Here is a 49,495-nt window from a genome sequence, read left to right on the forward strand (position 1 = left end):
CCCAGCGGGTCACGCTGCATTCGTGGAGCTTCGCCCAACTGGGCGGCTTCATCGCCTACAAGGCCCGACGGGCCGGGATCGCCGTTATCCATGTCGATCCGGCCTACACCAGCCGGCAATGCTCGGCCTGCGGGCATACCGATCGGGCCAACCGGCCGGAGCAGGCCGTCTTTTCCTGTACGTCGTGCGGTTTCGCTGAGCATGCCGACGTCAACGCAGCCCGTAACATCGCCGCGCGCGGTGTAGCGGGCTGGGCAGTGAGTCACGCTGCCTGACGCGGACCAGACCGTCGAAGCCATCGACGGCGAGGAGCTGCAAGCTCGGTCGTTTACGGCCGAGAAGTTGACCGCCAGGTAAATCACGATCACCCACATCCCGATCGTCAACAGCGTCTCACCGACCGGCTCCACCCGGCTGATTCTCAGGAGAGGGCCGCGACGGCCTGAACCTCGACCGCGGCGCCGTAGTGGAGCCGGCTGGCGCCGGTGACGGCGCGAGCGGGGCGGTGCTGACCGATCCAGTCGGCGTAGATGGCGTCGAACGTCGGCCATTGACCGACGTCGGTGACGTAGACGGTGACCGAGACGAGGCGGGAGCGGTCGGTGTCCGCCGTGATCAGGCACCGGTCGAGGTTGTGGAGGACCTGGCGTGCCTGAACGTCGAACGCCTGGTCGCTCAGGGCAGTGCCGTGCCGGTCCACCGGCAGCTGGCCGGACACGTAGACGAGGCCTCCGTGGATGGCGACATGGGAGTAGTGGCCCAGCGGCTGGATCAGGTCTGGGCTGTTGCGCAGGTGCATGGTGTCGCCGCGCTCGGTGGCGTTCGGGGTCGCGGAGTCGGGCATCGTGTTCCTTCGTCGTGGTGGCCGGCGCCAGGAGCCGGTGGTCAGGGCTGCTTGGCGTAGTTGTAGACGGTGCTCCGGGAGATCCCGAGCAGGTCTGCGATGGTCTCGGTGGAACTCCTGGAGGCGAAGTAGCCGTCCCGGTGCAGCTGCCTGACAAGGTCTTTCTTGGCGGCGCGGCTGAGTGCTCGTGGGATGGCGGCTCGTTCGGCGGCGAACGTCTCGATGACGTCACGCAACTCCCGCGCTGTGCGGTCTCGCAGGGCCTCCAACGCCTCGCCTCGGTGCTCGACCTCGGTCGCCACCAGGTTGGCCAGGCTGAGCGTCATGGGAGAGAGGGTTGACACGTCGAGGTTCAGGCAGAGTGCCGCGACGTAGCGGCCCTCAGCATTCTTGATCCCGATCGACGTGCTCTTGACCGGACGGCCGTCCGGGAACTGGTTGGGGTAGTTCTGGATCACGCTGGGGTAGTTCGGGTCCGCGATCCGGCGCAGCCCCAGTTCGGTGACGGAGTCCCCCACCTTGCGGCCGGACAGGTTGTTCTCGATGACGCGGATCGCGTGCTCCGGCTGGCGCAGGTCGTGGAGGACCACTTCACACAGACCTGGGAACATGCGGCCGATCGCGATCGCGATCTTCTCGGCTTCGAGCAGAAGGTGCTCGTCGGGGTCGTCGGAGTTCACGCGCGGCTCTCCTCGTCTGGATTGCTGTCGGTGTCGAAGACAGCGGCCATCTTCTCTGCGGACTTGAGTCCGGCGCCGGTAAGGATAACGACGGTGGTCTCGTCAGGACCGATGGTGCCGTCGGCCAGGAAGTGATCGAGGGCCGCTGCGGCGACGCTGCTGGTCGGCTCGGCGTACAGACCGCGCGAGGCCAACTTGCGCACGGCTGTACGGATCTGGTCCTCGGTGACTGTCACTGCCGCACCACCTGAGCGGCGGATCGCCTCGACGGTCTCCGGGAGCCGGACCGGGTTGGCGATGGAGGCTCCTTCCGCGATCGTCGGAACCCGCGGTCCTCGGCTCCGCGGGTCGATCCCGTTCACCGCGTCCGCGATGGTGGCCCAGTGCTCCGGTTGGCCGACCAGGAGTTTGGGGAGTCTGTCGATCTGCCGCGCTTCGAGCAGCTCGCTGAACGCGATGTCACAGCCGAGGATGTTGCTGCCCGCACCCGCTACGAGCACGATGTTGTCAGGCGCCCTGAATCCGAGGGACTCCCACATCTCGTAGGCGATCGTCTTGGTGCCCTGCAGAAAGAACGGGTGCCAATTGTGGCTGGCGTAGGGGATCTGCTCGGACTGACGGATCGCCTCGTCGGACACCTGCTCCCGAGTGCCTCCGACGAGTTCGATCTGGGCGCCGTACGCGCGTGCCTGGAGGATCTTGGCGGCCGACGTCGCGGCGGGGACGATGATCTTGGCGCGGATCCCGGCGGCGGCCGCGTAGGCCGCGACCGAGGAGCCGCCGTTGCCGGAGCTGTCCTCAAGAACGTGCGTCTCTCCCTGTCCGCGCAGGTGGGAGATCATCACCGTGATGCCGCGGTCCTTGAAGCTGGAGGTGGGGTTGAACCACTCGAGCTTGAAGTGAACGCGCAGCCCGTTCCAGTCCAGCGGCAGCATGGGGGTGAAGCCCTCTCCGAGACTCACCCGGTGTCGAGGGGAGACCGGGATCGCGGCCTGGTAGCGCCAGAGGGAGCGTTCGCCGGTGTCGATCCGGTCGGGCGTGAGCCCTGGCATCGGGCTGAGTGCCAGAGGCGTCCCGTCCTCACCGCGCCAGCGCCGGTCGGTGACCGCGTAACGCCGGCCGGACCTGTCGTAGAGGAACGGGGTGTTGACCACGGTGCTGGCGGTGTCGTTCATGGAGCTGTTGAAACCCTTCGGCAGGTGGCTCCCCTTCGAGGGGAACGTCAGATGAGTGGTCGAGGCACGTGGGATGGACAACTGGGTCAGCTGGGTCAGCTGGGTCAGCGCACCAGTTCGTTGGCCGTCGCGGGAACGTCGCCACCTTGTGCTGTTTCGCGGGTCGTGGTGTCGGTCGCGCTGCGGCACCAGCCGGTGCGAGTGGCAGGGACCGAACGACCGTCACGGAGCAGTGGGCCGCAGGTTTCGCCCCGCAGGGAACGCTCGGTGCGGCTGGCACGCATGTGGTCCGCCCACTCACAGTGTTAGACAAAAATTGCAAGAATGCAAGAAAATTCTAAGGACGACGCGGACTACGGGCTGTGGGATGCCGAGCACAATGACGGATACGTCGGCGGGATGTGGGTGAACTGCGGTTCCTCATGGGACAACGTCTACATCGAGGTGGACAACGCCTCTGATTCGAACCGCGTGTACGTCGGTCCCAACACCTCCCTCCACGTCTCCCGCAACCCCCTCTTCCGGGGCCCGTGGGGAACCGCAACCGGACCTGGAAGAGATGCTGACCTCGGGCGCCGCCACTCCCGAACACCACTGGTCCCCTTGACGACAGGCCGACCCCGGCATCGGGCGATACCGGGGTCTCCTCCGTACGGTCCGGGAGCGTGGAGCCGGTCCGGGCCGGCGCGGAGAGGCTACGCGCTCACCCGACGGCGTAGGCGCGAATGATCGTCTGCGTGAGACCGGCGCCGGACGCGTCGGTCGCCGTCACCCGCAGCGAGACGGATCCCGGCGTGCGCGGGTTGGCCACCACTGCGGTCCATCCCGAGGCGGTGGGGGCGACCGGAACGCGGCGCCAGCTCGTGCCGTCGTCGGAGGACATCTCCAGCCGGACGGACCGCACCGCCGCGTTGGCGGCCCCGGGGTTCCGCTCGACCCACAGGGGCATCCGGGTCAGCGAGCCCGGCTTGGCGCGGTTGAGGTCGTCGAGCCCGGCGGGGGCGTAGCGCACCGCCATCAGCGGCAGCGGCTGCTCCTTGGCCGTGCTCGCCGAGCGGAACGTCCAGACGGCGTCCACGGCTGTGGACAGCGTGGAGTACGGCACCTGCCTGCGCATCGACGTGCTCAGCGTGTAGGAGGCTGCCTCGGCCGGCAGATCGGCGTGGAGCTCGCACGTCTGAGGCTGCTCGATCGCGCAGCCGGCGAGGTCGGTCTTGGCGAGCACCTGCCCGTCCCTGGTGAGCGTGGCGGTGCCGGTGGCCGCGTCGTCCGCCCCGGTCCTTCCGGCGACGCCGTCGGCGAAGAGCGCACCGGCGGAGAGGGTCAGCTTGTCACCGGTGCGGCTGCCGCCGGGCCGGGCGAGGGACGGGCCGGTCACCGCGGCGTTCCACACCTCGTGGGTGTGGCCGCGCTTCATGGCCCTGCCGCTGTCGGCCAGCAGGGAGGTGCCGACCTGGAGCGCGCTGTCCCAGACCAGGCCCGGTGTCCGGTAGGAGGTGAGCGTGCCGGGCAGGTCCACATCCATCATGGATGTGAGCATGGACCCGGCGTCACCAAACCGTGGCCCGGCGAACAAGGTGCCCTTGGCCGCCACCCCGGAGGCCCGGTAGCTCGCGGTGACCTTGGCGAGGTCCTTCCGCTTGGCGGCGTAGGTGGGGTCGTCGGGGAGTCCGTCGCTGCGGTGGTCGACGAGGTCGTAGATGGAGGGGTTCGGTGCGAGGTTCTTGTTCTCCCAGAAGATTCTGAACATGTAGAGCAGTCCCGGCTGGTGTACGGGGACGATGAAGAGCTTGGACTGTTTCGTGAACATGTCCATGGTGGTCATCCAATTCCCGTTGCTCAGTGCGAAGCCGAAGCGGGGCAGAGGTGTGGCGTTGGGGTCGTCGATCGTGGTCTGCGCCTGCTTGCCTCGGCGGGCGTCCAGCGTCACCTGCTGGTCGGCGTTGTCGACCTTGAACGTGGTGTGGGCGATGGTGTATCCGACCTGCCGATCGTAGGTTTCGGAGTAGAGGTTCCATTCGCCCTTGGGGAGCCGGACCTTGGCGGTTCCGTTCTGGAAGACCAGGTCGCGGCCGGCGCCGGATTTGGAGTCGTAGAGCTGGGCGTTGGCGTTGACGGGCCGGCCTTGTCGGTCAAGGGCGTTGACGGTGACGTTGTAGGACTCCGGTTCGACGTACGCGCCGGCGAGGGTGCGGATGACGGTCTGGACGGATGTGGCGGTGACGGTTCCGGGGTGGTCGCCCGGTGCCCTGTCCTTGGCGTCGATGGTGAGGGTGACCGACGCGTTTCCTCCGGCGGGCACCTCAAGGTGCTGGGCCGACAGCTTCAGCACCTCACCGTCGGCGGTCAGGTCGAGGCTGACCGGGGCGTCACCGGAGTTGGCGTAGGTGATGGTCCTGGTCGTCACCCGCTCCTCCGGGTCGTCCCAGGGGAAGGCGGCCCAGACGTTGCCCGGTTCGGCTGTGACCTGCTGGGCGAGCGCGCGCACCAGGTCCACCCGCCCGGCGCCCTGCTGGTAGGACGTCGCGCCCGCCGTGGGCGCCGCGCTGCCGATGAGCGCGGCCTTGAGCTGCTGCCCGGTCCACTCCGGGTGGCGCTGGGCGAGGACCGCGGCGGCTCCGGCCACGTGCGGCGTGGCCATTGAGGTGCCGCTCATCGCGCGGTGGGCGCCGTCGGAGGTGCCTGCGGCCGCGGCGGCCATGATGCCGACGCCCGGCGCGGTGATGTCCGGCTTGATCGCGTGGTCGCCCTCACGCGGTCCGGTGCTGGAGAAGTCGGCGACCCGGTCGTTCCGGTCGACCGCGCCGACGGTGAGGGCCGCGTCGGCGCTGCCGGGGCTGCTCACCGGGCTCCCGCCGCTGTTTCCGGCGGCCACGACGAACAGGGTGCCCGTCCGCGCCGACAGCGCGTTCACCGCCTGCTCCAGGGGGTCGAGTTCCGGGGTGTCTTCACCGCCGATGCTTATGTTGACGACCTTGGCCTTGACCTCGACGGCGGCCCATTCCATGCCCGCCAGGATGGCGGAGTCGGTCGGGCCGACGGCGTCGCCGACCTTGCCGATGGCGAGCCGCGCGTCCGGCGCCACGCCCCGGTACTTCTCCCCGGCGCCGGCGACGATCGAGGCGACGTGGGTGCCGTGGCCGAGGGTGTCGCGGATGTCGGGGTCCTCGCTGAAGTTGCGCTCCTGGGCGACGACGCCCTTCAGGTCGGGATGGTCGGGGTCGTAGCCGGAGTCGAGGACGGCGACCGTGACGCCCTTGCCGGTCATGCCCTGTTTCCACGCCTCGGCGGCGCCGATCTGCTTGACGCTCTGGTCGAGGGAGAAGGACCGGCGGCCGTCCAGCCAGAGCTTTGTCGTCTCTCCGGTCAAGGAGCGGGCGCCACTGGTCAGGTCCTGCCACGCCTGGCCCGCGCTCGCCTTGGGCACCCGGAGCGCGCTCATGCCGAGCTCGGCGAGCCGCCGGGTCTGCTGCGCGCCCCGGAGCGAGGGAGCCGACCCCTCGGACGACTGGGTGATCACGGGGATGTCGGCCCGGTCGGCGTCGCCGTAGCGCCACTCCAGAAGCTGGGTGACGTCGAACAGCCGCCGGTCGAGCACTTCCTTGGCGACCAGGGGCCTGGCGTCGGACGGGATCACATACAGGTGGCCCCCGCGCACCTGCTTCGTGAACCCGACCTCCCTGCCGGGGCCGGGCTCCACGTGGTACCCCGTGCCGGTGACCACGACCCGGTCACCGGTGATCAGGGTCACGCCGCCCGCCCTCTGAGTCTCCGGCGGCTGGGCACCGGCCGGCCGGTCCGGCGCCGGTGCGGTGCCGAGCGTTCCCGCCAGGAGGGCGGCGGCGAGTAGGTTTCTTAAGAGCATGAACTGCCTTTTCGGTGATGGAGGGATTTGCTTCTCGGGCGGCCTGAGGAGCTGTGTCACCTGTCTCAAACGGTGACGCCGTCCTCGCAGGTGGTCGCCGGGCTGTTCAGCCGCCCTGGCAGCCGTACTTCTCGTTCATCGTCCGCACCGTCTCGGCGGGCAGCTCCTCGTCGCTGACCTGGAGCGTCGCCTTGCCGGTCATCGGCAGGAAGCCGCCGATGACGTGCATCGAGTCGGGCACCGAAGCGTTGGTCTCCGGCTCCTCGTCCCCGGCCGTGCCCCCCCACCACTCAGGACCGACGATCGAGAACTCCTGGATGTCCAGACCGCGGTCCTTCAGCAGGGCGCGCACCTCGCCGGCGGGCTTGTTGTAGAACGGCACGCAGTGCAGGGGTTCGCCTGGCGTGTCGATGCCGGTGATGATCTGGTACTCCTCGCCGGGACGGCCTTCGCGGCCGAGGGTGACCTCCGCCGAGCCGGTGAAGTCCTTGGGGATCTTCAGACCGATCGGGCAGCCGCTCCGCCTGTCGCACTGTCCAGGCTGGTCGATGGTCTCGATCTTGTTCGGGGAGATGGAGCTGTCCGGCACGGGCGAGTCAGGGGAGATGAGGCCGACAAGGCTTGGCGAGGCGGGCACGAGCCGCAGCGAGATGTCGAGGCCGACCCCCCGTAGCTGGCTCTCATACACCTCCGGGTTGGTGTACAGGTCCTTGACCTCGATGACGTAGTAGCCGCCTTCCTCCTTGATGTCGAGCGCGGAGGCGGGCGCGGCGCTCAGGATCGAAGGGACCGCCCAGCCTGCCGCGATGACCGCCGCGGCGATCGGGAGAGCGACGAGCGGGCGCCACTTCCTGCGCGGGGTGGGGAGGGCGGTAGGCGCGGGCTCCGCATCCATGATCTTGTTCATCATCTCCTGCGCGACCGGGGTCAGGCCGGGGCCGGGGTCGGGGGCGAGGTTCTTGACGACTTCGTCGACGTTGCTGTTCATACGTTCTCCCTGGCGAGGCTGACGGCGCGCGAGCCGTACCTGTTGAGATCGACATCGGTGGCGGCCAGTTCGGCGGCGAGACGCTTGCGGGCGCGATGCAGGCGCTGCCGTACGGCCATGCGCGAGCAGCCCAGCACCTTGGCGATCTCGGCGTTGTCGAGCCCCTCCCAGCCGACGAGCGACAGCAGTTCCCGGTCGTCGTCGGACAGGCGCATGAAGGCCGCGCGTGTCGCGTCGGGGGCCTGGTCCATCACTGAGCCGGCCCAGGCGGTGAGCTCTTCGCGCAGGCGCAGCGTCAGAGCCGCCCTGCGTGACTCGCCGCGGCGGTGGTTGGCCAGGGTGCGCCTGGCCACTCCGTACAGCCAGATTCTGGCCCCGTCGCCGGACGGCATGTCGGCGAGCCGCCGCCACGCCGTCGTGAACGTTTCGGCGATCACGTCGGCGGCGGCGTCGGGGTGGTCGGTCCGTCGCCGGACGTAGCCGGAGACGGCCGCGTAGTGCTCGGTATACATCTCCTCGAAGCGCCGCCGGGGCTCGGGTGGTCCCACGTCGTCGTCCTTGCGATACAGGAATGTCACATGAGACTAGATGTCCGGATATTTACCGGTGTGACAGGTCAATTCGGATGGGCGAGAACGGGCGCCGGCTCCAGCCGCTGACGGATCATTGCGCCAGGTGACGGACGCGGGTATCGGACGGTGCGGCCGCCCACCTCAGACGCACTGCCACAGGAAGCGGCCTTCCTGCCCGTCGCCGCTGATGAACCCGTAATACACGTGGTCGTCATCGAAGGTCAGGTGGCCGCACGACCCGTCGCCGCATGAGCCCAGTTGGAAGAGGAACGACCAGGGGCCACCCGGTGGATACTCCTCATCCCGCAGCCAGGCCGGTGATCCGTACATCCTGGACTCATAACCTTCCAGGTCGCCAGGACAGGCGGGTTCCAGGTCGACCGGCGTCCCACCGCCCGGTGACGGATCCCAAGAGGGAACGACCGTCGTGATGAACGGCGGAATCCGGCCGGGCTGGATGATCAACGCGTTCTTGCCCGCCTCGGGCGCCCATGTCTCTTCGCAGTCGCCGCATATGAACAGGTAGGCCATGTGAAGCTCGTCACCCGGCAGCCGGAACTGCCCGACGAACGCCATCGGGTTGTCCCACCTGGCGCAGAGCGGCCACTGCGCCTCCCCGACCCAGTCGGGGTCGCCGCCGATCCTGGTCACGAACTCGTCCACAGGACCGGCCGTGTCCTTGAGGAACATGACATATGCGGGATCGTCATCCGTGATCACGCGGGCACCCTAACGGCCGCCGGTGACATATCCGGAGTACGTGGGCTTCCCCTCATCGCCGCTTGACCACCTACGCCCCTCACCGAAGGGGGATGCGTCCGCGTCGGTGCTCGCGCGTACGGTGAGGAGGCTCCTCGGGGGCTGAGAAGCATCGGAACCGAATCGCGCGGCTGTACTCTGCGTGATCGCTCGCACGGCAAAGTGGCGCCCCTTGAGAGCCGCACAGCTCCATGAACTGGTACCGGCTCCCTGACCTAAAAAGCGAAGGCGATGATGGCCCGGGCGGTGCCCGGGCCATCATCGCCGAGGTATGGCAGCGCTAGAACATGGCCACGGTGGTGCCACTGCTGACCGGCAAGGGCGTAATGGGTGGTGGTCGCCTCACCCCATCCCCTTCTCGGCCGACTGACACGGGCTGAGAGGCAGATGGACAACGACTGCCCACCTGCTCTGACTCGGCCTTGCTCCATGAGCCATGTCATGTCCGTACGGGCGTTAAGGGCAGATTGGGTCGATGCAGAATCCAGGTGGCGGGGTCGTGTTCGGGCCCGGCGCGGCGCGCAGGACGATCACGCCGTCGTTGTAGGTTTCCGCCGTCGTCACCGACCAACCGGGATCAATGCGGGAAGCGGGCACGTCATTCTCGAAGCGAACGCCCTCCTCGTCGCTTCGCAGCGGCCAGTCGAGGCCGTAGGCCACCTTCAGGTCGTGCTCGCGCACGACGCGCACCGCCTCGGCCACCGAACGTCCCCGCAGCTTCACCCCGGCCAGTGCCTCACCCGGCAAGCTGGCGTCGGCGGGGGAGGCGTACTTCTCGCCGGGTTTCGCCGGGCGGCTCAGGCTGACCTCCGCGGGCCCGGTGATGTCCGCGGTGACGCGGAAGGCCGTTATGCAGTTTGCGATCCGCTCAGGACAGCTGTCCCCGGCGAACGTCGCTTTTGCGTCGGGGTCGGTCTTGTCGAATCCGAAGACGGAGCCTACGTAGTGTGGCGAGACGGGGATCAGCGTCACCGTGAGGTTGTCCAGGCCGACCTTGTGGAAGGCCTTCTGCAGCTCGGCGGGGTCGGGATCCCCCTCGGTGAAGTAGAAGGCGTACTCGTCGCCGACGCGGTCGATCGTCACGGCCTGGCTGGCGTACACCTGCTCGGACGCTTTGAGCAGGGACGGCCCGACGACGATGGCTCCGGCCAGGACGGCGGTCGCGGCCAGGCCGAGCAGGGCGCGGCGAGGAGAGGGCATCAGCCGTCGCCGGGCCGGGGTGTGCTCCAGCGCGACGATCTCCGCCAGCAGCGCGTCCGCCCCCGCGGTGGACGCCCGGCCGGCCAGGTCCTCATCCAGTACCCTGGCCCGGTTCTTGAAGATCTGGTCGTTGTTCACCGTGACTCCTTCTCAGTAAGTAGCCGTGATGCGAAACGGGCGGCCGATGGGCGGGTCTTCTCCAGGGCCTTGGCGAAGCGCTTGCGGGCCCGGTGCAGGCGGATGCGGGCGGCGTTGCGTGAGCAGTCCAGCACCGTGGCGATCTCGCCGGGGTCGAGCCCCTCCCAGAGCGTCAGGGCCAGCAGTTCACGATCGCTGTCGGCGAGCATGTCCATGGCCTCATCCACGCCGGGCTGCTCACTGCGGTGGGAGGGGGCGGCGTAGAGGTGTTCGATCTCGTCGGTGAGTTCGGTGTGCCGGGTGAGCCTGCGCCGCTCGCTGCGGCGGTGGTTGGCCAGGACCCGCCGGGCCACGCCGTACAGCCAGAGCTTGCCGCCTTCACCGGCGGGGAGCTCGGCTATCCGCCGCCAGGCGATCACATAGGTCTCGGCCACCACGTCGGCGGCGTCCTCGGGAGAGGAACACCGCCGCACGGCGTATCCGAGGATCTGCTCGTAGGTTCGCCGGTACACCGCCTCGAACCGGGACCGGTCGTCTTGTTCACTCACGCGTCATCCTCGTCAGGCCTTCCGAACGCTGCGGGCTTTCAATTCCTACGTGTCCGCGGGCGACGGCAGAATTTCAGGCCAGGCATGAACGACTGAGCCGATCGGAGCGGGCCCGCACCCCGTGGCGTGCGAAAGGACACCCGGCTCGACCTCATCGCCGCCTGACCGCCTACGCCTCTCACCAGGGTGGATGTATCCGGGCCGACCAGCCAGAGGTCCGCGCCCGGCCGGCCGGTCCGGTGGGCTTCACTCGGTCGAGGGCGGGGACGGCTCGGTGTCGGTCCAGCCGGACTCCAGCACCACGTTGACGTGGCTGTCCCCATCCGGGGTGACGATGCCCTCAACAGCCAGCACCTTGGAGGTGTCGGGGTCGATGATCAGCCTGATCCGGGGGGTTCGGTCCCCCTGGATCAGGAAGGTCACGGCGATGCCGGGCCGCCCCCGCGGGTCGGTGGTCGGGCCTTCGACCCGTACCGCGGGCAGCGTCGCCAGCGCCTGGTAGGCGGCGCTGCGCACCTGGGGGGAGGCGGGCAGTGCGTACAGAAGGTTGGCCAAGGTCCTCGGCAGGGCGTCCTCATCCGGGCCGACGCCGTTGTCTCTGCGGATCGCCTCAATGGCCCGCTTCTTCAACGCCTCAGGGTCGGCGGGCAGCGCCTCGATCTCCTTCAAGGTCATGGGCATGGCACTCCAGTAGAGTCTGTGCTTTTTCTTGTTCTGGAAGAACATGGCTTCGCCGGGTGCGGCGGAGAAAGGGGGGGAGGGGTCCTTCCCCTTCGCCCACTCGGTCGGCGAGCCGTCCCGGCGCCACGCCTCCATGTCCAGGGGACGTGCGGTCAGCTCCCTGAAGCCGGTCCAGGTTCGGCCGTCCTTTGCCACCCACCTCTCCGACAGCTCGGAGGTTTCCAGACGGTAGGTGATGCCGTTCTCGCTGTACGGCCAGAGCCGCTGATGCGTGTACAGCTCCTTGAGGTGCCAGTAGGCCCCGTCGGGGGCGGCTTCGGCCTTGGCGGCGGCGGCCAGCAGAATCGACGTGCCCGACAGGGCGGTGCCGCCGGATGTGGACGTGGGAGAGGGCACCGCAGTGGGGGCCACCTGGCCCAGGAAGACCGCCGCCCCGGCCGCGACCGCTGCGAGCCCGATGGCGCCGGCCCGCCACGGCGGACGCTGGGCCGCCCGGTGCGGGCGTGCCTGGGTCGCCATGATCGCCTCACGCAGGTCGCGCGCGCCGGGCCCCTGATCCGGCGCGTGCGGTGCGAGGTCGATGGCCTTCACCAGGTTGTCGATGTCACTCATGCTTCCCCCATCGCGATCGTCAAGGATGCCTGCCGCTCCAGCGCCGCCGCCAGCCGCTTGCGCGCCCGACGCAGCCGGGTCCGGGCGGCGATAGCCGTACAACCCACGACTTTGGCGATCCGCTCGCTGGTCAGGCCCTCCCAGCAGGCCAGCGCCAGGACCTCGCGGTCACGCTCGGGCAACTCGTCGAAGGCGGCGCGAACATGCTCCAGTTCGACCGGTCTGACCGGTCGGTCGGCGGCCAGTTCCGCACGCAGCCGCTCGGCGAGCCCAGCCCTGCGGGAAGCGCCGCGCTGCTGGTTGGCCAGCACGCGGCGGGCCACCCCGTACAGCCACAGCAGCGCCTCCTCGCCCTCGGGCACGTCGTCGATGCGCCGCCAGGCGGTAAGGAACGTCTCGGAGATGACGTCGGCGGTGTCGTCGGGGGAGCCGGTACGGCGGGCGGCGTACTGATGTATCGCCGGGTAGTACGCGTCGTAGACCGCCTCGAAGCGATCTCGGTGTGTCACAGAGTCTCCTTGCCGAAAGGTGCCGGACACCTGGTTAATGTCCGGCACCTTGCGGAATGTGGCAGATCACTGTGAGCAGTTCGCGCTACCGGCCCTGTCGTTCGGAAGCCGTACCGCCGCCGGGGCTGGTGACCTGGGCGCGTATCGGCCGAACTCCGACGCTGCTCTTGGTCTGCCTCCAGTACGGCTGCGCACGGTCGGCGGCGGCGGCGATGGCCGCGCCGTCGACCTCGGTGAACGTCAGCGGCACGTCGTAGAGAGGCCATTCGACCGCGAACTCGAACGGCTCGGGCGGCGGCAGGGGCCACAGCCACAGGCTCCAGCTACTGGAGACGGAACGGTCGTCTCCTGACGCGCTGCCCCCTCTGCTCCGCTTGAGGATCGGACCCTCCGGACGCGGCGGCGGCCACTCGCCGGAGTCCGCTCTGCCGTCCACGGTCGTCGCCTTGGCCCCGTCCGGGAAGCGGCAGGCTCGCCTGGTCGAATCCCCGTCACCCCAGGTCGTCGAACGCTCCACGCTTGATTGCGCCGGTGAAAGCGCGCCAGTCGTCAGGAGCGAAGACCAGCGCCGGGCCGTGAGGGTCCTTGCTGTCGCGGACAGCCACGACGCCGGGCAGATTGTCGGCCACCTCGACGCAGTTGTTGCCGCTGCCACTCAAGCTGCTCTTGCGCCAGTCGGCTTTCGAGAGATCAGTCATGGATGAGCCGTTCCTTGGTGTCGGCGATCAGCTTCATGGAGTCCTCCGGGGACAGAGCTGCATCACAGATGCTCGTAAATGCCATTTTATAGCGATCTACGTGATCTGAACTCTCGACATATACATCACCGGCGGTACCTTCCACGTAGGCGATGTCAGGATCGACCTCTTCCGAGAAAGACAGGACGGTGAACGCTCCCTCCAGCCCCGTGTGTTCTCCGGCACTGTAGGGAAGCACGCGGATCGTCACATTGGGGCGCCGAGCTGCAACAAGCAGCGCTTCCAACTGGTCGCGCATCAACTGGTGGCCGCCGATCGGGCGGCGAATGACACCTTCGTCCATCACGGCACAGAGCTGTGGCGCGTCAGGGCGGCTGAGCAGCGTGCGTCGTGCCATACGGGCCATGACCCGCCGCTGAATATCATCGGCGTCGCGCGGCTCCGGCCTTCCGACGCTGATCACCGTACGGGCGTAGTCCTCGGTCTGCAGGAGGCCGGGAACGAGTTGCACCTCCCACTGGCGGATCAGGACCGCTTCGTCTTCCAGGCCGATGTATGAGCCGGTGAACACGTCGGCGTAGGCGGTCCACCATCCCCGCTGCCGCACTTCTCTGGCCAGTTGGATCAGTCCGGCGCGAACTGATGAGTCGGCGCCGTACAGGTCGCAGGCATTGGCGACGTCGGTGGCACTGGCACGCGTGCGACCCGTTTCGATCCGGCTCACCTTGCTGCGACTCCATCCGAGTCGAGCGGCCGCGTCCTCGGGGCCCAGCCCGCTTGCTTCCCGCATCCTACGTAGCTCCCGAGCGAGACGCCGGAGCCGAACGGTAGGGCTGTAGGTCGGTGACATGCACCCAGTGTGATGGGCTGATCGACAGAGCGCTATGGATAAGCAGATTAATTGGAATCTGCACAGTGCATTGACATGGCGCATCGTGCGGACTCACTATGACGACGCACTTACTTTCTGTGGTCGACGGTCACTCTCGGTGGACGAGCTCTGAGGGTGGCGAGGCTGACGCTCTTTCCCGCGTACACGTATGAGTGCACCTACCAAGCATGTCGCGAAACGACTCCGCAGCAGGAGGCCAATGTCATGAGCACAAGCGATCCGGAAGAGCGGTTCACCCGTCTGGTGCGGTTGGGGCGGGACCTGCGCCGGCTGGGTGTGGGCACCTCCCTGGTGCTGCCCGCGACCGGTTACCCGGTCCTGGAGATCAGGTCGGCGGGCGAGACCCGTGCCCGCATCACCGCCGTCCACCGCTCCCGCGGGTGGGTCTTCACCGGGCGATCCGGGCGATCCAGCTGGTTCGGGCGGGTACGGCCTTGGCGACCCGGCGCGTGGGTGTGGGCCGAGGCCGACAACGTCGCCGACGTCATCGCCTCGGCGGTGGCCCTATGAGCGCGCCCCCGCACACCGCCTGCCGCTACGAACGGCACCGGGCGGCCTCCCTCCGCTGGAGCGCGCTGCGCCCGCTGGCCCACGCGGAGTTCTCCGCCGTCCCCGGCTCGGTGGCCACCGCCCGCCAGTGGGCCCGCGAACTGCTCACCGGCACGGCTTCCGACACCACCGTCGATGACCTGGTGCTGCTGCTCAGCGAGGTGGTGACCAACGCGGTCGTCCACTCCGACTCCGGACGCGCCCCCGGCGGATCGGTGATGGTGTGCCTGGGGTTCGGCGGCGGTCTCGTCCACGTCGAGGTCATCGACGACGGTTCGGCCACCAGCGTGCCCTTCGTCCGTGCCGCCGACGCCGACAGCGACGGCGGGCGCGGCCTGCTCCTGGTCGACCTCATCGCCACGGGCTGGGGAGCCTGCCGCGACGCGACGGGCAACGTCGTCTGGTTCCGCCTGCCCGCCGCCGCTCCCCAAAAGCCAGGCCTGTCCCTGTGAGCGTCCGCCGGGACACACATCCCATCCGGATGTGTCCGCGCCCCCGGCGCACGGCCAGGCCCGTTCTGTGCCTCCTCCCTACGGCTCCCTGCGGATCGGCTCGAACGCATCGTTTCGGCCTCCCGAGCACGCCGGGCAGCCGGAGAGGGCGGCCAGGTCTTCTCTTCCGGATCACTCTCGGGCGTGCGATAGGTTGCCCGCCATGACTGAACTCGGTTCCGTCGCCTGGCCACCTGCTCCGATAAGGACCGAACGGCTCGTGCTCCGTGAGCCCGAGGCCCGGGACCGTGCAGCGCTCATCGAGCTGTTCACCTCGTCCGAGGTGGGCACCTACATCGGTGGCCCTCGACCGCGTGATGAGTTCGAGCGTGCGTTGCCTGCTGTGCCCAGGCGGCGCCCTGGCCTTTTCGTGGTCGATCTCGATGGGGCGATGATCGGCATCATCGAGATCGACCGGCGCGACGCTGAGCGTCCGGGTCACGTCCGTCCGGACGGCGGTGAGGCCGAACTCGGCTACATGTTCCTGCCGGAGGCGTGGGGATGGGGGTACGCCGCCGAGGCGTGCGCGGCGGCACTCGACTGGGTCGCCGACGCGCTTCCCGGCGAGCCGGTAGTGCTCAGCACCCAGACCGCCAACGAGCGCTCGATGCGCCTCGCGGTGAAGCTGGGGTTCACCGAGGTGGAGCGGTTCGAGGAGTACGGCGCCGAGCAGTGGTTCGGTGTGTGGTCCTCGGTCACGCCGTCCGCTTGAGCTCGGCCGTTTCTCTCAGATCAGCTGATCGTTGGTCTGGGTGTGTCGTTGACTGATGCCAATGGGCTCGGATCGAGCCGCTGTTGCCGGACCGGACACCTCGACGACGCGGGCGATGGCGGGATCACCGGCAGGTGATCGACGCGACCACCTGGAAGTACCGATCCGAACCGCTCCGTGACCCGACCAAGGCTGATCAACCCGGTGAACGTTCGTGGTCACGGCACTGGATCCCCTTCAGGTGGTCGCCGTCATGACAGGCGAGGTTCAGCCCCTTATGGAGATCAGCTTCCTGCGGGGGGACGGCCGGGGCCGTCAATATCGTTCCAGGTCGGGTCGTCGGCGACGACGCACGGCTTGACCTGGCCGTTGACCACGTATCCGGCGAACTGCCACAGCACCTGCGGCTTCTCCGAGGTCTGATCCGCGTTCTCGGTGAACGCCATCACCAAGGTCTGCCCGTCCCCGACGTACCGGGGATCGATGTCCATCCCTCCGCGAGGCAGCAGGCGAACGGCCTTCTCGGACGCGGAGCCCTTCCACTCCTCCGGGGAGCCGCCCCCGACGATCTCGCCCCTGTCCCCCCTGCACGTCTTGCCTGGCTTGAGGTAGGTGATGTCGGCGGTCACCCCCATCCTTTTCAGATCCTGTTCCAGCTTGTCGGCGTCCCTGAACTCGTTGAGCTTGACGTTGATCGTGCCGTCGCCGTTCTTGGTCACCGCGTACGCGGACCGCTCCGACCCGGTCAGCAGCGGTACCGCGATCGCCGCCGCAGCAGCCAGCCCGGCCACCGCCGCCCCCGTGAACAGGCGGCGGCCGGTACGACGGCGCCGGTCGGCACGTGCGGTGATTTCGGCTTTCAGTTCCATCAGTATCCGCTCCTCGAAACTCATCCCGGTGTTCCTTCCATGACAAAGGGCAGTCCCCGCAGCGTGCGGCGAGCGCGGTGCAAGCGCACCTTGGCGGTCCCCGACCGGATGCCGAGGGCCATCGCCGCTTCGGTGACCGTGAGCTGGTCGATGACGACCAGTTCCAGTACGGCGCGCTCTCCCTCGGGCAGGTCGGCCATGGCCTGGAAGACCTTCCTGGCGGGCCCCTCCGCATCGATACGCTCTTCGAGCCTGGCGACGTCGTCGGTGTCCAACGGACGCCGGCCGCTCACCCGGCTCGTCAGCCGCGACTCCTTGAACGCCCGGCGCCGCTCGGCCGAGAGCGTGTTGCGTGCCACGCCGTACAGCCACGCGATCTCGGTTCCCAGCCCGGCCCGGTAGGTGTGGGCGGAGTCGAGCACCGCCATGAACACCTCGGCCACCAGGTCGGCGACCGTGTGCGGGTCGTCGACGCGCCGAGCGAGGAAGCGGGTGACCGCATCGACGTGCCGCCGGTAGAAGGCTTCGAACGCCACGTGATCCGTGGCGATCCCTGCCTGTTTGCGAAGCACCGGCAACGCCCCCTTCGTCGATTAACACCCCTGCTTGGTCAGGAGCGTCCAAAGGGTTACAAGAGGGCGGCGACTCTCCGCTCCTCGGAGCCGACCGAAGAGGGAACGGCACACGTTGTCCCAGTCAAGATTCCAGGTAGCGCAGGACGGCGAGCACCCGGCGGTGGTCGCTCTGTGAGGGGGGCAGGCCGAGTTTGGTGAAGATCTGCGTGACGTGTTTCTCCACCGATCCGTATGACAGGGACAGAGCGGTGGCGATCGCGCTGTTGGAGCGGCCCTCGGCCATCATGGCCAGCACGGCGCGTTCGCGGGCGGTGAGCGTTCGCAGAGCCTCGGTGCGCCTGCTCGCCCCCATGATCTGGGTGACGACCTCCGGATCGAGCACGGTCTCACCGGCCGCGATCCGGACGAGAGTGTTCAGGAAGTCACCGACCTCGGAGACCCGGTCCTTCAGCAAGTAGCCGACTCCGTGCGAGCCTTCGGCGAGCAGCTGGGCGGCGTAGCGTGTCTCGATGTGCTGGGAGAACACCAGCACTCCCAGACCCGGGTGGTCCCGGCGGAGCCGGATCGCGGCGCGCAGGCCCTCGTCGGTGTGGGTGGGCGGCATGCGGACGTCCACCACGGCGACGTCGGGTCCGTACTCGGCCACGGCGGCGCACAGTGCCGTGGCGTCGCCCACAGCGGCGGCGACCTGGTGGCCCCGCGTGGTCAGCAGCAGGGACAGTCCATCCCGGATCACTGCGGCGTCTTCGGCGATCACGATGCGCATGCGGCTCCGTTCACAGCGGCTCCGTTCAGGGGTGCAAGGGCAGCTCCTCAGGGGTGCAAGGGCAGCTCCACGGTGACCACCGTAGGTCCTCCCGGCGGGCTGCTGATCTTCAGTGTCCCGTCCACGACCCGCACCCGGTCGGCGAGGCCGCGCAGCCCGGTGCCCAGGCCCATCGCCGCTCCGCCGGCGCCGTCGTCGCGGACACGCAGCCGCAGCAGCCTGTTGCGTGTCCGAAGCTCGATCCCGGCCTGCCGGGCGCCGCCGTGCCGGGCCGCGTTGGCCAGCAGCTCCGCCGTGCAGAAATAGGCGATGGTCTCCACCGCGGCGGACGGCCGCCGGGGCAGATCGACCTGGAGGTCCACGGGCAGGGAGCTGGTGGCGGCGAGCGTGGCGAGGGCGGTCTCCAGCCCTTCGTCCAGAACGGCAGGGTGGATGCCGCGCACGAGGTCGCGCAGCTCGACGAGGGCCTCCCTGGCGTTGCGATGGGCGAGGTCGACCAGGACACGCGCCTGGTCGAGCCGGTCATCCCGGCCCGTTTCGGCGAGTTCGTCCTTCAGCATGCTCAGGCTCATCGCCAGGGCCACCAGGCGCGCCTGCGTTCCGTCGTGCAGGTCGCGTTCGATCCGCCGGAGTGCGGTGGCCGAGTCGTCCACTGCCTGAGCCCGGGTCGTCTCCAGCTCGTGAATCCTGGCGGACGCCCGTGTCGGCCCGAGCAGCGCCCGTACGAGCAGCCGATCGGGGAGCAGCGCGGCGCGCACCGTCCATGGGGCGAGGAGCAGCAGGACCGCTCCCGCCGTGCCCGCCAGCAGGGCACGCGGCCAGGTGTTCACGGGAAGGTGTGCCAGGGCCGGGATCCGCCACCAGATCGGGCAGCTGAGCAGGACCAGGCCGGACCCCCACAGGCTTGCGGCCGTCCCGGAGGCGAGCACCGCGACGGGCGGCTTGCCCAATCGGTAGGCGGCCGCGCGCCATCCGGCGCCGTCGCCGAGCGCCGATCCGAGCCAGCCGATCAGGCCCGGCCGAGGGCGGAAAGGCGGTGGGACGGGCACCTCGACGCCCAGCAGCGCGCGGGCCACGCCACGGTCGACGGCACCCAGCGCCCGTGCCCCCAGCACGCCCGCGGCGAGCATCGGCACTCCGACGAAAGTGGCCGCCGTGGCGGCGGTCAGCAGCATGACGAGGAGGTAGATCAGGCCGACGGCGGCGATCGGCAGCGACACCAGCGCGTATCCGAGTTCGTACCAGGCCCTCTTCCGCGCCGGGGCGGCCAGCAGCACACGGAAAGACATCACCACCCCTCCAGCCTGGTGGACATCCCACCCGGCCGATCACCGTTCCGGTGGGGGATATCCCGAATTCACACGGAGGCTCGCCCCATGGCGTCTGGCGTACGGCTCCGCGAACGTGGACGGTGAGATCAGGGAATCGTACGGTGCCGGCGGCGCCGTCGACACGGAGGGAGCGCGTATGCGGGGCAAGGCGAGATCGCTGGCCGTCGGCCTGGCGGCAGCGGGGCTGGTCGGGCATCTCCCGGCGGTGGCCGCTGCCGCCGGGAATGTCTCATCGATCGAGTGGAAGGCGTGTACGGGCGAGAGCGTCCCTGCGGGGATGCGGTGCGCCGCCATCGAGGTGCCGTTGAACTGGGCGGATCCAGGTGGAAAGAAGATCGCTCTTGATGTGGCGCGGTTGCCGGCCACCGATCCTGATCGCCGGATCGGAAGCGTGCTGCACGTTCCCGGTGGCCCCGGAGCCAAGGGGATCGATGATCTGAAGCGTTCCGGGGACGACCTGGCCGAGCTGCGTCAGCGTTTCGACCTCGTCGGTTACAACCCCCGGAACACGGATCTGCAGGCGAAACTGCCCGCCTCCTGCATGCGACCCGCCTTGACCCACCTGTCCGAGCCCCGTGACCGCGTCGAGTACGACGCCCAGACCGCGAAGCTCGCCAAGGCGATGAGCGGATGCCACGCCGAGGACCGCAGCGGGCTGTACGGCCGGCTGGACTCCCTGTCGGTGGCCCGGGACATGGAGGCGATCCGCGTCGCTCTGGGCGAGCGGCGGTTGAGTTTCATGGCCAACTCCTACGGAGGAGTGCCCGCCGCCGCCTACATGCGGCTGTTCCCCCAGCGCATCCGCGCCATGTACCTCGACGGGGTGATCAACCAACCCGCCGGGTGGCCCAGCCAGCATCTGCTGGCCGTCCGCCCGCAGGAACAGGCCTTCGCCCGCTTCACCACCTGGTGCGCGGCCACCATCGCCTGCGCGCTGCACGGCGAGGACGCGGGGAAGGCCTGGCGCGGGCTCACCGCACAGGCGGACCGCACGCCCATCCCGGTCACCTCCGCCGAGTTCGGCAAGGGGGAGCTGACCGGTTCGCACCTGCGATGGTTCGGCTTCATCGCCGATCCCGGGCCTGGACACACGCGATGGCTGGCTTTCGCCGACGCGGTGGACAAGGCCCGGCACGGCGACGGCTCCGGGTTCGCGGAATTCGCCCTGGGCAACTCCCGGGTCTGGACGATGCCGCTCGTGCTGGGCATGACCTGCGCCGACGATCGGGGATACACCGGGTACGCCCAGTACGAGGAGGTCCGCCGCCAGGTGCGGAAGATCTCGCCGAACTTCGGTGGCGCGGCGTTCGACGCCCTTACCTGCGCCGGCTGGCCGCTGCCGGTCACCAACCCGTCCCGTCCCCTGCCGACCCGCGGCCTTCCGCCGGTCCTGGGGGCGGGCACCTGGGGCGACCATCCCTGGACCGACAGCCTGGTACGGGGCATTCCCGGCTCGACCACGATCCGCTACGAGGGGCCCGGCCATGTCCTGTATCTGTCGGGCAACCGCTGCGCCATCAAGCACGCCACCCGGTATCTCACCGATCTGAAGCTGCCGCCGGCCGGCACCGTCTGCCTGCCCGATCAGGAGCCGGGCCGGTAGTTCCGCGCTGTGAACGGCTGTCGCGCGTCGCCGATCCCCACGGCTGCCCGAAGCCGGCTCCGAGCCGTACGGAGGTGTCAGTCCTCGGAGAAGGAGATCAGCGTCAGGACCCGGCAGGGGGCGGCGCCGGTGGTGTAGACGTGGTCGGACTCCGAGGCGAACCGCAGGGCGTCGCCCGCGGTGAGGGTCACCGACCACTCCTCGGTCTCGACGGTCACCTCGCCCTCGACGACGTAGGCGTGCTCCACCGATCCCCGCCCGTGCGAGCTCTTGGCGCTGCGGGTGCTCGCCGGGATGTCGCCCTCGGCCAGCTCGAAGCGGCGCCGGTCCGGAGCGGCGAACAGGGTCCGGATGGCGGTGTTGTCGCCGACCGCCAGGGGGACGCTCTCGCTCCTGCGGATCACCTCGGGCCCCACCAGGTGGATCCGGGTCAGCTCGCCGAAGGTCAGCTCCAGCGAGGCCGCCAGCCGCGACAGCACCTCCACCGTCGGGTTGGCCACGCCCCGCTCGACCTGGGAGATCAGCGCCTTGCTCACCCCGGTCAGCTCGGCCAGCTCGCGGACGCTGAGGCCGCGGCCCAGGCGGGCGCGGCGCAGGTTGGCGGCGATCGCGCCGCGCACTCCCGCCGCCTCGGAGGGGGACGGGACCATGCCGACGGTGATGCCGTTCTCGCTCCGCACGCGCGTCCCCTCTCCCCGGTCCCGACCGGTCCAATGATGCAGCAGTTCAGCCGATCAGGGCGAGGCGGTGGGCGGCCGCGGCGGCCTCGCCCCGGGTGGAGACGCCGAGTTTGCCCAGGATGTTGGAGACGTGGACGCTCACCGTCTTGGCCGAGATGAACAGCTCGGCGGCGATGTCGCGGTTCGACCGCCCCTGGGTGACCAGCCGGAGCACCTCCTGCTCGCGCCGGGTCAGCGGCGGGGGCAGCGAGGGGGACGGCGCGGCCGGCAGGGGCGACGCGCTCGGAATCGCCTCCTCCGTCAACGCCACCCCGACCCTGCGGGCCAGGGACTCGATCTCGGTGACCAGGGGCCGTGCCGACAGGGCGAGGGCGATCGGGTAGGCCGTGCGCAGCCGTACGGCTGCGCCTTCGCGGTCACCCGCGCCGGCCGCCGCCCGCCCCGCCTGGAGCAGTGACTTGGCGCGCGGGAAGGGGCGGCCCAGCCGTTCCCAGGCGGTGGCCGCGGCGTCGTGGTCGCGGTTGAGGCAGAGCCGGTAGGCCTCGGCCACGGGGCTGTCCACGCTCATCGCGGCCCCCGTCTCCTCGGCCTGGGCGCGCAGCGCCGCGGCCCGCTCGGGCGCGAACGTCTCGGTGACCTCGCAGACCCCGGCCAGCAGGGCGAGCATCCGCCAGCCCAGCATGGGCTTGCTCATGATCCGTGCGGTGCGGACGACCTCCTCGGCCACCTCCAGCGCGGCCGACGGCTCGCCGCTCAGCAGGTGCAGGCCTATCTTGAGCCGGGCGTTGGCCGCGAGTTCCTGGGTGAACTCCTCACGGCCGCCGCAGGCGTCCACCTCCATCAGGACGGACCTGACCACGTCCGTCTCGCCGCGCGCGGCCGCCACGTCCGCGCGGATCCGGCGCAGGTGGTGCCGGGTACGCAGGGTCGGGTCCATGGTGAGTGCCCGCTCGGCCACCTCGGCCGCCTCGGCGAACCGGCCCAGCGCCTCCAGCGCCTCCGCGCGGTTGTTGGCCATGAACGTCCCCGAGATGCGGTAGCGGCCGTACTTCCTGGCCAGCTGCTCGCCTTCGAGAGCGAGCTCGACCGCCTCGGCCGAGCGGCCCATGTTGTTGAGCGCGTCCACGTTGTTGCTCATGGCGCGGAGGATGATGCGGCCGGAGCCGATGCGCTCGCCGATCGCCTGGGCAGTGGAGTTGACGGCGATCGTCTCGTCGAGGCATCCGGTGATCGAGTGGCCCAGGGCGAGGTTGAGCAGCAGATCGGCCTCCAGGCACTCGTCGCCGTGCTGGCGGGCGATCTCCAGTGCCTCCTCGGTGAGCGCGGTCCCCTCGGCCACCTCGCCGCTGAACGCCAGGAAGGAGCCCAGCTTGGACAGCACGAGGGCGCGCTCCAGCACCGGTCCGGGGACGAGCCGTTCGGCGTAGCGGAGGTCGTCGAGCGCGCCGGGCTTCCGCTTGGACATCTTGAACTGCGCCCGCCGTACGACCAGCTCGGCCACCCGCGCGGGATCGGTCTCCTCGTCGAGCTCCTCCAGCGCGGCCTTGACGAACCGGGTGCCGCGCTCGATCTCGCCGCAGGCGTGAGCGGCCTCCGAGGCCTGCTCCAGGACCGTGGTGTGGTCGGCGCCGATCCGCTCGGCGGCGTCGGGGACCTTGCTCCACAGCGTGAGCACCCGCTCAAGCAGCTGCAGCTGCTCGTTGTAGGCGAAGGTCTTGGCGGCCTTGCCCGCGGCCTCCCAGGCGGAGACGAGGGCCCAGAGGTCGTCGCGGGCGGAGTACCAGTGGTGGGCGATCTCGATGGCGGCCCGGCCGTGCGGGACCAGCGTGCGGTCCCTGCCGATCTCCTCGGCGAAGCGGGCGTGCATCCGCACGTGCTCGCCGGGCAGGAGCTCGTCGTGTACGGCCTCGCGGATCAGCGCGTGCCGGAAGGCGTAGGCGCGGCCGTCGGCGACCTGCAGGACGTTGGACGCGATGGCGGGCCGGAGGGCGTCCTCCAGGTCCACGTCGGACAGCCCGCTGACCGCGGCGAGCAGGTCGTGGCCCACCCGGATCCCGCCGGCGGCGGCGATGCGCAGCATCCGCTGGGTCTCGTCGGGGAGCTGCTCGACGGAGCCGATGATCAGGTCGTGCAGGGATTCGGGGAAGGAGCCCTCGGCCCCGCACTCGACGAGCGCCTCGACGAACAGCGGGATGCCCTCGCTGCGCTGGAAGACCTTGCCGACCCGGGCGAACTCGGGGGTCGCGCCGAGGATGCCGGTCATCTGGGCGGCCACCTCGTCCTGGGTGAGCCGGGGCAGGTCCAGCCGGAGGACTCCCTCCAGCCGGCCGAGCTCGGCGAGCACCGGCCGGAGCGGGTGCTGGCGGTGCAGGTCGTCGGAGCGGTAGGTGAGGATCATCAGGACCGGCGCGGTGCGCAGGTTCCGGCTGAGGAAGGCGATCAGGTCGCGGCTGGAGCGGTCGGCCCAGTGGATGTCCTCGATGACCAGGATCACCGGGCGGCGCTCGGCCAGCCGTTCCAGAAGGTTGAGGATCTGCTCGAAGAGCCGCGCGCGGGCGGTGTCGGTCTCCGCGTCGCCGCTCGGCTCGCCGAATTCGGGGAGCAGCCGTGCCAGGTCGCGTGCCGCGCCGTCGGGCAGCAGAGCCGCGACCTCCTCGGCGCCGCACTCGCGGACGAGCTGGCGGATCGCCGCGGTGAACGGCGCGTAGGCGAGGCCCTCGGCGGACAGTTCGACGCAGCCGCCGATGAGCACGTGCGCTCCGTCGCCGGCGGCCCGTTCGGCGAAGCACCCGATCAGCCGGGTCTTGCCGACTCCCGCCTCGCCGCCCAGCAGGACGGCCGCGGCCGCGTTGTTGCGCGCCTGCTCGAAGGCCTCGGCCAGACCTGCGAGCTCCGCCTCCCGCCCTACGAAGACGGGGCTTACCGCCCGACCAACCATGTCGTCCAGCATGTCATGCCTTATGTGTAGCTATCGCCCTATTTATCGTTGAGCGGAAGGGGCTACGGCGGCTGAGAGGCCCGGCCGGACGGGAGGTGACGGCCGGGCTCTCGTGACAGGGTCATGCCGCGCTGAACTTGCCGAAGAACCCCCGGCGGCGCTCGCCCTGGGAGCGCACCTTCTTGGCGGCCTGGACCTGGCGGGCGCGGCGGTGGTCGGCCGCCTCCTCGCGGAGCTCGGCGGTGCGGCTGATGATCATCTGGAGGTGAAGCTCGGGACCCATTTCGGGTTCCTCCTTGGTGTGGTGCGGTGCGATTTCCTTACACACTCAAGATTCCTCCTAAGGCCCCCACCCCCACATCGGACGGATGCCTTATCTCCCGGCGGTCTACGGCTCAGGACTACCTAGATCGCGCCGCTCCACCGCCTTAGACGTGCCGTGACATGTCCCGCGAGGGGTCTGAGGCGGGTCCCGCGAGGGCGTCGGCGGCCTTTCCAGCCGGTGCCGGTGGCCTCGCCGTCCGGTGCCGGCGGCTTTCCCGATCGCCGCCGGCGGCTCTCCCCGCCGGGCCGGCCGCGCCCGGTGCGGGCGCCCGCCGGCGCGGTGGGGCGTCGTACGGCCAGGCCCGCCGCTGAACTCGGCGAATGTTGACGAAAACGAGTGAGGGTACTGGGCAGCGTCCAGTTTGGAACTAATCACACCAGTCGGCATTCTGGAGAGGTGTCAACTATGACTACTTCGCTCGCCGACGTGGCCGCATCCAACGTCACGCTGCGGGCTTTCCTGCACGGCCTGCCCGGTGTCGACCGTGTGGGCGCCGACCAGCGGGCTGCGATGCTCGGCACCCGATCCATCAAGACGACGGCCAAGGCGGAGGCCATCGACCTGGCGATCCGCATGGTGGACCTGACGACCCTCGAAGGCGCCGACACGCCGGGCAAGGTCCGCGCGATGTGCGCCAAGGCGGTCCGTCCCGACCCCGGTGACCCGACGGTGCCCAAGGTGGCCGCGGTCTGCGTCTATCCCGACCTGGTGGCTCAGGCCGTCGGCGCGCTCGGCGGCTCCGGCGTGAAGGTGGCCAGTGTCGCGACCGCGTTCCCCAGCGGGCGCTCCTCCCTGGACGTCAAGATCGCCGACACCGCGTTCGCGGTGGCGGCCGGGGCCGACGAGATCGACATGGTGATCGACCGGGGCGCGTTCCTCGCGGGCGACTACCTGAAGGTCTTCGAGGAGATCTCCGCGATCAAGGCCGCCTGCGGTCGTGCCGGAGACGAGCAAGATGCGCACCTGAAGGTGATCCTGGAGACCGGCGAGCTGTCGACCTACGACAACGTACGGCGTGCCTCCTGGCTGGCCATGCTGGCCGGTGCCGACTTCATCAAGACCTCCACGGGCAAGGTGCAGCCCGCCGCGACCCCGCCGGTGACGCTGGTCATGCTGGAGGCGGTCCGTGACTTCCTCGCGGCGACCGGCCGCAAGGTCGGCGTGAAGCCCGCGGGCGGCATCCGGACCACCAAGGACGCCGTCAAGATGCTCGTCCTGGTCAACGAGACCGTCGGCGAGGGCTGGCTGAGCCCCGACTGGTTCCGCCTCGGCGCGTCCACCCTGCTCAACGATCTGCTGATGCAGCGTCAGAAGATGGCCACCGGCCGGTACGCGGGCCCCGACTACTTCACCCTGGACTGATCGATGTTCGAATACGCACCGGCCCCCGAATCCCGCGACGTCGTCGACATCAAGCCGTCCTACGGCCTGTTCATCGGCGGCGAGTTCGCCGACGGGACGGGCACGTCCCTCAAGACCGTCAACCCCGCGTCCGAGGAGGTCCTGGCCGAGGTGGCCGTCGCCTCCGCCGACGACGTCGACCGGGCCGTCCGGGCCGCGCGCGAGGCGTTCGGCACCTGGTCGGCGATGCCCGGCTCCGAGCGGGCGAAATACCTGTTCCGGATCGCCCGCATCATCCAGGAGCGCTCGCGCGAGCTGGCCGTGCTGGAGACGCTGGACAACGGAAAGCCGATCCGCGAGTCCCGCGACGTGGACCTGCCGCTGGTCGCCGCGCACTTCTTCTACTACGCGGGCTGGGCCGACAAGCTCCAGCACGCCGGGTACGGCGCGGACCCCCGGCCGCTCGGCGTCGCGGGCCAGGTCATCCCGTGGAACTTCCCGCTGCTCATGCTTGCCTGGAAGATCGCCCCCGCGCTGGCAGCCGGCAACACGGTCGTCCTCAAGCCGGCCGAGACCACTCCGCTGACCGCGCTGCTGTTCGCGGAGATCTGCCGCCAGGCCGACCTCCCGCCGGGCGTGGTCAACATCGTGACCGGCGCGGGCGAGACCGGCGCGGCCCTGGTCAACCACCCGGACGTGAACAAGGTCGCGTTCACCGGTTCCACCGAGGTCGGCCGCCTGATCGGCCGCTCCGTCGCGGGGACCGACAAGAAGGTCACCCTGGAGCTCGGCGGCAAGGCCGCCAACATCGTGTTCGACGACGCCGCGCTCGACCAGGCCGTCGAGGGCATCGTCAACGGGATCTTCTTCAACCAGGGGCACGTCTGCTGCGCGGGCTCCCGGCTGCTGGTCCAGGAGTCGATCGCGGAGGAGCTGCTCGACGCGCTGAAGCGCCGGCTCGGCACGCTCCGCCTGGGCGACCCGCTGGACAAGAACACCGACATCGGCGCGATCAACTCCGCCGCCCAGCTCGCCAAGATCCGCGAGCTGTCGGACCTCGGAGAGGCGGAGGGCGCCGAACGCTGGTCGCCGGTGTGCCCGCTGCCGGACAAGGGTTTCTGGTTCCCGCCGACGATCTTCACCGGCGTCGCCCAGTCGCACCGGATCGCCCGCGAGGAGGTCTTCGGCCCGGTCCTGTCCGTGCTGACCTTCCGCACTCCGGCCGAGGCGGTCGAGAAGGCCAACAACACCCCGTTCGGCCTGTCGGCGGGTGTGTGGACGGAGAAGGGCTCGCGCATCCTGTGGATGGCGGACAGGCTCCGCGCCGGCGTCGTCTGGGCCAACACCTTCAACAAGTTCGACCCCACCTCCCCGTTCGGCGGCTACAAGGAGTCCGGCTACGGCAGAGAGGGCGGACGCCACGGGTTGGAGGCGTATCTCGATGTGTGACCACCGCAAGGCCAAACGCCGCGAGCGCCGGGCCCAGAGCACCCGGGGCCACGACTTCGCCCGCGCCGGCCGTCCGGCGCTGCGGGGCTGGTTCGCCCACCGGTGCGGGGTGAGCCGCTGCGGTCAGATCTTCGTACCGGCACGGCTGGCACAGCAGGAGAGCATGTGGAGAGGGCGGGGAGATGAGTAAGGCAGAGCGGCCGGGTGGCCGCGAGCCCGTACGGCTGGCCGTGCGCAAGACCTACAAGCTGTACATCGGCGGGGCGTTCCCGCGTTCGGAGAGTGGAAGGTCCTATGTCGTGACCTCCTCCAAGGGCGAGTTCCTGGCCAACGCGTCCAAGGCTTCCCGCAAGGACGCCCGTGACGCGGTCTCCGCCGCCCGCAAGGCCTTCGGCGGCTGGTCCGGCGCCACGCCGTACAACCGGGGGCAGATCCTCTACCGCGTCGCCGAGATGCTGGAGAGCCGCCGGGCGCAGTTCGTCGCCGAGCTGACCGACGCGGGGACGAGGAAGGCCGGGGAGGTCGTGGACGCGGCCGTCGACCGGCTGGTCTGGTACGCCGGCTGGGCTGACAAGATCGCCGCAGTGGCCGGGTCGACGAATCCGGTCGCCGGGCCGTACTTCAACGTCTCCTCGCCGGAGCCGACCGGCGTAGTCGCGGTGGTCGCCCCGGACGAGCCCCTGCTCGGGCTCGTCTCGGTGATCGCCCCGGTGATCGTCACGGGCAACACCTGCGTCGTGATCGCCGGCGAGCGGGCCCCGCTGCCCGCCATCACCCTGGCCGAGGTGCTGGCGACCTCCGACCTGCCCGGCGGCGTGGTCAACATCCTCACCGGCTCGGTCAAGGAGATCGCTCCCTGGCTGGCCGCGCACATGGACGTCAACGCCATCGATCTCACCGGCGTCACCGACCCGGATCTTGCGGTGGCGTGCGAGGAGGGGGCGGCGGAGAACCTCAAGAGGGTCCTGCGCCCCGCCGCGACCGACTGGTCGGCCGACCCCGGCACCAAGCGCCTGACGGTCTTCCTGGAGACCAAGACCGTCTGGCACCCCACCGGCGTCTGACCCGCCCTGGCCGGTGCCGGGGGTGGGATCCGCCACTTCCGGCGCCGGTACGGCGGCGCGCCGACCGGACCGGACCGTAAACCGCAGGTCGTAGGCCGCGGGCGGCCAGTCGAGCAGGTCATAGGTCGCAGGCGACCAGTCGAGCGGGTCATAGGCCGTGGGCGGTCAGTCGAGCGGGGCGTGGCGGAGCCAGGGGTGGGCGCTCTCCAGCTGGGCGGCCAGGGCCAGGAGCTGGGACTCGCCACCCGGCGCGGCGACGAGCTGGACGCCGATGGGCATGCCGGTGGAGTGCCAGCCGTACGGAACGGTCATGGCGGGCCAGCCGGCCATGTTCCAGGCCCCGGTGGCGGGGGCGTACGTCACGTTGGTGCGGATGTTCGCCAGCAGCCCGCGGCGGCCCCAGCGCTCGGCGGGTGGGGGGACGGCGGCGAGCGTCGGGGTGATGAGCACGTCGGCGTTGCCGAACCACTGGTCGGCGCCGTGGGCGCGCCACCGGTCACGGCCCGCCGAGCCGTCCAGCCTGAGCCTGGTGAGCAGCCGGCCCATCCTCGCCAGTGACCTGGTGCGGCGCTCCAGCCTGCGCGGGTCGAGCCCCTCGACGTCCTCTCCGGCGCACGCCAGCCAGGTGGCGATCGTGGCGGAGCCGAGCCAGCCGGGCATCCGCGCGGCGTGCTCCACCACGGTGTGCCCCGCGGCGCCGAGAGTGTCCGCCGCCTCGGCCGCCGCTCTCTGGAACTCGGCGTCCACCGTCAGCCCCGGCGGCAGCGGCGCCGGGGCCACCGCGATCCGCAGTCTCATCGGCTCCGACGGGGTGAGGCCGCCAGGATAGTCGTCGATGGCGCTGCCGACTTCGAGGGACTCGCTCTCACCGGGCGTCGCCAGTGACATGTCGCCCGCCATCACCGCCAGCGCCAGGGCGAGATCGGTCACCGTCGTGGCCAGCGGGCCGTTCTCCGACATCCCGCGCCAGCCGTGTTCGGGCGGCGGGACCACCTCCTGGCCCGGCTTGATCGAGACGAGCCCGCAGCAGGCGGCCGGGATGCGCAGCGAGCCGAGCCCGTCGTTGCCGTGGGCCAGCGGGACCATCCCCGAGGCCACGGCCGCCGCGCTCCCGCTCGACGACCCGCCCGGGGTGCGTTTCAGGTCCCAGGGGTTGCGGGTCACGCCGTACACGCTGTCGGAGAACCCCGCCAGGCACAGCTCCGGCACATTGGTGATCCCCACGACCACCGCGCCCGCCGCCCTGAGCCTGGCCACCACCGGGTGGTCCTCGGCCGCGGCGGTGCTCGGCGTCGCCGCGGACCCGTTGCGCGTCGCCTCACCCCGGATCGCGACGTTGTCCTTGATCGCGATCGGCACCCCGGCGAGCGGCAGCCCGGCCAGGTCCTCCCGTTCCTGCACGGCCCGCGCCTCGGCGAGCGCCCGCTCGGTGCGGACCTTGCGGAACGCCCCGATGCGCCCGTCGTACTCGGCGATCACCCGCAGGTGCTCCTCGACGACCACCGGCGCGGTCGCCTTCCCCCGTCGTACGGCCTCCGCGATCTCCACTGCGGACTTTCCCACCCACGACATGAACCGAGTGTGGTCCGGCGAGTGCGTCAGCGGAAGCTTCTCACGTCTCAATCAGATGACTTGTCCGGCTCATCGGTGTTATCCCGCTCTGTTGCGTCGTCCCGCGCGGCCCGCCTGAGGTCGCGGCCCGCTCCCTTGAGAGCCAGGCGCAGGGCGTACTCAAGCTGGGCGTTGACGCTCCGCAGGTCGTCGGCCGCCCACTTGGCGATCGCCTCGTAGACGGCCGGATCGAGCCTGAGCAGGATCTTTTTGCGCTCAGCCATACAGACTGCCGGCGTTGACCACCGGCTGCGTCGCCCGGTCGCCGCACAGGACGACCAGGAGGTTGGAGACCATCTGCGCCTTGCGCTCCTCGTCGAGCTCCACGACACCCTCCTCGGCCAGCCTCGTCAGCGCGAGCTGGACCATGCCCACCGCGCCCGCGACGATCTGGGTGCGCGCCGCGACGACCTGGGTGGCCTGCTGGCGGACCAGCATCGCCTGGGCGATCTCCGGCGCGTAGGCGAGGTGGGTGATCCGGGCCTCCAGCACCTCCACCCCGGCCAGGTGGGTGCGGTCGCTCAGCTCGGTGGTGAGCTCGGCTGCCACCTCGGCGCCGTCGCGCAGGCTCGTACGGCCCTCCTCGTGGGCGTCGTAGGGGTGGCTGGTGGCCAGATGCCGGACGGCCGCCTCGGACTGGATCGCCACATACTCCTCGTAATCGTCGACGGAGAACGCGGCCGTGGCGGTGTCGATCACCTTGTAGACGACGACAGCCGCGATCTCCACGGGGTTGCCGTCGGCGTCGTTCACCTTGAGCTTGGCCGTCTCGAAGTTGCGCACCCGGAGTGTGATCCGCCGCTTGGTGGTGAACGGTAGCACCCACAGGAAGCCCGCGTCGCTCACCGACCCGACGTAGCGGCCGAGGAACTGGACGACCTTCGCCTCGTTCGGGTTGATCACCACGAAGCCGGTGGCCGCGACGGCCGCGATGACCCCCCACACGATCGCGGCGATGGAGAGCAGCACCATGCCGCCCGCCTGCGCGGCCGCGGCCGCGACGATCCCGAGGACCAGAAGCCCCGCCAGAACGGCGAACCCGTTCGCCCGGAAAGCACGTCGTTCCATGAGTCCCGCCTCTGCTATCGAAGTGATATCACTACGATAGCCCACTATGGGTGATCGCGCGCAACCCCGAGGTGACGTCCGGTCCGGCGGGCGGGGAAGGCATCCGGTCCGGGGAGCGGGGACGGTGTGCCGGGAGGGCGTCCGGACCCGCCCGTTGGGAGGGCGCCCGGGTCGGCGTGCCGGAACGGCGCGCGCAAGTCATGGCCCGCCGGCTCGCAAGTGAGCCCCAAGCGCCGGGTCGCAGACTCGGGGACATGTGGTTCCTCGATCGCACGGCGCGCCAGTTACGCCGTCACCCCGCCCTGCTCACCCACCGCCCACCCGACCTCGACAGGCTGGAGGCCCTGCTCCGCCGGTACGATCCCGGCCTCACGAGGTCAGGCGACTGGTTCGACGCCAGGGGCACCCGGGTGCGCTGCACCGAGATCACCGACAGACAGGCAGCCCTCGCGGGCGTCCCCGCCGACCGGCGCGGGGCGATCATCGCCAGGAACGGGCTGAGGCCGGCGGCCCGCCTCCTGCTCAACGGCCTCGCGAGCCGTCTCGGCGGCGCGCTGTACCCGCCGCAGGAGCACGACGACCACGTGGACGTCGAGGTGCGCCTCGGCAGGGGCCTCCCGCTCGGCTGCGAGCGGGTGGCCGAGCTGCTCCGCCCGAACCTCGGCGAGCGCACCATCCGTCATGACCACGACCTCGGCCTCTGCCACATCGACGGCAAGCCGGGAGACCCCATCCAGGTCACCTACGACTACCCGCCCCCCGGATGGCCGGGGGACCTCCCCGACCACTCGGTCGACCTGGAGATCGACGGCGAAGACCCGCACCGCTCCGACGTGGAGGTCGTCTACAAGGCCGCCAGGTCCCTGGCGGCCGCCGTCGGCGGCACCGTGTACTCGATGGACCTCCCCGTCACGCGGGTCGAGGACGTCATCCCCACCGCAGACCGCCTGGACCCGCCGCCGCGGGCTCAGCGACGGGGGTTGGTACGGCGGGTGGCGACGGCGGACAGCGGGTCCTCGGGCCAGGGGTGCTTGGGATAGCGGCCCCGGAGCTCGGCGCGGACCGACCGGTAGCCCTCGCCACGCCAGAAGGAGGCCAGGTCGGCGGTGACCGCCGCCGGGCGTCCGGCCGGGGAGAGCAGGTGGATCACCAGCGGCACCCCGGCCACGCGCGGGGCCTCGTCCCAGCCGAACAGCTCCTGCAGCTTGGCGGCCAGAACCGGCTGGTCGCCGGAGTAGTCGACCCTGATCCGCGATCCGCTGGGGACCTCGATCCGTTCGGGGGCCGTGTCCTCCAGACGGGCGCTCCACGGGACCAGGCGGTGCAGCGCCGAGGTCACGTCGAGGCGTTCCAGGTCGGACCGGCGGCGGACCCGGGACAGCTCGGGCTCCAGCCACAGGTCGGCCGCGCCGATCAGGGCCTCGTCGTCCGTCGCCGGCCAGGGGTCTCCGAGCGCGCGGCGGCAGAAGGCCAGGCGCTCGCGCAGGGCGACGGCCTCGGAGGTCCAGCGCAGGACCGCCAGGCCCTCGGTGCGCAGCCCCTCCAGGACGGCGGGTCTGACATCGGCGTCCCGGAGCCGGGCCGAGGACAGCTCGATGGCGCCGAGGCGTTCCACCCGGCGCGCCGAGACGTCACCGCGCCGCTCACCCGGCGGGACCCGCCACACCACCTCCTCGCCGGAGCCGTACAGGGGCGCGGCGGCGAGCCTGGCGATCTCCTCGTCGATCACGACGGCCTGCCTGACGCGGGCCGACGCCGACCCCGCCGGCCGGTCCGCCACCGCGACGGCCAGCCATTCCGCGCTCGCCAGCCGTGACCCCTGGGGGAGCTCCGCGGCGGTTCCCGACGCCATCAGGTAGGAGCCGCCCCGCCACCGGGCCACCCGCTCCGGGTAGGCCAGCGCCACGACCAGCCCGGCCACGGCGTCGTCGCCCGGCTCCGGCCCCCGGCCCCCTCCGGCCGACGCGGAAGGCCGCCCCGCGCTCTGGCCCTGGCCGGCCGGCGCGGGAGGCCGCCCCGCGCTCTCGTCCCGGCCGCCCGGCGCGGGAGCCGGACGCGGCCGTTCGGCCTGCCCAGCCGGCGGGGGAGTCCGCCGCGGGCCGGGACCGGCCGGTGGGGGAGTCCGGCCCTCGCGGGGAACGGCCTGGGCCAGCCGCCTGGTCTCCTGGCGCCAGCGCGCGGAGAAACCGTCGCCGCCCCGCCGGGCGGAACGCCAGACGGCGACCAGGTCGTCACCGGCGTCCCTGGGGAGCTGCTCGGACAGCAGCGCCACCACCTCGGCGGCCCGGGGGCCGACGTCGATCAGGGCGCGGGCCAGGCGGGGGTGGACCCCGGCCCCGGCCATCCGCCGTCCCCGGGCGGTGACCCGTCCGTCGAGGGCGCCCAGGTCGTGCAGGGTCCGTCGCGCCGCGTCCATCGCGCCGGGCGGCGGCGGGTCGAGCAGGGCCAGGCCGGTGGCGGCGGGATCACCCCAGCAGGCGGCCTGGAGGGCGAAGCCGGTCAGGTCGGCGAGGGCGATCTCGGGCTGGGCGTGTTCGGGGAGCCGGTCGTGTTCGGCCTGCGACCAGCACCGGTAGACGACCCCCGGGGCCTCGCGCCCCGCCCGGCCGGCGCGCTGGACGGCGGAGGCCTTGGACGCGCGGACGGTGGTGAGCGAGCCGAGCCCCCGGGCGTGGTCGGTGCGGGGCTCCCGGGCGAGGCCGGAGTCGACCACGATCCGCACGCCGGGGACGGTCAGGCTCGACTCGGCGACCGAGGTGGCGAGCACGACCCGGCGGTTCTCGCCGGGCGAGAGCACGGCGTCCTGCACGCGGGCCGGGGCCTGGCCGTGGACCTGCAGGACGTCGACGCCGTGAAGCATCGCGGCCACCCTGCCGATCTCGCCCACCCCCGGCAGGAAGCACAGCACGTCCCCTCCGTGCTCGACCAGCGCACGCCGTACGACCTCGGCGACGTGGGACAGGAACGCCGGGTCCACCCGCAGGCCGCGCGGGGGCGTCACCGGCCTGGTGGGCGGCGCCCAGACGGGCGTGACCGGGTGCATGGCGCCGGAGGCGTGCACGATCGGCGCGTCCGGCAGAGGTACGGCGGTCGCCGGCTGGTCGCCGGGGGCGCCGGAGCCGAGCAGCCGGGCCCAGGGCGCGGCGTCGGCGGTGGCGGAGGTGGCGATGAGCCGCAGGTCGGGGCGGAGGGTGGCGCGGACGTCGAGGAGGAAGGCCAGGGCGGTGTCGGCGTCCAGGTGGCGTTCGTGGCACTCGTCCAGCAGCACCGCGTCCACGCCGTCGAGCTCGGCGTCGCGCTGGAGCCGCTGGAGGAGGACTCCGGTGGTGACGACCTCGACGACGGTCTCCGGGCCGACCCTGCGCTCGCCGCGGACCGTGAACCCGACCTCCGCGCCCACCTCCGACTCCAGCAGCCACGCCATCCGCCGTGCCGCCGCCCGCACCGCCATCCGGCGGGGCTCGGCCACGATCACCCGTTTCGGAGCCGAGCCGTCGAGGAGCCCGGCAAGCGCGAGCGGGACGAGCGTGGTCTTGCCCGTGCCGGGAGGCGCGGTGAGCACGGCGACGCCACGCTCGTCCAGGGCCGCGAGCAGCTCGGGAAGAACGTGGCGGACGGGGAGGCCTGACCAGTCGGAACGCACCCGGCCAGTCTCCCCGAGTCCGGTGACCGGCGCGGACCGGGGGCCGGATCTCGCGCGGCCCGGGAGGGCCGGAGCGGGGTGACGGGCCTAGGCGTTGGGCGACAGGACGCCGAAGCTCACCAGGGCGATGATGGCGACGCCGAGGAGGATCCGGTAGATCACGAAGCCGGTGAAGCGGTGGGTGCTGATGTACTTCAGGAACCACGACACCGCGGCGTAACCGACGATGAACGAGATCACGGTGGCCAGGATCGTCGGGCCCCAGTCGGGGGCCTTCCCCTCGCCGATCTTGAACAGCTCCAGGAAGCCCGCGCCCAGCACGGCCGGGATGGCCAGCAGGAAGGAGTACTTCGCGGCCTGCTCCCGGCGGTAGTCCAGCAGCAGGCCGGCGCTGATCGTTCCGCCGGAGCGCGAGACGCCCGGGATCAGCGCGAGCGACTGGGCGAAGCCGTAGATCAGGGCGTGTGTGAAGCTGAGGTGCCGGTCCAGCGTGAGCTTGTTGCGTGCGGTGCGGTCGGCGAACCAGAGGACCAGGCCGAAGACGATCAGCGTCGTGCCGATCAGGCGCAGGTCGCGGAAGGCGCCCTCGATGGGGTCCTTGAAGGCCAGGCCGAGGACGACGATCGGCAGGGTGCCGATGATCACGTACCAGCCCATCCGGGCGGCGTAGTGCTTGCGGAGGTCGGGCGTCCACAGGGCTCTGGTCCAGGTGGAGATGATCTCCCAGATCTCCTTGCGGAAGTAGATCACCACCGCGGCCTCGGTGCCGAGCTGGATCACCGCGGTGAACGCGGCCCCGGGGTCCTCCCAGCCGAAGAACGCCGACACGACCCTGATGTGGGCACTGGAGGAGATCGGCAGAAACTCCGTCAATCCCTGAATGAGCCCGAGGACCACCGCTTCGAACCAGCCGATCAACTTGGGCACCTTCCGTCCCAGCGCGTGCGTAACCTACGCGAGGCTAGCGGAGCGCGGGACTTCCCGTGACTCCGTCATCCGGCCGGGGGCGCCGGTGCTCGTCCCGGCCGGGGCCGTCGCGGCACTCGACGCGGCCGTCCGGGCCCCGGTCCCGGAGCCGCTGGAGCCGTGGACGCGATGCTCCGCCGGGATCCCGCCGGGGTGGTACGGCTCCGCCGGGAGACGGAGACCTCCGGAGTTTTCCGGTTCCCCGTCAACCGAACCCCCGGTCCCGGCGGTAGTCATCCTCGGAGCACCGAGGTGGAGGCAGGGATGACTGAGTTCGCGGAGTACGTCGCGCAGCGCCACGAACGGCTGCGAAGAACGGCGTACCTCCTCACCAGGGACTGGGCGATCGCCGAGGACCTGGTACAGACGGCGCTGGCCAAGGCGTGGGTCGCCTGGCGGCGGATCGACGGCGATCCCGATCCGTACGTCTACCGGATCATCGCCAACACGCACGCCTCCTGGTGGCGGCGGCGCTGGCGGGGGGAGGTGCCCACCGAGGTCCTGCCGGACCGGGCGGTCGCGGGCGACTTCACCAGCGACGTCGGCGACCGGGACGTCTTGTGGACGGCGATCAGCGAGCTGTCGGGCCGCCAGCGGGCGGTGGTCGTCCTGCACTACTTCGAGGAGATGACCCTCGCCCAGGTGGCCGACGTGCTGGGGTGCTCCGTCGGGGCGGTGAAGAGCCAGCTCGGCAGGGCGCTGGCCCGGCTACGGGTCGATCAGGGAGTTCGGACGATGACGGAGGCGAAGCGATGACCCACACCGAACACGATCTGAGGGAACTGCTCGCGGCGCGCAGCGAGGGCGGCAGCGGGGGCGCCGCCCGGCTGGAGGAGATCGTCGCGAGGGGCCGGAGGATCCGGCGGCGCAGGTGGGCGGCGGCCGGGACGCTGGCCGCGGCGCTGGCGGTCGTGGCGGGCCTGGCGCCGGTGCTGCTTCCCGGCGGGCAGGGGGCCGACATCGCGGCCTCGGTCCGGGAGGACGAGCAGCGGGGGGAGGGAGTACGGCTGGCGGGCGTCCGCCTCGCGAACGTGGGGAAGAAGGAGAAGGTCTCCTTCACCCCGAGGAGCGGGAAGACCTTCTACCGGGTGAACTGCGCCGGCCCGGTCCAGACCTTCGTACGCCTCGGCGACCAGGTCGACCACGGCAGGTGCGGAAGCGAGCAGGGGCGTGAGTGGTCCACGCTCGGCAAACTCGAAGAAGCCCGGGAGGGGGTCACCGCGGAGGTCGAGGTGTTCACCCTCCCGACCTCGCGGGTCCCGGCGGACATCACGGCGGAGACGGCCCTCTCACGAGAGGACTTCGACCGCGTGCTCGCGCTGGCCGAGCCGGGATCGGGCCTCTGGGAGATCGCGATCCACGACGGCGGCGTCTCCGACCGGTCGTGCTCGCCGGACATCTGCCTGCACAGCGGCACGCTGCCGGCGACGAAGGGGGAGCGGAACCTGGCCGGCCTGCCCAACAGCCACACGGTCGAGAGCCGCCGCTTCAAGGAGATCAACAAGAAGTTCAGGGTGAAGGCGGCTCTGAGCGGCCAGGGCTCGGTGTATGTCCGGTGCGAGGGTGCGGACCTGTATGCGTTCATCTGGCCGGGTGCCACCGGCGGCGTGCTGGCCGTGGCCCAGCCCTGCGGGGTGAAGCCGGTGAACTGGGACTTCCAGAGCACTGACGGTGTCACGGTGGCGGTGGTGCCGCGCGAGCAGGTGCCGGCCGACGTGGACTTCGTGTTGGATCCGGAGAAAGGCGCGGACCTGGCCGGGCAGGTCCTCGGCAGGCTCACGCCCGCGCCGGGGAACTGGGAGGTCGCCGTCCAGCAGTGGGACGACCCCCCGTCGAAGGTGAAGAAGTCCTGGTCCTCCGACGGGCAGGTCACCTTCTCCTATGAGGACTGACAGCGCTGATGTGAATGAGCGTCTCCCGTTGAAGCCCGGCTCCGGGACCGACGTCGGTTCATGAACGGGATGTGCCGGCTCCGGTGGGCACTGCGGGGCTCCTGCCGGGACCGGCCCCGCGGGCGCGGGGCCGTGATCGTGTAGGCCTCCGCCCCCCGATCGACCCGGGGAGGGAGCCGCGCGACGCTTCCGGCGCCGAGGCGACCCACCGGGGTGGGGTACGGCCGCGCGGCCGTACCCCCGCCCCGGTCCCGCTATCGGGTGATCTTGACGTCGTCGACGCCGGCCTCGACGAGCGAGGCGCCGGAGGCGTCGGCGGCCTCGATGAGGATCCGGACGCTCTGCCCGGCGTAGGAGGAGATGTCCACGTCGGCCACGGCCCAGGCGCCGTTGCGGTTGGTGGCCGCGCCGAGCTGCTGGAAGACCTGGGTGGTGGTGGAGCCGACGACCTTGACGCGCAGGTAGTCGGCGCTGGAGGCGTTGGAGCCGTGCGCGAGGTACCAGGAGAAGTTCAGCCTGAGCGTCCCGCCCGACGGCAGGGTGACGGCCGGTGACTGGATGGTGGTGGTGCCGCCGTCGATGTCGTGATCCCCGGCGGCGGCGCCGGCCAGCCGTCCGGTGACCAGGTCGTTGCTGCCGCTGACGGTGGTGCCGAGCTGCTTGGCGCCGCTGGAGGTGGTGGCCTCGGGGTCGCCGCGCTCCCACTGGCCGAGGGTGGCGGTGTCGGTGCCGCCCGGGTTGGCGGTCCAGCCGGTCGCCGTCTCGAAGGTGTCCTGCCAGACGGTCACGGGCGGGGTGGCCGTGGCGGTCGTCCACACCGCGTAGGCGATCGCGTCGGCGTTGCGGTTCAGCGCGGTGTCGTTGATGTTCGCCGTGGTGTCGCACGCCCGGTGGTAGCAGGAGTCGAACGCCTGCCCCGCCGTACCGCCCCAGAGGGTGGCCTGCGCGCTGGACTTGATGCCCTCCGCGCCGGTGAACGTGCCGCCGGCGGGGATGCCGACGCTGATGAACGGCCCGTAGTCGGAGCGGCCGTCGAAGTCGGTGCCCCGGGTGGCCACGCCGATCGAGGTGAAGTAGGCCTGGAGCGTCGCCTCCAGCTGGGCGGAGCCCGCCGGGCCGGGGCCCGAGCCGACGCCGTCGGAGTTGTCGCCGTCGTAGACGAAGTAACCGGCGTTGGGGGAGCCCACCATGTCGAAGTTCAGGTAGCCCTTGACCTTGGCCCGTTCGGCGGCCGGGAGGTTGGTGACGTAGTACTGCGAGCCGCGCAGGCCCAGTTCCTCGGCGCCCCACCAGGCGAAGCGGAGGTGCTTGGTGGGCGCCAGGGCCTGGCGGGAGACCTCCAGCGCGGTCTCCAGGATGGCGGCGCTGCCGGAGCCGTTGTCGTTGATGCCCGGCCCCGCGGTCACGCTGTCGAGGTGCGCGCCGACCATGAGGATGTCGTTCGGGTCGCCGCCTGGCCAGTCGGCGATGACGTTGTAGCCGGTCGCGCCGCTGTAGGTGAACGACTGCAGGGTGGTGGTGAACCCGGCGGCGTCGAGCAGGCCCTTGACGTAGTTCGCCGAGGCGAGATAGCCGGGGCGGCCGTGGGCGCGGTTGCCGCCGTTGGCGGTGGCGATGGACTGGAGCTGGGTGAGGTGTGCTTTCACGTTGGCGAGTGAGATGTCCGGTGGGACGGCCGCCGACGCGGCCGACGCGGCCGGCGCGGTGAGCGCCAGGGGGATGGCCAGGATCGCCGCCATCCCGATGGTCCACAGGTTGCGCATCATGCTCCTCGGGTTGTGAGGTGTGGGGGTCCCCCGAGCGGCGCGCACCTGGCGGGTGCGCGCCGTACAGCGTGGTGGTGCGCTTGCGTGGTGTCCCCCGGATCCGCTGCCCGCGATGGCCGTCAGGTGGGATCCGCGGGACACGGGTCAGCGGGCCGCGTCCTCCGGCGCCCGCTTGGCGGCCGCGGCCGACCTCGCGAGGGAGGCGGCGTCGCGGTCGGGGATCGTGGACAGGTCGTAGGCGTAGAAGGCGGTGGAGTAGCCGATCGCCCGGGAGTTGCGGTCCAGCGCGGCGGCGTTGATGTTGGTGATGGAGTCGCACGCCGCGTGGTAGCAGGGGTCGTAGGGGGCGTCCGCCGTACCGCCGAACACGGCGGCCTCCTCGGCGGTCTTGATGCCTTCGGCGCCGGTGAAGATGCCGCCGGCCGGGATGCCCGCCGCGATGAACGCGCCGTAGTCGGAGCGGCCGTCGAAGTCGGTCCCCTTGAAGCCCAGGCCGCGCTTGCCGTAGAACTTCTCGAACAGCTTCTCGATCTCGGCGGAGCCGGCCGGGCCCGCTCCGGCACCCTCGGCGTCGGAGTCGTCACCGTCGTAGAGGAAGGTGACGTCGTTCGGCGAGGCGACCATGTCGAAGTTCAGGTAGAGCCGGATCTTGTCCCGCTCGGCCTGGGACAGCCCCGCGACGTACTGGTCGGAGCCGAGCAGGCCCAGCTCCTCGGCGCCCCAGAAGGCGAACCGCACCTTGTTCTTCGTGGGCAGGTAGGCCAGCTTCAGCGCGGTCTCCAGGATGGCGGCGCTGCCGGAGCCGTTGTCGTTGATGCCGGGGCCCTCGGTGACGCTGTCGAGATGGGCGCCGGCCATCACGACCTCGCCCTTCTTGCCCCACAGGGAGTCGGCGATGAGGTTCTTGGTCTGGCCGACCGTGGTCTTGGCGTCGACCTTCAGGCGGACCGTCGTGCCCGGGGTGTCGGCCAGGTCGAGGCCGACGGAGGTGCTGGCGAAGACGATCGGGAAGCCGAAGCGCCACTCGCGGATGTCGAACGCGAACGGGTCGGTACGGCCCGGCTGGCCCTCGTTGAAGAAGATCACACCGGCCGCGCCGGCCGCCTTCGCGTTCGTGGCCTTGTCGACGAACGGGCAGGTGCCCCGCTGGATGAGGGCGATCCGGCCCGGCACGAACCCGGCGAAGTCGGCGGCCTCGCAGCCCGCGGTGGAGGTGTTGGGGGTCGCGGGCACCGGGATCACCGCGTCGACGACCTGTATCTGCGCGGTGACGTCCCCGCCGCTGGAGTCGATCACGGTCAGGAAGTCGGAGGGGTTGGCGTAGGTCTTGGCCTCCGGCGTCACCTGCTGCAGGACCGAGGGGGAGAACTCCTCCCAGCTCACCGGGAACTCCACGTCGGTGGTGGAGACCTTGTAGCCGGCCCGCCGCAGCTTGTCCCGCACGTAGGCGAGGGAGGCGTCGTATCCGGGCGTGCCCGCGGCGCGGGTGCCGCCGTTGGCGTCGGCGATCTGCTGGAATTTGTCGAGATGCTTCTTGACGTTCTTGCCCTTGACCTGCGAGGACAGGGCGTTGGCCAGGACATCGGGGATGTCGGCCGTGGCCGCGCTCGCCGGCGGGGTGAAGGCGAGCGGAAGGGTGACGGCCGTGACCAGGGTGGCGGTCCGGACCAGGTTGCGTCGTAGGCGCATAACGCTCCTCGGGGAGTGGAACTCGGGGGCCCCATGCCTTGCTAAGGCGGAACGTACCGTGATCAACGACCTTCGCCTAGGCCCATTGACAGTGAGTCGCCTGATCCGTTCGGCCTCAGGCCCGACCCTGACAGGGTTTTCTCAGGGATGTCCGGGGAACGTGGAGGTCTTCGTCCTTCGTTTGGACAGGTGAAGAACAACCAGCCGGGGAGAGAAAATGCGCCGTTCGAGAAACCACAAGATCATCGCCGGAGTCTGCGGAGGGATCGCCGACAGCCTCGGCTGGTCGCCCACGGTCGTCCGGGTGCTGTGGCTGCTGCTCTCGCTCATCCCGGGTCCGCTCTGGGTCGCCTACGTGATCATGTGGATCCTCGTCCCCAAGGCTCCCGCGGTCCGGTATTGAAAATAAGCTGGGGGCATGAGGCAACGCCCCCTGTCACTGATCCAGGACGACCTGGTCGACTACGAGAAGGCCATGGAGCAGATGACCGACCTGGTCGGTCGACGGCAGCGCGACGAGCGCCCCGACACGCTCTGGCTCCTCAGCCACCCGCAGGTCTACACCATCGGCAGGCGCACGCCGGAGCAGCATCTGCCCGACCCGTCCCACGGCATCCCGGTCGTGAGCACGGGTCGCGGCGGGCAGCTCACCTACCACGGCCCCGGCCAGCTGGTGGGGTATCTGATCGTCAAGCTGGGTGAGGACGAAGGGATCGTCGACTACGTCCGCGAGGTCGAGCTCCGGCTCGTCCGCGCGCTCGGCGCGCTCGGCATCCCGGCCGAGCGCCGTGACACCCCGCCCGGCTCCGAGCTGCTCACCGGCGTGTGGACGACGGAGACGGGCCGGAAGATCGTCTCGATCGGCATGCGGCAGAGCCGCGGCGTGACCAGCCACGGGTTCGCCCTCAACGTCGAGGGCGACCTCACCCCGTGGAACTGGGCGGTGGCCTGCGGCATGCCCGAGGTCGACATGACCTCACTGAACCGGGAGACCCGCACGTCCCCCGCCACCGGAGCCATGGACCGGGTCCGGGCCGCGGTGGCGGAGGCGTTCGAGGCGGCCTGATCAGGCGACCGGCTGCCGGTCCTCGTCGACCGTACGGCGCGGCCCGGTGAACCAGTGCCGGGCCGACAGCGCCCACCACAGGCCCACGGCGAGGACCATCACCCCGACCACGATCGGCGCGTAGTTGACCGCGGTCCAGGTGAACGTCTCGTCTCCCGGCGTGGCGGGGTCGTCCCTGTTGAACGGCACCCCCGCCGGGGCGAGCGGCATGATGAAGTAGATCGAGACCACGATGATCTCGATGACGGCGATCCAGCACATGACCTTGTACTTCGCCCCCAGCGTCCACGGGCCGGGCTGGAAGCGGTCCCCCATCCTCAGCCGGAGCCAGATCGGGATGGCGAAGGCGATGTAGAGGCCGATGACCGCGACCGAGACGACCGCGTAGAACGCCAGCGGGGTGCCGGTCGGGGCCTTGTAGAGGGCGGGGAGGGTCAGGATGAGAGCCGCGACGCAGCCGAACACGATCGCGTTGACCGGCGTCCGGTTCTTGTCGACCTTCGACCAGAGCCGCCAGCCGGGGATGCCGCCGTCCCGCGAGAACGCGTAGGTCATCCGGGACATCGAGGTCACGCAGCTCATCCCGCAGAAGAACTGGCCGATCGTGGAGATGCCGAAGATCACGGTCGCCATGACCGGGGTGAGCGACGAGGTGAAGACGGCCCCCACGAAGCCGAACTCCTTGTTGACCGCGTCCACGTCGGTGGCCGCGAAGAGGAAGGCCAGCAGCAGGACCCAGCCGCCGATCGCGGAGTAGAAGATCGACTTCCAGAGTCCGCGGGCCGCCGCCGTCGAGGCGCCCTGGGTCTCCTCCGAGACGTGCGCGCAGGCGTCGAAGCCGGTGATCGTGTACTGGGTCAGCAGGAAGCCGAGCGGCAGCACGTAGAACCAGAACGACGTGTCGGAGAAGCCGGAGTTGTTGAAGCGCTCGGTGAACACGAACGACATCGACTGGTGGCTGTCCGGGCCGAAGATCAGGATCGCCACCACCACGGCCGCGCCGAACACGTGCCACCACACCGAGACGTTCTGCAGCACGGAGATCAGCCGGTGGGAGAAGATGTTGATCAGCGCGTGCAGCACCAGGATGACCGTGAAGAGGATGAAGGTGTTGCCCAGGGAGATCTCGAAGCCCCCGGCGAACCGGTTGATCGTGATGTTCATGAACGTCGCGCAGCCGTAGTCCACCGAGGCGGTCACCGCGACCAGCCCGATGAGGTTGAACCACCCGGTGAACCAGCCGTGGACCGGCCTGCCCATCTTGGCGGCCCACCAGTAGATGCCGCCGGCGGTCGGATAGGCCGACACCAGCTCCGACATGCACAGGCCGATGATCAGAATGAAGATCGAGATCAGCGGCCAGCCCCACGAGATGGCGATCGGCCCGCCGTTGTTCCAGGCCTGGCCGAAGGTGGTGAAACACCCGGCCAGGATGGAGATGATCGAGAAGGAGATGGCGAAGTTGGAGAAGCCGCTCCAGGTCCGGGAGAGCTCCTGTTTGTAGCCGAGCTCGGCGAGCCTCCTGGCGTCCGCGTCCGCGTCCTCGGGTGGCACTGGCTTGGTCATGCAAGCCTCCTGGCGTCTTACATGGGGGGTCTTACCTGGTGGCCTGGGGGGCCATCCGGGGGTGGGGCGTCCGGGACGCCGGGCGTGCGCCCGCCCCGGACGTCGTCGACGAGCCGTCCGAACCCCGGATCGTCCAGGTCCCGTACGGCTCGCGCGAACTTGTCGGCCGCCTCCGCGTCGTAGTCGAAGTCGGCCGCGGCCGCCTGCTCGCGCAGCAGCCCGTGGTGCACGGCGAACCAGAGGGACCAGGTCAGGTTGGACATGATCAGGTTGAGCCGGACCCTCGCGGTCAGCCGGGGATCGTCCTCGCCGAAGTAGGCGCGGGCCAGCCGGCCGGCCAGGTCCGGGTCGTAGTCCGCCTCGGCGGCGATGTCGCCCAGCTCGAAGGCCGGGTCGTTGTTCCCGGAGAGCTGGTAGTCCACGATCCTGATCTCCGTGCCGCAGCGGATGAGGTTGCCCGGCAGCAGGTCGTTGTGGCAGGGGACGGCCGGCAGCGGGTCGGCGGCCAGCGCGCGCTCGATCCGTGCCACCGCCGGGAGCCGGTCCTCGTAGCCGTCGGGTATGCGCAGTCCGTGGGTATGGCAGAGGGCGAGGAACTCGTCGAGCTTGCGGAAGATGGAGAAGTCGTTGACGAACCGGGGCCCGGCGTGCAGGCGTCGGCAGGCCACCGCGATCGGCCCGGGGAGCGCCCGTACGTCGTGCGCGTCCAGGGTGGCGCCGTCGAGATACTCCAGCAGCAGGGCGCCGGGCATGCGGCGCAGGACGCGCGGGCCGACCCCGGCCTCGGCCGCGCGGAGCGTGTTGGCGATCTCCTGGTCGATGGGGATGCCGAGGCCCGCCTGCGAGACGCGCGGATCGAGCACCCGCAGCAGCCAGCGCTGCCCGTCGGCCGTGTCCAGCCGGGCGATCCGGTGGCTGAGCCCACCCTTGATCGGCGTCTCGGCGACGGGCTGTCCGGCCCATTCGCGGACGTCTGCGAGAGCATCTGGCATGCCGCACTCCTTTGGCCTACCTTCAGACCATTGATCCGATTATGCGGACGAGTTGTTACAGAGGGGTTGCCGACCTTGGAACTTCCCAACTCCGCGCGGGCCGTCGTGATCGGCGGCGGGGTGGCCGGATGCAGCGTGGCCTACCATCTGGCCAGGCTCGGCTGGAGCGAGGTGATCCTGGTCGAGCAGCACGAGCTGACCGAGGGGACCACCTGGCACTCGGCCGGATTCGTGGGCCAGCTCCGCTCGACCGTCACCCAGACCAAGATGATCATGTATTCGGCCGGTCTCTATCCCGAGCTGGCCGAGCTGACCGGGATGGACCCCGGCTGGCACGGGGTGGGCGGCCTCCGCCTGGCGACCACGCCCGAGCGGGTGGAGGAGTCGCTGCGGCTGGCGGGGGCCGGGGAGACCTACGGCCTGGGCCTGTCGGTGCTCTCCGGCGCCGAGGCGAAGGAGATGCTGCCGCTGCTCGACGCGCGCGACGTGCGGGCCGCGCTCTGGCTGCCCGGGGACGGCTGGCTCGACCCGGCGCTGCTGGCCAGGGCGCTGGCGGCCGGGGCCGGGAAGCTCGGCGTGCGGATCTTCACCGGGACCCGGGTGACGGGGGTCGACGTGGCGGGCGGCGAGGTCTCCGGGGTCCGCCTCGCGCTCGGCGCCGAGGAGTGGTCGGTCCAGGCCGACACCGTGGTCATCGCGGCGGGCGCGGCCAGCGGGCGGGTCGGGGGGCTGGCCGGGGTGGACATCCCGGTCGTGCCGATCAAGCACCAGTATGTCGTCACCGAGCCTTTCGACGTCCCCTCGTCTATGCCCACGGTCCGGGACCCCGACAACATCGTCTACTTCCGGGAAGAGGGCGGCGGCATCCTGGTGGGGGGATACATCCGGACTCCGGAGATCTGGGACACGGGGCACCCGCTGGAGGAGCCCCGGACGCTGTTCGCGGCCGATATGCCGAAATTTCAGGAATCGTGGGAGTCGGCAGCCCGGCGGGTCCCGGCGCTGGGCCGTACCGGGATCGTGAAGGTCGTCCACGGGCCCGAGGCGTTCACCCCGGACGGGGAGTTCCTGCTCGGCGAGACCGCGGTCCGCGGCCTGTGGGCGGCGGCCGGGTTCTGCGTCCACGGCCTGGCCGCCGCGGGCGGCGTAGGCAAGATCATGGCCGAGTGGATCGTGGACGGCTCGCCCGAGTACGACGTGTTCGGCATGGACCTGCGCCGGTTCGGCGGCCACGCCCGGTCCTCCTCGTGGGCCCGCGCCAAGGCGCTCGACTCCTACTCGAAGTACTACGACATCGTCTACCCGGGCGAGGAGCGCACCGCCGCCCGGCCGCTGCGCCGCTCCCCGGCGTGGGTACGGCACGCGGAGCTGGGGGCGGAGTTCGGCGAGAAGTCGGGCTGGGAGCGGGTCAACTGGTTCGAGTCGAACGCGGGCCCGTCGCCGGAGGCAGGGGAGGCGCCGGGAGGCGCAGGCGCGTCGGAGGTCCAGGAGGCGCGGGAGGCGCGGGGGGATCGGGAGGTGCGGCCGGCAGGGTGGGCCGGGCGGGTCTGGTCTTCGGCGATCCGGCAGGAGTGCCTGGCCACGCGGGACGCGGCGGGGCTGTTCGACCAGACCTCATTCTCAAAGCTTGAAATATCAGGACATCAGGCGCTGATGAGGTTGCAGCGGGTGTGCGCCGGGCAGCTCGACCGGCCCCCCGGCTCGATCGTCTACACCCAGCTCCTGAACGAGCGCGGCGGCATCGAGGCCGACCTGACCGTCACCCGCCTGGCCGAGGACCGCTTCCGCCTGGTCACCGGCACCGCCTTCGGCGTCCACGACGCGGCCTGGCTCCGCGGCCACGGCCTCGACGTCCGGGACGTCACCTCTGCCCACGCCTGCTACTGCCTGTGGGGCCCTCGCGCGCTGGACATCCTCGGCACCCTGTCCGAGGACGATCTGACCTTCGGATACATGCGGGCCAGGGAGATCAGCGTCGGGAACGTCCCGGTGCTGGCCCAGCGGGTGACGTTCGTGGGCGAGTTCGGCTGGGAGCTGTACTGCCCGTCGGAGTACGGGCTGACGCTGTGGGACACGCTCATGGAGGCGGGCACGCCGTACGGCATGCGCCCGGCCGGCTACCGGGCGATCGACTCGATGCGCCTGGAGAAGGGCTACCGCGTCTGGGGCATGGACATCACCCCGGAGACCACCCCCGTCGAGGCGGGGCTGGGTTTCGCGGTGGCCAAGGACAAGGACTTCCTCGGCCGGTCCGCGCTTGAGGCGGCCGCCCGGCGGGATCAGCCGGGCGGGGAGGACGGGCGGGGCGGGACGGACGCGCCCGCGAGCCCACCGGACCGGCTTCACGGGGCGGACGGCCCCGCCCGGCGCCTGGTCTGCCTCGTCCTGGACGATCCCCGCCAGGTGTGCCTCGCGGGCGAGCCGGTCCGCCTCGGCGGCGAGCCGGCCTCCCGGGTGACCAGCGGCGGGTACGGCCACCGGGTGGAGCGCTCGATCGCCTACGCCTACCTGCCCGCCGGGACCGCCCCCGGGGACCGGGTCGAGGTCGGCGTCACCGGCACCTGGGTCGGCGCCACCGTGGCCGCCGAACCCCTCTACGATCCGGCCTCCGACCGGATCAGACACCTGCCCGCCTGACCCGCGAACCCGACCGCGCCTTCCTCATGCGGCGGGGCCTGCTCACGCCGGCCGCGACCACGGCGGCGGGCAAGGGGTCCTGCAAGGTCAGGGACGTCTCCGTCACCCGAGGGCCGGTGTTCGCCGAGGAGTCGGTGCCCGGCCTGCTCGCGCCCTTCGTCCGCCGATCTTCCGGGAACTAGGATCGGACGCGATGGAGAGCGGCGGAGTGAACACGTTGACGGACCTGCTCGCCGAGGCGTCGCAGGGGCGGTTCCCCGCGCCGGACGCCGGGCCGACGATCCTGCCCCAGCCGTCGCCGCGGGACGCGGGGATCATCGCCTTCACCGCTCACAACGTGATATTCGCCGACGTCGAGGCGTCGTGGATCCGTGACCGGCTTTCCGGAGGAGATCTCTCCGCGCCGCTCAACCCGCCGTTCCTCAGCGCCCTGGAGGAACGGATGGGCCGCCCGATCAACAACATCGACATGCTCGCCCTCGCCGAGCCGCTGGGCGGCCGCCCGTCGATCGCGCTGACGGAGACGGCCGGGACCGGCCATCCGAGAGTCGAGCTCGCCCGCCGCTACCGCGACGCCGTACGGGCGTGGACCTGCCCGGGAGGCCTGCTCGTCGTCGGTCGCGGCGTGGCGGGCCGCTGGGAGGTCGCGATCGAGGTCGAGCCGGAGCACCAGGGCCGGGGCCTGGGAAGGGCTCTCGCCTGCGCGGCCCGCCGGCTCACCCCGCACCCGCTGTGGGCCCAGATCGCCCCCGGCAACGCGGCCAGCGTCCGGGCCTTCCTCGCCGCGGGATACGTCCCGGTGGGCGCCGAAGCGCTGTTCGTCCCGTAGCCCGGCTGCCGCCTCGTCCGGTTCCGGCGACCCGTCACCGAAAGGCCTGGTCATCCGATGGAGACCGGACTTTCAGCGCTCTTAATCGCCTTCGAGGTACTACCCATACTACTTTCGGTGGCATGAGCGGTGGAACTAGGAAGTTCAGCGTTATCTAGCAAGAAACCCCGGGCGTTCAGGCCCGGGAGGAATCGCTTCCCGGTCCTGGGGGTGTGAACGTCCGGTCGTCAGTCCGGGCGTTTTGAGGTTTTCGATGCATCCCTTGATGATGCTCAAGGGTGCGCCGCCACAGGAGGCGGCGACGTAGGACGGCGACCACGAATGGCCGCCCCGCAGATACTCGCGGACGTGAGCGGAGTACTTCTTGCGCAGCAGGCGGGCCGAGGCGCCCTTGTCGGGTTCCCATCACGGTGACATGGACCAAAAGATACCGTGGGCGAGGTGAAGCTGGTGGTGCAGGTGAGACTCCTGCCGACGCCTGAGCAGGCGGCGGCGCTGGAGGCGACCCTGCGCGCGGTCAACGACGCGGCCACCTGGGTCGCGGCGCTCGCCCACCACCAGCGGGTATTTCGCAACTACGACCTGCGCAAGCACGCCTACGGGCAGATCAAGGACAACTACGGGCTGGCGGCTCAGGCCGCGCAGCACGTCATCAAGAAGGTCACCGACGCCTACGCCACGCTGCACGCCAACCTCCGCAACCGACAGGCCGGCAGAGCCGGCTCCGCGCGGCGCGAGCGGGCCCTGGCCAAGCCGATCGTCTTTCGCCCCGGCGCGGCCCAGCCGTTCGACGACCGCTGTCTGTCCTGGCGGATGGAGGCGCGGACGGTGTCGATCTGGACCACGCGCGGGCGGATGAAGAGCGTGGCGTTCACCGCTTCGGCCGATCAGCTCACGACGTTGGCCGCCTACCGCA

The 49,495-nt window shown here is 70.6% G+C and carries 47 protein-coding genes and 2 pseudogenes; 18 read left to right on the forward strand and 31 right to left on the reverse strand.

Going from position 1 to position 49,495, the window contains the following annotated elements; genetic code table 11:
• Positions 1 to 275, forward strand: a 275-nt coding sequence (locus BM085_RS38775) for a zinc ribbon domain-containing protein (RefSeq protein WP_143121269.1), incomplete at its 5' end; no start/stop codon positions are given.
• 146 nt (positions 276 to 421) lie between these two features.
• On the opposite strand, the gene BM085_RS38780 is transcribed toward BM085_RS38775, so the two are convergent.
• From BM085_RS38780 to BM085_RS38845, 14 genes are all read right to left on the reverse strand, one after another.
• Positions 422 to 844 (reverse strand): RidA family protein, encoded by a 423-nt coding sequence (locus BM085_RS38780; protein WP_093891754.1) that lies wholly within the window; start codon positions 842 to 844, stop codon positions 422 to 424.
• Between the two features lie 41 nt (positions 845 to 885).
• Positions 886 to 1,524, reverse strand: coding sequence for a helix-turn-helix transcriptional regulator (locus BM085_RS38785; RefSeq protein WP_093891755.1), 639 nt, complete (start codon positions 1,522 to 1,524; stop codon positions 886 to 888).
• On the reverse strand, positions 1,521 to 2,699 hold the full coding sequence (locus tag BM085_RS38790; protein ID WP_093891756.1) for a threonine synthase: 1,179 nt from the start codon (positions 2,697 to 2,699) through the stop codon (positions 1,521 to 1,523). Before BM085_RS38790 ends, BM085_RS38785 begins: the two co-directional genes overlap by 4 nt.
• 703 nt (positions 2,700 to 3,402) lie before the next feature.
• Entirely contained in the window at positions 3,403 to 6,450 is a 3,048-nt protein-coding gene (locus BM085_RS38795; RefSeq protein ID WP_177245494.1) for a S8 family serine peptidase, read from the reverse strand.
• A 220-nt stretch (positions 6,451 to 6,670) separates the two neighbouring features.
• Positions 6,671 to 7,552 carry a hypothetical protein gene (locus tag BM085_RS38800; RefSeq protein ID WP_093891758.1) on the reverse strand — a complete coding sequence of 294 codons (882 nt, stop codon included), beginning with the start codon at positions 7,550 to 7,552 and terminating at the stop codon, positions 6,671 to 6,673.
• Positions 7,549 to 8,130 carry an RNA polymerase sigma factor gene (locus BM085_RS38805; RefSeq protein ID WP_245789949.1) on the reverse strand — a complete coding sequence of 194 codons (582 nt, stop codon included), beginning with the start codon at positions 8,128 to 8,130 and terminating at the stop codon, positions 7,549 to 7,551. Before BM085_RS38805 ends, BM085_RS38800 begins: the two co-directional genes overlap by 4 nt.
• 135 nt (positions 8,131 to 8,265) lie before the next feature.
• On the reverse strand, positions 8,266 to 8,844 hold the full coding sequence (locus BM085_RS38810) for a YwqG family protein (RefSeq protein WP_093891759.1): 579 nt from the start codon (positions 8,842 to 8,844) through the stop codon (positions 8,266 to 8,268).
• Between the two features lie 495 nt (positions 8,845 to 9,339).
• Entirely contained in the window at positions 9,340 to 10,221 is an 882-nt protein-coding gene (locus tag BM085_RS38815) for a hypothetical protein (protein WP_093891760.1), read from the reverse strand.
• Positions 10,218 to 10,769, reverse strand: a complete 552-nt coding sequence (locus BM085_RS38820; RefSeq protein ID WP_093891761.1) for an RNA polymerase sigma factor — start codon at positions 10,767 to 10,769, stop codon at positions 10,218 to 10,220. The genes BM085_RS38815 and BM085_RS38820 overlap by 4 nt, the downstream gene beginning before the upstream one ends.
• A 246-nt stretch (positions 10,770 to 11,015) precedes the next feature.
• Complete coding sequence (locus BM085_RS38825) at positions 11,016 to 12,062, reverse strand: CU044_5270 family protein (RefSeq protein WP_093891762.1); 1,047 nt, start codon at positions 12,060 to 12,062, stop codon at positions 11,016 to 11,018.
• Positions 12,059 to 12,619 carry an RNA polymerase sigma factor gene (locus BM085_RS38830; RefSeq protein ID WP_342742932.1) on the reverse strand — a complete coding sequence of 187 codons (561 nt, stop codon included), beginning with the start codon at positions 12,617 to 12,619 and terminating at the stop codon, positions 12,059 to 12,061. Before BM085_RS38830 ends, BM085_RS38825 begins: the two co-directional genes overlap by 4 nt.
• 37 nt (positions 12,620 to 12,656) lie before the next feature.
• A complete protein-coding gene (locus BM085_RS38835) occupies positions 12,657 to 13,007 on the reverse strand; it encodes a hypothetical protein (protein ID WP_093891763.1) in 351 nt (116 codons plus the stop codon).
• Between the two features lie 55 nt (positions 13,008 to 13,062).
• Positions 13,063 to 13,269: a DUF397 domain-containing protein gene (locus tag BM085_RS38840; protein WP_093891764.1), complete on the reverse strand. Its 207-nt coding sequence runs from the start codon at positions 13,267 to 13,269 to the stop codon at positions 13,063 to 13,065.
• Entirely contained in the window at positions 13,262 to 14,119 is an 858-nt protein-coding gene (locus BM085_RS38845; RefSeq protein ID WP_093891765.1) for a helix-turn-helix domain-containing protein, read from the reverse strand. Before BM085_RS38845 ends, BM085_RS38840 begins: the two co-directional genes overlap by 8 nt.
• A 246-nt stretch (positions 14,120 to 14,365) precedes the next feature.
• Between BM085_RS38845 and BM085_RS38850 the strand changes: the two genes are divergently transcribed.
• From BM085_RS38850 to BM085_RS38860, 3 genes are all read left to right on the forward strand, one after another.
• Positions 14,366 to 14,671, forward strand: coding sequence for a hypothetical protein (locus BM085_RS38850; protein WP_093891766.1), 306 nt, complete (start codon positions 14,366 to 14,368; stop codon positions 14,669 to 14,671).
• Positions 14,668 to 15,162: an ATP-binding protein gene (locus BM085_RS38855; protein WP_093891767.1), complete on the forward strand. Its 495-nt coding sequence runs from the start codon at positions 14,668 to 14,670 to the stop codon at positions 15,160 to 15,162. The genes BM085_RS38850 and BM085_RS38855 overlap by 4 nt, the downstream gene beginning before the upstream one ends.
• A 202-nt stretch (positions 15,163 to 15,364) precedes the next feature.
• Entirely contained in the window at positions 15,365 to 15,913 is a 549-nt protein-coding gene (locus tag BM085_RS38860; protein WP_093891768.1) for a GNAT family N-acetyltransferase, read from the forward strand.
• Positions 15,914 to 16,197: 284 nt separating this feature from the next.
• Here the strand turns inward: BM085_RS38860 and BM085_RS38870 are convergent, their stop codons facing one another.
• From BM085_RS38870 to BM085_RS38885, 4 genes are all read right to left on the reverse strand, one after another.
• Positions 16,198 to 16,782, reverse strand: a complete 585-nt coding sequence (locus BM085_RS38870) for a hypothetical protein (RefSeq protein ID WP_143121270.1) — start codon at positions 16,780 to 16,782, stop codon at positions 16,198 to 16,200.
• 20 nt (positions 16,783 to 16,802) lie between these two features.
• The gene (locus BM085_RS38875) at positions 16,803 to 17,354 is read right to left on the reverse strand and encodes an RNA polymerase sigma factor (RefSeq protein ID WP_245789951.1); all 552 of its coding nucleotides are present in this window, start codon (positions 17,352 to 17,354) and stop codon (positions 16,803 to 16,805) included.
• A 124-nt stretch (positions 17,355 to 17,478) separates the two neighbouring features.
• Entirely contained in the window at positions 17,479 to 18,123 is a 645-nt protein-coding gene (locus tag BM085_RS38880; RefSeq protein WP_093891772.1) for a response regulator transcription factor, read from the reverse strand.
• 47 nt (positions 18,124 to 18,170) lie between these two features.
• Complete coding sequence (locus tag BM085_RS38885; protein ID WP_093891773.1) at positions 18,171 to 19,412, reverse strand: sensor histidine kinase; 1,242 nt, start codon at positions 19,410 to 19,412, stop codon at positions 18,171 to 18,173.
• A gap of 178 nt (positions 19,413 to 19,590) precedes the next feature.
• Here BM085_RS38885 and BM085_RS38890 point away from each other — a divergent pair, with 178 nt between their 5' ends.
• On the forward strand, positions 19,591 to 21,057 hold the full coding sequence (locus tag BM085_RS38890) for an alpha/beta hydrolase (RefSeq protein WP_093891774.1): 1,467 nt from the start codon (positions 19,591 to 19,593) through the stop codon (positions 21,055 to 21,057).
• Positions 21,058 to 21,134: 77 nt separating this feature from the next.
• Here the strand turns inward: BM085_RS38890 and BM085_RS38895 are convergent, their stop codons facing one another.
• From BM085_RS38895 to BM085_RS45005, 3 genes are all read right to left on the reverse strand, one after another.
• Positions 21,135 to 21,737 (reverse strand): helix-turn-helix domain-containing protein, encoded by a 603-nt coding sequence (locus BM085_RS38895; RefSeq protein WP_093891775.1) that lies wholly within the window; start codon positions 21,735 to 21,737, stop codon positions 21,135 to 21,137.
• A 46-nt stretch (positions 21,738 to 21,783) separates the two neighbouring features.
• Positions 21,784 to 24,687: a helix-turn-helix transcriptional regulator gene (locus tag BM085_RS47085; RefSeq protein WP_093891776.1), complete on the reverse strand. Its 2,904-nt coding sequence runs from the start codon at positions 24,685 to 24,687 to the stop codon at positions 21,784 to 21,786.
• Positions 24,688 to 24,796: 109 nt separating this feature from the next.
• Positions 24,797 to 24,958 (reverse strand): hypothetical protein, encoded by a 162-nt coding sequence (locus BM085_RS45005; protein ID WP_177245496.1) that lies wholly within the window; start codon positions 24,956 to 24,958, stop codon positions 24,797 to 24,799.
• A 447-nt stretch (positions 24,959 to 25,405) separates the two neighbouring features.
• Here BM085_RS45005 and deoC point away from each other — a divergent pair, with 447 nt between their 5' ends.
• The 4 genes from deoC to BM085_RS38915 are packed head-to-tail and all read left to right on the forward strand — an operon-like array spanning position 25,406 to position 28,854.
• Positions 25,406 to 26,362, forward strand: coding sequence for a deoxyribose-phosphate aldolase (deoC, locus tag BM085_RS38905; protein ID WP_093891777.1), 957 nt, complete (start codon positions 25,406 to 25,408; stop codon positions 26,360 to 26,362).
• A gap of 3 nt (positions 26,363 to 26,365) precedes the next feature.
• Positions 26,366 to 27,790 carry an aldehyde dehydrogenase family protein gene (locus tag BM085_RS38910; protein ID WP_093891778.1) on the forward strand — a complete coding sequence of 475 codons (1,425 nt, stop codon included), beginning with the start codon at positions 26,366 to 26,368 and terminating at the stop codon, positions 27,788 to 27,790.
• Entirely contained in the window at positions 27,783 to 27,980 is a 198-nt protein-coding gene (locus tag BM085_RS43875) for a hypothetical protein (RefSeq protein ID WP_143121271.1), read from the forward strand. The genes BM085_RS38910 and BM085_RS43875 overlap by 8 nt, the downstream gene beginning before the upstream one ends.
• Positions 27,973 to 28,854, forward strand: a complete 882-nt coding sequence (locus BM085_RS38915; protein ID WP_093891779.1) for an aldehyde dehydrogenase family protein — start codon at positions 27,973 to 27,975, stop codon at positions 28,852 to 28,854. The genes BM085_RS43875 and BM085_RS38915 overlap by 8 nt, the downstream gene beginning before the upstream one ends.
• 165 nt (positions 28,855 to 29,019) lie before the next feature.
• Here BM085_RS38915 and BM085_RS38920 read toward each other — a convergent pair whose 3' ends face one another.
• Genes BM085_RS38920 through BM085_RS38930 form a run of 3 tightly spaced genes read right to left on the reverse strand, consistent with a single transcriptional unit; the run spans position 29,020 to position 31,533 of the window.
• A complete protein-coding gene (locus BM085_RS38920; RefSeq protein WP_093891793.1) occupies positions 29,020 to 30,426 on the reverse strand; it encodes an amidase in 1,407 nt (468 codons plus the stop codon).
• Positions 30,427 to 30,473: 47 nt separating this feature from the next.
• Entirely contained in the window at positions 30,474 to 30,689 is a 216-nt protein-coding gene (locus BM085_RS38925; RefSeq protein ID WP_031164884.1) for a type II toxin-antitoxin system antitoxin, read from the reverse strand.
• Positions 30,682 to 31,533, reverse strand: coding sequence for an SPFH domain-containing protein (locus BM085_RS38930; protein WP_093891780.1), 852 nt, complete (start codon positions 31,531 to 31,533; stop codon positions 30,682 to 30,684). The genes BM085_RS38925 and BM085_RS38930 overlap by 8 nt, the downstream gene beginning before the upstream one ends.
• Before the next feature lie 254 nt (positions 31,534 to 31,787).
• Between BM085_RS38930 and BM085_RS38935 the strand changes: the two genes are divergently transcribed.
• Positions 31,788 to 32,573 (forward strand): hypothetical protein, encoded by a 786-nt coding sequence (locus BM085_RS38935; RefSeq protein ID WP_093891781.1) that lies wholly within the window; start codon positions 31,788 to 31,790, stop codon positions 32,571 to 32,573.
• On the opposite strand, the gene BM085_RS38940 is transcribed toward BM085_RS38935, so the two are convergent.
• Together BM085_RS38940 and BM085_RS38945 are read right to left on the reverse strand one after the other, a co-directional pair.
• On the reverse strand, positions 32,501 to 35,176 hold the full coding sequence (locus tag BM085_RS38940; RefSeq protein ID WP_093891782.1) for an ATP-dependent RNA helicase: 2,676 nt from the start codon (positions 35,174 to 35,176) through the stop codon (positions 32,501 to 32,503). The genes BM085_RS38935 and BM085_RS38940 overlap by 73 nt on opposite strands.
• Before the next feature lie 87 nt (positions 35,177 to 35,263).
• Positions 35,264 to 36,103, reverse strand: coding sequence for an undecaprenyl-diphosphate phosphatase (locus BM085_RS38945; protein ID WP_218158953.1), 840 nt, complete (start codon positions 36,101 to 36,103; stop codon positions 35,264 to 35,266).
• Positions 36,104 to 36,406: 303 nt separating this feature from the next.
• On the opposite strand from BM085_RS38945, the gene BM085_RS38950 reads away from it, so the two are divergent.
• Together BM085_RS38950 and BM085_RS38955 are read left to right on the forward strand one after the other, a co-directional pair.
• A complete protein-coding gene (locus BM085_RS38950) occupies positions 36,407 to 36,898 on the forward strand; it encodes a SigE family RNA polymerase sigma factor (RefSeq protein ID WP_031164906.1) in 492 nt (163 codons plus the stop codon).
• A complete protein-coding gene (locus BM085_RS38955) occupies positions 36,895 to 38,034 on the forward strand; it encodes a hypothetical protein (RefSeq protein WP_093891783.1) in 1,140 nt (379 codons plus the stop codon). The genes BM085_RS38950 and BM085_RS38955 overlap by 4 nt, the downstream gene beginning before the upstream one ends.
• A gap of 254 nt (positions 38,035 to 38,288) precedes the next feature.
• On the opposite strand, the gene BM085_RS38960 is transcribed toward BM085_RS38955, so the two are convergent.
• Positions 38,289 to 39,797, reverse strand: a complete 1,509-nt coding sequence (locus tag BM085_RS38960; protein WP_218158955.1) for a M28 family metallopeptidase — start codon at positions 39,795 to 39,797, stop codon at positions 38,289 to 38,291.
• 147 nt (positions 39,798 to 39,944) lie between these two features.
• Positions 39,945 to 41,489 carry a M28 family peptidase gene (locus tag BM085_RS38965; RefSeq protein WP_093891784.1) on the reverse strand — a complete coding sequence of 515 codons (1,545 nt, stop codon included), beginning with the start codon at positions 41,487 to 41,489 and terminating at the stop codon, positions 39,945 to 39,947.
• 217 nt (positions 41,490 to 41,706) lie between these two features.
• Here BM085_RS38965 and BM085_RS38970 point away from each other — a divergent pair, with 217 nt between their 5' ends.
• The gene (locus tag BM085_RS38970; protein ID WP_012887554.1) at positions 41,707 to 41,892 is read left to right on the forward strand and encodes a PspC domain-containing protein; all 186 of its coding nucleotides are present in this window, start codon (positions 41,707 to 41,709) and stop codon (positions 41,890 to 41,892) included.
• Positions 41,893 to 41,907: 15 nt separating this feature from the next.
• The gene (gene lipB / locus BM085_RS38975; protein ID WP_093891785.1) at positions 41,908 to 42,555 is read left to right on the forward strand and encodes a lipoyl(octanoyl) transferase LipB; all 648 of its coding nucleotides are present in this window, start codon (positions 41,908 to 41,910) and stop codon (positions 42,553 to 42,555) included.
• Here lipB and BM085_RS38980 read toward each other — a convergent pair whose 3' ends face one another.
• Both BM085_RS38980 and BM085_RS38985 read right to left on the reverse strand, forming a co-directional pair.
• Positions 42,556 to 44,121: an amino acid permease gene (locus BM085_RS38980; RefSeq protein ID WP_093891786.1), complete on the reverse strand. Its 1,566-nt coding sequence runs from the start codon at positions 44,119 to 44,121 to the stop codon at positions 42,556 to 42,558. It abuts the gene before it with no gap.
• Between the two features lie 17 nt (positions 44,122 to 44,138).
• Positions 44,139 to 45,113 carry a phosphotransferase gene (locus tag BM085_RS38985; RefSeq protein ID WP_093891796.1) on the reverse strand — a complete coding sequence of 325 codons (975 nt, stop codon included), beginning with the start codon at positions 45,111 to 45,113 and terminating at the stop codon, positions 44,139 to 44,141.
• Between the two features lie 75 nt (positions 45,114 to 45,188).
• Here BM085_RS38985 and BM085_RS38990 point away from each other — a divergent pair, with 75 nt between their 5' ends.
• From BM085_RS38990 to BM085_RS38995, 3 genes are read left to right on the forward strand one after another with little or no spacing between them, the layout of a single operon-like run.
• Entirely contained in the window at positions 45,189 to 47,750 is a 2,562-nt protein-coding gene (locus BM085_RS38990; RefSeq protein ID WP_177245497.1) for a GcvT family protein, read from the forward strand.
• Between the two features lie 26 nt (positions 47,751 to 47,776).
• On the forward strand, positions 47,777 to 47,932 hold the full coding sequence (locus BM085_RS45010; protein WP_177245498.1) for a hypothetical protein: 156 nt from the start codon (positions 47,777 to 47,779) through the stop codon (positions 47,930 to 47,932).
• 26 nt (positions 47,933 to 47,958) lie between these two features.
• A complete protein-coding gene (locus BM085_RS38995; RefSeq protein WP_245789953.1) occupies positions 47,959 to 48,579 on the forward strand; it encodes a GNAT family N-acetyltransferase in 621 nt (206 codons plus the stop codon).
• A gap of 150 nt (positions 48,580 to 48,729) precedes the next feature.
• Here BM085_RS38995 and BM085_RS47620 read toward each other — a convergent pair.
• Positions 48,730 to 48,960, reverse strand: a pseudogene (locus tag BM085_RS47620) (transposase); the annotation flags it as partial.
• A gap of 60 nt (positions 48,961 to 49,020) precedes the next feature.
• Here BM085_RS47620 and BM085_RS39005 point away from each other — a divergent pair.
• Positions 49,021 to 49,495 (forward strand): annotated as a pseudogene (locus tag BM085_RS39005) (RNA-guided endonuclease TnpB family protein); the annotation flags it as partial.

It is taken from the genome of Streptosporangium canum (genome assembly GCF_900113865.1).
Taxonomy (GTDB): Bacteria; Actinomycetota; Actinomycetes; order Streptosporangiales; family Streptosporangiaceae; genus Streptosporangium; species Streptosporangium canum.

What these genes read in the sequence shown, in the direction of transcription:
- BM085_RS38780 (WP_093891754.1), bottom strand. Translation starts at nt 844, where the DNA reads ATGCCCGACTCCGCGACCCCGAACGCCACCGAGCGCGGCGACACCATG.
- BM085_RS38790 (WP_093891756.1), bottom strand. Translation starts at nt 2,699, where the DNA reads ATGAACGACACCGCCAGCACCGTGGTCAACACCCCGTTCCTCTACGAC.
- BM085_RS38800 (WP_093891758.1), bottom strand. Translation starts at nt 7,552, where the DNA reads ATGAACAGCAACGTCGACGAAGTCGTCAAGAACCTCGCCCCCGACCCC.
- BM085_RS38825 (WP_093891762.1), bottom strand. Translation starts at nt 12,062, where the DNA reads ATGAGTGACATCGACAACCTGGTGAAGGCCATCGACCTCGCACCGCAC.
- BM085_RS38840 (WP_093891764.1), bottom strand. Translation starts at nt 13,269, where the DNA reads ATGACTGATCTCTCGAAAGCCGACTGGCGCAAGAGCAGCTTGAGTGGC.
- BM085_RS38845 (WP_093891765.1), bottom strand. Translation starts at nt 14,119, where the DNA reads ATGTCACCGACCTACAGCCCTACCGTTCGGCTCCGGCGTCTCGCTCGG.
- BM085_RS38850 (WP_093891766.1), top strand. Translation starts at nt 14,366, where the DNA reads ATGAGCACAAGCGATCCGGAAGAGCGGTTCACCCGTCTGGTGCGGTTG.
- BM085_RS38855 (WP_093891767.1), top strand. Translation starts at nt 14,668, where the DNA reads ATGAGCGCGCCCCCGCACACCGCCTGCCGCTACGAACGGCACCGGGCG.
- BM085_RS38860 (WP_093891768.1), top strand. Translation starts at nt 15,365, where the DNA reads ATGACTGAACTCGGTTCCGTCGCCTGGCCACCTGCTCCGATAAGGACC.
- BM085_RS38870 (WP_143121270.1), bottom strand. Translation starts at nt 16,782, where the DNA reads ATGGAACTGAAAGCCGAAATCACCGCACGTGCCGACCGGCGCCGTCGT.
- BM085_RS38880 (WP_093891772.1), bottom strand. Translation starts at nt 18,123, where the DNA reads ATGCGCATCGTGATCGCCGAAGACGCCGCAGTGATCCGGGATGGACTG.
- BM085_RS38885 (WP_093891773.1), bottom strand. Translation starts at nt 19,412, where the DNA reads ATGTCTTTCCGTGTGCTGCTGGCCGCCCCGGCGCGGAAGAGGGCCTGG.
- BM085_RS38890 (WP_093891774.1), top strand. Translation starts at nt 19,591, where the DNA reads ATGCGGGGCAAGGCGAGATCGCTGGCCGTCGGCCTGGCGGCAGCGGGG.
- BM085_RS47085 (WP_093891776.1), bottom strand. Translation starts at nt 24,687, where the DNA reads ATGCTGGACGACATGGTTGGTCGGGCGGTAAGCCCCGTCTTCGTAGGG.
- BM085_RS45005 (WP_177245496.1), bottom strand. Translation starts at nt 24,958, where the DNA reads ATGGGTCCCGAGCTTCACCTCCAGATGATCATCAGCCGCACCGCCGAG.
- deoC (WP_093891777.1), top strand. Translation starts at nt 25,406, where the DNA reads ATGACTACTTCGCTCGCCGACGTGGCCGCATCCAACGTCACGCTGCGG.
- BM085_RS38910 (WP_093891778.1), top strand. Translation starts at nt 26,366, where the DNA reads ATGTTCGAATACGCACCGGCCCCCGAATCCCGCGACGTCGTCGACATC.
- BM085_RS43875 (WP_143121271.1), top strand. Translation starts at nt 27,783, where the DNA reads ATGTGTGACCACCGCAAGGCCAAACGCCGCGAGCGCCGGGCCCAGAGC.
- BM085_RS38915 (WP_093891779.1), top strand. Translation starts at nt 27,973, where the DNA reads ATGAGTAAGGCAGAGCGGCCGGGTGGCCGCGAGCCCGTACGGCTGGCC.
- BM085_RS38920 (WP_093891793.1), bottom strand. Translation starts at nt 30,426, where the DNA reads ATGTCGTGGGTGGGAAAGTCCGCAGTGGAGATCGCGGAGGCCGTACGA.
- BM085_RS38925 (WP_031164884.1), bottom strand. Translation starts at nt 30,689, where the DNA reads ATGGCTGAGCGCAAAAAGATCCTGCTCAGGCTCGATCCGGCCGTCTAC.
- BM085_RS38930 (WP_093891780.1), bottom strand. Translation starts at nt 31,533, where the DNA reads ATGGAACGACGTGCTTTCCGGGCGAACGGGTTCGCCGTTCTGGCGGGG.
- BM085_RS38935 (WP_093891781.1), top strand. Translation starts at nt 31,788, where the DNA reads ATGTGGTTCCTCGATCGCACGGCGCGCCAGTTACGCCGTCACCCCGCC.
- BM085_RS38950 (WP_031164906.1), top strand. Translation starts at nt 36,407, where the DNA reads ATGACTGAGTTCGCGGAGTACGTCGCGCAGCGCCACGAACGGCTGCGA.
- BM085_RS38955 (WP_093891783.1), top strand. Translation starts at nt 36,895, where the DNA reads ATGACCCACACCGAACACGATCTGAGGGAACTGCTCGCGGCGCGCAGC.
- BM085_RS38960 (WP_218158955.1), bottom strand. Translation starts at nt 39,797, where the DNA reads ATGCGCAACCTGTGGACCATCGGGATGGCGGCGATCCTGGCCATCCCC.
- BM085_RS38965 (WP_093891784.1), bottom strand. Translation starts at nt 41,489, where the DNA reads ATGCGCCTACGACGCAACCTGGTCCGGACCGCCACCCTGGTCACGGCC.
- BM085_RS38970 (WP_012887554.1), top strand. Translation starts at nt 41,707, where the DNA reads ATGCGCCGTTCGAGAAACCACAAGATCATCGCCGGAGTCTGCGGAGGG.
- lipB (WP_093891785.1), top strand. Translation starts at nt 41,908, where the DNA reads ATGAGGCAACGCCCCCTGTCACTGATCCAGGACGACCTGGTCGACTAC.
- BM085_RS38980 (WP_093891786.1), bottom strand. Translation starts at nt 44,121, where the DNA reads ATGACCAAGCCAGTGCCACCCGAGGACGCGGACGCGGACGCCAGGAGG.
- BM085_RS38985 (WP_093891796.1), bottom strand. Translation starts at nt 45,113, where the DNA reads ATGCCAGATGCTCTCGCAGACGTCCGCGAATGGGCCGGACAGCCCGTC.
- BM085_RS45010 (WP_177245498.1), top strand. Translation starts at nt 47,777, where the DNA reads ATGCGGCGGGGCCTGCTCACGCCGGCCGCGACCACGGCGGCGGGCAAG.